Below are 57,671 nucleotides of genomic sequence, written 5' to 3'. Positions count from 1 at the left end.
GCTTTTCCCGGATCAGCCTTCGGTGGGCGGGGTCTTTCTGATTTTCCAGGGGCCGGCACGCTTCTGGACCATGGTCGACACCACCGGTCATTTTCACGTCAAGGGGCTGGCGATCCGCCGGCAGACCATCCACAAGGCCATTCTGGAGGGATTCAATTTCGATCCCATGACCGGTCGCGCGATCCATGCCGTGGACAAGACGCGGACCGGCCTGGACAACTACCGGGTCAGGATGCGCGCCCGGGAAGAAACCACGGACCTGACCATGTTCCATGTCGGGCAGTCCACGTACTTTTCCATGCTCGAGCCCCGGACGTTCCACTACCTCTACGTGCCCAGGCTGATCGACTCCCGGACCGAGGCCGAGCCCCTGCGCAACTGGTACAGTCGTCTGGACACCAGGGCGTCCACCCTGGGCACGTTTTTTCTGGAGCGGGATCTGCCTTTGAAACTGGCCCTTTCGGACAATTTCATCGACACCAAGGTCGTCCTGCTCAACGCGGATCAGGAACATCCCCTGGGCCTGGGATACCGGATCGGAGAGTGGCCCATCGTCCCGATGACCGAGTACATGGCCGCACGAGACATGTGGAGCCTGCTGGTGCCCCGGGTGGAGAACCTGGAGGGCAGGGGCATCGTCAATGAACGGATCCGCGAACTGCACACCAAGGGACGTCAGGCCCTGGAGCAGGCGCGCCTGGCTCGCGATGAACTGCGCTGGGACGATTTCCAGCGGGAGGCGGGGACATCCCTGGCCTTTGCCTCCCTGGTCTACAACGACGTGGACCGGACCCAGCGCGACGTGCTGGTGGGAGTGCTCTTCTACGTGGCCCTGTTCATCCCGTTCTCCTACTGCATGGAGCGACTGATATTCGGGTTCACCGACATCCACAGGCGGATCATCGCCTTTTTCGGATTCCTGGTGTTGATCATCGGGGCCGTGTACCTGGTCCATCCGGCCTTCCAACTGACCTACAGCCCCATGATCGTCATCCTGGCCTTCTTCATTCTCGGCCTCTCCCTGCTGGTGGCGATGATCATTTTTTCCCGCTTCGAACGGGAGGTCGAGGATCTCCAACGGCGATCACGGCATCTGAAAACCATGAACATCAGCCGCGCCGGGGCCTTCACAGCGGCATTCGTCCTCGGCGTGAGCAACCTGCGCCGCCGCCCCCTGCGCACCCTGCTGACCTGCGTCACCCTGACCATCCTGACCTTCACGATCATGAACTTCACGGCGGTGCGCAGCGTGCGTCAGGAAGGATGGACCCAGTTCAGCGATACGGCGTCCTATTCCGGCGCCATGATGAAATATCTGGGATGGCAGGACATGCCCGTGGAGGCCCTGTCCATCGTGGACAACTTCTTCGAGGGCCGGGGAGTGGTCGCGCCCAGGGCCTGGTACGTGACCGAAGACATGACCTCGGCGCCCATGGTTCCCATTTTTCGCGAGGATCTGTCGGACATCGCGCGGGGGCTGGTGGGACTGAGCCATGTGGAGCCGCGGGTCAGCGGAATGGACGCCATGCTGGTCCAGGGCCGCTGGTTTCGGGAAGGTGAGCGCAGCGCGGTGATTCTCCCGGAGAGCATGGCCCGCCGGCTCGAGATCCGACTGGATACACCGGAAGGACGCACGGTCGTGCTCTGGGGACAGCGGTTCGAGGTGGTAGGCATCCTGGCTGACGATGGTCTGGACCGGCATCCGGATCTGGACGGCGAACCCATCACGCCGGTTTTCTATCCCAGCGAGGCGGCGCAGGTAATCAGCACCGTGGAGGCGGAAGCCATCGAGACCGGCCGGGACGTGGTCATGTACCGGAGCCGCTATCACCATGTTTCCGGGGACCAGACGGTGATCATTCCGGCTGAGGCGCTGCTCTCCCTGGGCGGAGGGGCCGGTCGGCTCAAGGCCCTGGCCGTTTCGGCCATGCCCGGCGAGGAGGACGCCATCCTGGCCGCGGAACTCGGAGAACGGTTCGGATTGATGCTCTTTCGCGGCGGCGAGGACGGGACCTCGATTTATTTCGCGGCCAACGCCATGAGCTACCAGGGATTCGCGAACATCCTGATCCCCCTGCTCATTGCCGCGCTGATCGTTCTGAACACCATGATCGGCAGCGTGCACGAACGCAAACGCGAAATCGCCGTCTACACCTCGGTGGGGCTGGCGCCCTCCCATGTCGGCTTTCTCTTTCTGGCCGAATCCCTGGCCCTGGCCGTGATCAGCGTGGTCACCGGATACCTGCTGGCCCAGGGGGCGGCGGCCTTTCTGGCCGGAACTCCGCTTTGGGCCGGGATGACCGCCAACTATTCCTCCACGGCCGGAGTGGGGGCCATGGCCCTGGTCATGGCCGTGGTCCTGGCCTCGACGCTGTATCCCGCGAAAATGGCCGCGGAAATCGCCATTCCAGACGTGAACCGTTCCTGGACCATGCCCAAGGCGGACGGCGACCGTTTGGAGGTCGTGCTGCCCTTCCTGATCAAGCTGGAAGAACAGGTCTGCGCCGGTGGCTTCCTGATGGAATACTTCCGGTCCCACCAGGGCATCACCCACGGCGCGTTCTCCACGGACAACCTGTCCTGCGAACGAGTTCAACGGGGAGATCCCTTCTTTTCCGAGGAACATGCGGACAAGCCTTTGTACATGATCACGCTGCGCGTCTGGCTGGCGCCCTTCGACTTCGGCATCCGGCAGACGGTGCGGGTGGTTTTCCGCACTTCCAGCAGCTACGAAGGGTTCCGGGAGATTCTGGTCCGCATCGACCGGGAGGCGGGAGAGCACAAGGCCTGGCAGAACCAGAACAAGGTCTTTCTGAACGATCTGCGCAAGCAGTTGCTGGTCTGGCGATCCCTCGAGGAAGCCATGCACACGGCCTATGAGGAGAAATTCCACCAGGAGCTTGGCGGCGCGTCGCGGTCTCCGGATCAGGGCAGGACGCCATGAGTAGTGAGTTCGTTCGCCCCAGAGCATTCGTCGTCGGACTCGTCCTGGGTCTGATCCTGTGCGTGGTCACGCCGTACAACAACGCCTATCTGCACAACACCTCCCTTAGTGGAGGGCATTTTCCCCTGGCGCCCTTCTTCATCGCGGCATGGCTGTTCGTATTTTCGGCTTTCACCGGATGGCTGCGCAAGGGGCCCGGCATCTTCTCCGGCAACGAAGTGCTCACGATGTGGGTCTTCATGGTCGTCTTTTCGGGCATTTCCTATGCCGGTCTGGCCCAGACCTTCTTCATCAACATCACGGCGCCCTTTTATTTCGCGGCGGACGGTTTCCGCTGGGCCGAGTCCCTGCAGCCCCTGTTGCCCCGCGCCTGGTATCCCGATGCCGCCGAAGGCGGCGAGGGGTTCGACGCCGTGCGGACCATCTACGACGGCCTGGACGGCGGGTGGGACATGTCCTGGGCGGAGGTGCTCCGGAACATCCACTGGGATGTCTGGATCGGCCCGCTGATCACCTGGAGCGCCTTCGTGCTGCTGTGCTTCTTCGTCATGTTCTGCCTGATGGCCCTGCTGGGCAAGCAGTGGGTCGTCAACGAGCGGATCACCTTCCCCCTGCTGCGCGTTCCGCAACTCATGGCCGAGGCTCTGGACAGCCGCGGCATGGGGGCGTTTTTCCGGGACCGCTTTCTGCTGGTCGGTCTGCTTTCGGCCGCCTCCCTGCACTTGATGAACGGCCTGCATTTCTATTTTCCGCATGTGCCCGAACTGCCGACCCTGATCCTGGCCGGGGGCTATTTTCCCAAATACGGACTCTTCTCCGGCTATTACAATCTGCGAATCTACATTTTTCCAGCCTTCATCGCCTTTGCCTTCCTGGCGCCGCGCCAGATTTCCTTCAGCTTCTGGTTTTTCTATCTCCTGGCCGGGATGGGCACCGGCCTGCTTTTCGTCTCCGGGCTGCAATTCCCCCAGGCCGCCCTGGGCGCGACGTTCGGCCCCGACTTTGCCCGGCCGGAAGAGGCGCAGACCATCGGGGCTTATCTGATTTTTTTCGTGTTCATTCTCTGGCTGGCCCGCACCCATCTCCGGCAGCAGGCTGTATTGATGTTCCGGCCTTGGAGACGGTCGCCGGGACGGGACCGGAGTCATGACCGTGAAGCCGGGCGGGACAACTGGGAAACGTCCGGATGGCCAATGTGGGGGCTGCTCGTGGGCGGCGTCTGCCTGATCTGGTGGTGTCGATCTTTCGGGCTGCCCATGATCGCGGCAGTGCTCGTACCCATGGCCTTTTTCCTGGTCCTGATCGTGGCCAGCCGGATCATCGTCCAGGGAGGCCTGCCGATCTTCACCCTGACCGCCGCGCCCATGGACGGTCTGATCGGGACGTTCGGCAGCGGCTTCCTGGGCAACGCGGGACTGCTGGCCACGGCCGTGATGCAGAAAGTCCTGTTTCTGAACCTGCGGGAATCGCTATTGCCGACGCTCTTCCATGGGGCCAAGGTCTCGGAAAATGTCCTCAACCGCCGGATCTGGTTCGCGGTGCTGGGGGGAGCGCTGGTGCTCGCCGTGATCCTCTCCTTCGTGACCATGCTGGCCCTGAGCTACCGGTACGGGGTCCGGGACATGGACATGGACTGGGCCACGAGTTCGACCATTGCCGCTTACGAGAACGTCCAGCGGCTGCTGGACGTTCCCACCGGCCCCAACGAGTGGATCATCAGCTTTGCCGGCGTGGGCGCGCTGATCATGCTCTTTCTGGTGTTCATGTACTACAGGGCAACCTGGTGGACCCTGCATCCCATCGGCTATCTCACCGCCTACAGCACGGGCATGCAGATGCTCTGGTTCTCGTTCTTCGTGGGCTGGCTCTGCAACCGTCTCTGCCTGCGCTACGGCGGTACGAGTCTGTTCAATAAGGTCCGCTTCTTTTTCGTCGGCCTGGTGCTCGGCGATTTTCTGATGGGCGGCATCTGGGCTCTGGTGGGCATGTTCGCCGGAACGAGCTATCAGGTCTTTCCATTGTAACATGTTCTCAATGACCTTCTTATCGAAATCGCAATCGCAATCGAAATCGCAATCGCAATCGCAATCGGGATCACAATCGCAATCGGGATCGGTATCGGTATCGAAAGCGAATCAGTTCTAGCTCACTCAAAAAAAATATCGACCCCGATACCGATACCGATCCCGACCCCGATAAACTCATTTTTCATCTAACGGAGTATTCGACAAGAACCGGAAAAACTGCTCAAGCGGATCAGAACCATACCAAGGCTATGTGACACCCAATGCGTGAAGACAAGGAACTCAAGGAATATCGGGATCTTCTGGTCCCTCCGAAGCATTTCGAGGAGGGTTTCGACTGGAAGACCATCATCGGCGCGGTTTTCATCGGCTTCCTGATGATGCCCGGTTCCATGTATCTGCAGCTGGTCATCGGGCAGGGCATCGGACCGGCGGCGCGCTGGGTGACCATCATCCTATTCGCGGAAATCGCCAAGCGATCCTATACCGAACTCAAGCAGCAGGAAGTATTCCTGCTCTATTACATGGCCGGGGCGGCTCTGGCCTCGCCCTTCCAGGGGCTGATCTGGAGCCAGTACCTGGTCCAGTCCGACGCGGCCAGGATGCTGGGGCTGGTGGAATTCATCCCGGAATGGATCGCGCCGCAACCCGAATCCGTATCTTATCTGGAGCGGACCTTTCTGCACCGGGACTGGCTGATTCCCATTCTCCTGCTCTTCGGCGCGCAGCTCATCCAGCGCATCGACCATTTCGGGCTGGGATACGCCTTGTATCGGATCACCTCGGACGTGGAGAAGCTGCCGTTCCCCATGGCGCCGGTGGGCGCTCTGGGGACCATGGCCCTGGCGGAATCCACCGAGGATCGCAAGACTGGATGGAAGTGGCGGGTCTTCTCCATCGGCGGGGTGATCGGGCTCTTTTTCGGCTTTTTCTACGTGCTGCTGCCCGCGCTCTCAGGATTGATGCTGGCCCAGCAGATCCGCCTGATTCCGATACCCTGGATCGAACTGACCCAGCACACCGAAGGCATCCTGCCCGCGGTGGCCACGGGCCTGCAACTGGATCTGGGGTTGGTTTTCGTGGGCATGGTCCTGCCGTTCTGGGCCGTGATCGGCGGATTCGTGGGACTGCTGATCACGGTTATCGCCAACCCGATTCTCTACAGCCACGGCATCCTGCACCGCTGGCATCCGGGCATGGCCACCGTGGAAACGGTCTTTGCCAACAATTTCGACTTCTACATGAGTTTCGGCATCGGCCTTGGACTGGCCATCGCGGTGATCGGCATCTGGTCCGTGGTCCGGTCCCTGCGCCAATCCGGACACGGCAAGCTGGACTTCAGCCTGCTCTTCAATCCGCCCAGGGGCCGGGGGGACATCAATTTCTGGGTCTCCATCGGCATCTACGTCTTTTCAACTCTGGCCTACATCGGGCTCTGTCTGCTCCTGGTGCCCACGTTTCCCTGGATCTTCTTCGTGATCTACGGCTTCGTCTACACGCCCATCGTTTCCTATATCTCGGCGCGCATGGAGGGCATGGCCGGGCAGTTCGTCAGTCTGCCCCTGGTTCGGGAGGCCAGCTTCATCGCCGGAGCCCGGTTCTTCGGCTACCAGGGTATCGAGATCTGGTATGCGCCCATCCCGATGCACAACTACGGCGAGGCCACGGTGCAGTTCCGTCAGATCGAGCTGACCGGCACCAGCCTGCGGGGCATCATCAAGGCCGAAATCCTGGTCTTCCCCATCGTCATCACTGCTTCGCTGATCTTCTCCCAGTTCCTATGGCGGCTGGCCCCCATACCCTCGGCCAGTTTTCCCTACGCCCAGGAACTCTGGCACCTGCAGGCCCTGAACTCGCTGCTCCTGCAGACCTCCACCCTGGAAGGGGATTCCCTGTTCTTCCAGGCCCTGAACGCCGTGATCGTCGGCGCGGGAGCGATCTTCGGCCTAGTCACCTACGCCATTCTGTCCATACTGGGGCTTCCGGTGCTGCTGATCTACGGCGTGGTGCGCGGCCTGGGGCAAAGCACGCCCCACGGGATCATCCTCGAAGTCTTCGGCGCACTGCTGGGCCGGTACTATTTCTACAGAAAATACGGCGCATCCTGGCGGCAGTACGCCCCGGTCCTGCTGGCCGGCTTCTCCTGCGGCATGGGCCTGACCGGGATGATGGCCATGGGCTTCACCCTGATTCTGAAGTCACTGGGGCGATTGGCGTACTGACGGTGGTTATAATGTCAGGGATCTGAAAGCATGCTCTTGGAAGGTTAAGCGTTCGAGCTGAACGTAAATGGATTGAAGATGTTGATCTCAAACGACTCGAAGTCGACGGTATTGCGGGTCACGACCGTCAGTCCATGAACAGCGGCGATAGCGGCGATCATCGCATCTTCGTAAAGAGTATCGGATTTCCTGTGCATGAATTTTGCCCAACATCGAAATGCAGGGCCGTCCATTGGCAGGATATTGTAGGTAGCAGCGACGAGATCAAGCCACGCCTCAATTTCGTTGGCTTTCGACAAATTCTGTTTACGGGTCAGCTCAATGCCGGCCTGGATCTCGCCGATGGTCACCGAAGAAAGGTGCAGGCCGGTATCGTCAACGGTTTCAAGCCATGCGAGGACAGCGTCATGTGGGCGGGGCTTCCGCAATTCAGAGACGACATTAGTGTCGAGCAGGTACATGACATTACCAGGAGTCCGAAATTTTCCGTCTTGCTCGTTGACCTCTTTCCGGAACAAGCATTTCGGTGCGGGCGGAGTCAGTGAGTAAAAGTTGCTTCAGCGAGGGATGAGACGCGGCCCTGAGACGTTGCCATTCCTTGATGGGCACCAGGACAGCGGTTTCCACACCGCGTCGAGTAATGAGTTGGGGACCTTCGGCAATACAGGCATTTAGAAATTCGCTGAATCGCGTCTCAGCATCATGAACGGGCCAAGTTTGCATCGGAATATCCTCCAAATAGAAGCGTAAACTATCAGTAACTCGTCAGACACCAATTTATGACTTGTCCAGGTCGTGGTCAAACATCCAGTCCTGGCTATACCGATATAACGGGATTATAGTTGTATTTGATTGCAAGGATCAGATTGATTCACTTCTTGACCACCGGAATTGGCTTTTGTTTCCCGAGGAACGGCAATGCAATTCAGACCTACAACTTCAAGCCGGGAAAACGTTATCCGGAGCCGTCGTCCGCGCCGCCAGGGGCGAGGCAGGATGCGTCGGCGCCGTCCGGGCGATCCTCTGGCAGGCGCCAGAGGGCGATTACGACATTTCCGGCAGGCAACGCTTCTTGCGGTGGCCATCACCAGCCTTCTGCTGCTACTGATCGCCCCGTGGGAAGCCGGTCTCGCCGTTGATGCCGAAGAACCATCTCCGGCATCTGAAACCGTTTCCCCTGCCTTTGCCGAAAATCAGAACTTGTCTCCGAACCGGGAAGGGCAAAGCCCGGAGCCCACCGAACCCATCGGCCAGGCCGCGGCGGAAGAGGCGGCTCGGACCCTGGAGGCGCTCTGGGAGGGGCTGTACAGCAATCTCCCCAAGTTCCTGGTGGTCCTGGGCGTTGTGGCCGTGGCCTGGATCCTGGTGCGGATTGTCCGTCCGCTTTTGCGCAGGACCCTCAAGCGCTGGGAAAAGGCCAATGCCGTTGTGGCGCTCTTCGGCATCGTCATCTGGATTTTCGCCGCCGGAATATCCCTCAGCGTCCTGGCCGGCGACATCAGGGCCCTGGTCGGCTCCCTTGGTTTGATCGGTCTGGCCTTGTCCTGGGCCCTGCAGACGCCCATCGAAAGCTTCAGCGGCTGGCTACTCAACTCCTTCAAGGGATATTACCGCGTGGGGGACCGGGTGGCGGTGGGAGATGTGTTCGGCGACGTCTATCAGATTGATTATCTCACGACCACGGTCTGGGAGATCGGGTCCCCGGCCCGGGGCGGATTCGTTCAGGCCGAACAGCCCACCGGCCGGCTGATCACTTTTCCCAACAACGAGGTGCTGGCCGGGACCGTGGTCAACCTGACCCGTGATTTTCCGTATGTCTGGGACGAACTGACCGTGCCCCTGGCCAATGAATCGGACCTCGGCCTCGGGATGCGCGTCCTGACCGATGTGGCCCGTGAGTTGCTGGAACCGCACATGTCCAGCCCCGCTCATCACTACGCCGAGATTCTGAAAAAAGCCGGCCTGGAGGTGGGCGGCGTGACTGAAGAGCCCAGAGTTTTCGTCTCCATGAACGAATCCTGGACGGACCTGACCATCCGCTACCTGGTCAGCGCCCGCCAACGTCGCAAATGGAAGAGCGAGCTGACCGTGCGGGTCATGGCCGAGCTGAAGAAAGAAAAGTACGCGGACCGCCTGATCAGCGTCTATCCGCGCAGGCAGGTCCAGTTCATCGGACCGGATGGCCAGGCGGTTCAGGATCGACCTGTCCGCTGGACATGAACATGAGGTGACTGCTCCAGAAAGATTGGCGGGGTGCTATAAAGCCATGTCCGAACCGGAAATCGGGGCCGGTTCTTTCCTTTTGCTCCTGCCTGGCAAAGAATGCCAGCAATCTCCGCAAACTCTATAAACCACGGGAATTTCTCCGCATGTATCGGCATGCCGCGGACATGGCTCCTCCCAACGATTCCCTTGCTTGATGCGGCCACAAAAGCTGCACCGCAACAAGATTTTGCTCAAGGCTTTTTCCGCTCCGAAGCGGATGGACACGGGAATGCTGCGCTCTTCAATGGCCAGGAGTTGATGCTCGATGCGGAGAATGCCGCCGGAGCTCGGGATCAGTGTCATCCGCATGAACCTTTTCATTGTTGGAGAATCGCAGCGATAGGGACGCTCCAAATCGGTTCCGCGAACCCTCGCGAGCTGGAAAATCGTGTTCAGCCACATCCGGGATGCATCACCGGTGACGAAATCCCAGATCTGCCGTCCGAGAACGTTCTCGGTTCGAAGATTGACGCCGTTGTTTTGTTCCGCAAAGTCGTCCCAGGCGCCGCTGACCCCGATTAGTCGGTCCTGGCCATCGAGTGAGTATTCGGTTCTCAAATCGTGAGGCTGTTCCATTGCTCACCTGCACTATGACGTTGCGTTAGGTTTGGCATTCCTGCTTCGGCGCGGTTGCAACATTTCGCCCTGCTTCTGGCGCTGACGTCGACATCCTCACGATCCCGTCTTCAATGCCGCGCATTTCGGACTTCATTACGCCACTATCAGCAGATGGCTGGAATGTGCTCATGTTGGCTGCGCGGCTTCCGGTGCGTACGTGGGGGCGGTGATGCCTCGGACCTGTTTGACGGCTTCGGCATATGACGCGAGAGTCTTGTGCATGGTCTGGTCCAGGGTTCCCTGCTCACGGAGCAGGGCGTGGCCGTTTTCGGCCAGGGTGGTTCGCAGGCCGGGATTGTCTGCCAGAAGTTCGATTTGACGGGCGAGATCATCCGGGTTGCCCGCTTCGGACAACAGGCCCGTCCGGGCGTGGCGGACCCGTTCCGGAATGCCGCCGACATTCGTTGCCACGACGGCGGTCCGGCAGGACATGGCTTCGGCAATGGCCAAACCCTGGGCCTCGTAGCGCGAAGGTTGGACAAAGATGTCCAGCGCGCAGAGAATTTCCGGAATATCCTCGCGATAATCCAAATGCACGATGGAATTGGCCAAGTCGAGGCTGCCGCAGCATTGGCGGATGGTTTCCCGCACATCCGCGAGGACGGAGCGGGAATCGTTGGTGGGCGAGCCGACCATGACGAACTTGCAGTCGGTTCTTTTGGCCAGTAGTAATTTCACGGCCCGCAGAAAAAGGTGATGTCCTTTTTCCGGGCGCAGCATGGAGACCATCCCCACCAGGACCTGATCGTCCCTGACCTGCAGTTTTTCCCGGAACGGGCGTCCGTCATGGCGGGGATGATATTTCGCGACATCAACGCCGTCCGGAATGATGTCGATCCTGTCCGGGGCAAAGCCGAACTCGGCGTTCAGGGTACGTTGGAGCGTCGTGGTCGGGCAGATGATCCGATGACAGAAAAGGCGGTAGCTCAGTCGCGTGGACAATTTTTGGCTGCCGCTGACATGAATGTTCTGCATGCGCACCGTGGGCAGTCCCCCCAGTTTCATGGCAGCGCAGAGATAGGCGTCCACGCCGGTATGGATGTTCAGGACGTCCGGACCGAATCGGCGGGCGATACGCCGCAAGCTCAAGGCCGCGGCAACGTTGTGCCGCTTGCGCATCCGCAAGGCCTGTACGGGCAGGCCCCTGCCGCGGCCGACCATGTAAAGCCGCGAATCCGGTTCACAGACCAGAAGGACTTCATGCCCGTTCCGGCCCAGCCACTCCATTTCCGTCAGCAAACGGGATTCCTTGCCTCCCCAGTTGCGTCCGGCATTGACATGCAGGATGCGCACAACCTCTACTCCTTTGGATGCCCGATTCCAGGCATAAAGTTATGATCAAAAACTACACCTCGCTCAACCGGATGCGCGATTTGTTTCAAACCGGCCTCCCGGTCCTGACCTACCACCAGATCCGTTCCTGCCCATGGAAAGCCCGTATTCGTGGACTGTACGTCAGTCCGAGAATACTCGACCGTCAGCTCACGGAACTGAAGAATGCGGGATTCTCTTTTGTCGATCTACCTGCCCGGTTTGCTCCGCATAACGATCAAAAAAAAATTGTGCTGACCTTTGACGACGGCTATGGCAATGTGTTGGAAAATGCCGTACCGATTCTCAAACGGCATCAGGCGACGGCCATGCTCTATGTCGTGGCCGGCATGATCGGCAAGACCAATGTATGGGATACAGTGCACGGGGAAGTCGTCGGTTCGTTGATGAGCAAGGAACAGATCCGGGAGTGGCTGGATCTGGGCTTCCAGATCGGCTCGCATACAATGACCCATCCCCACCTGAGTGCAATCCCGCAACGCCAAGCAATGCAGGAAATCGACGGCTCGCGCAAGATGCTTGAAGACACATTTCAGGTTCCTGTTCTATCCTTTTGCTATCCCTATGGCGAGTATACTCCGTGGATTGTCGAAATTGTGCGGCAGGAGGGATACCAGACAGCTGTCACTCTGGATCCTGGAGTGAATCGCAGTGGTCAGGATCCGTTCCAGATCAAAAGGTTCGGGGTCCGCAGACCGATGAATCCGTTGAAACGGCTGTCGCGTCTGATCCGCGGCAAAGATGCGGAGTGATGGATACCAGAAAATGCAGGAGGGGTAGGAAAAGAAGGGGTAGAAAATAACTGAAGCAGCCTGGACTCGTCACAACTGAAGAGGCCAAGCAGGCGAGTCATTTTTCTGCGTCGGAAAAATGTTGACTCGCCGGTTTTTTCACCATCAAGGCTTTAAATGTTCAGTATTTTGTGCTCCCAAACCTGAAACATGCAAAGGAGCTAGTCATGTACAGTAACGTGCGGCTACCGCTCATCCCTTCCCCAGACTGCCCTCAAGACCATCCCTCAAGGCCGCAAATCAAGGAGCAACCATCTCACGCTCAGCCCATAATGCTTCGTTTTGAAAAGCCGATCGTTTAACCGAGTGAACCAGCTACGCTGGGCCTTGCGGCATTCAACCGGGCAAGCCATATGATTTCTCGCCAACCTTGTCTGGGTTCCCGCTGTCCCATGCGGACAAGGACCACGTTGTACATCTGCTGCAAAAATACGCTGCCATGTTTTTCGTGGAGTCGTGATCCCGCGCCGTTCGGGATTGCGGGCCTTTTCGCTTCCAGGTATCCATATTGATTGCCTTCCAATGCGGAGACCAGTGAACACCAAGGATTCGTCATGGAAAAATTCTTTAACACTTCCGGGCCGATCAAGCCTGAACATCATTACAGCATCCCCCCTTTGCACCGGGTGGACTGGGAAGATATCGCGCATTTGATCCGCTCGGAGCGCTATTTCGTGCTCCATGCACCCCGCCAGACAGGCAAGACGAGTACTCTGCTGGCCATCATGGCCGAGTTGAACCAGGACGGCCGGTTCGCCTGTGCTTATGCCAATATCGAGGGCGCCCAGGCTGCACGGGGTGACGAGATGAAGGGCATGCTCACCGTGTGCGATACCCTTGTGGAATCCATTGCTTTCCACCTGGGAGCGAGTAAACTGAACGATTGGTATAGGGAATTCAGGTCCGACATCACCCCACTGCGTCTGCTCAGCTCGGTTCTGCAATTCTGGTCCCAGCACTCGGCCAAGCCGGTGGTTTTACTCCTGGACGAGGTGGACGCCCTGGTGGGGAACACGCTGATTTCGTTGCTGCGTCAGATTCGGGCCGGCTACAATCAGCGTCCGGCGGCCTTTCCCCAGAGCATCATTCTCTGCGGCGTGCGGGACGTGCGTGATTATCGCATGCATGGCACAGGGGAAGATACCATCACCGGCGGCAGCGCATTCAACATCAAGGCCGAATCCTTGCGCATGGGCAACTTTACTGTTGAGGAAGTCCAGGCCTTGTGGAGACAGCATACAGAGGCCACGGGTCAGATCTTTGCGCCGGAAATTTTCGACGAATTGTGGCTGGACACCCAGGGCCAGCCCTGGCTGGTCAACGCCCTGGGCCATGAGGCGACCTGGAAGGACAAGGCAGCCCGGGACCGGACCCGATCCATCTCCCTGGAGGATTACCGTGCCGCCCGGGAGCGGCTGATCCTGTCCCGGGCCACTCACCTGGATCAGCTCGCGGACAAGCTCAAGGAACCGAGGGTGCGCAAGGTGGTCGCGGCCCTGCTGTCCACGGAGCAGACCGCACTGCGATTGCCCGACGACGATTTGCAGTACGTTGAAGATCTGGGGCTGATCCGCATTCGCCCTCAACTGGCCATCAGCAATCGCATCTACCAGGAGATCATCCCCCGCGAGCTGACCTGGTCCACGCAGGCCATGATCGCTAACCAGGAGACAACCTGGTATGTCGGCCCGGACCACCACCTGGACATGGGCAAGCTATTGGCCGCATTTCAGCAATTCTTCCGGGAAAACGGCGAAAGCTGGGTGGAGCGGTTCGAGTACAAGGAGGCTGGCCCGCAACTGCTGCTTCAGGCCTTTTTGCAACGTGTGCTCAACGGCGGCGGGCGGCTGAACCGGGAATTCGGCCTGGGACGTCGGCGCACCGACCTGCTCCTGGAATGGCCCCTGGACGAGACCAAGATCTTTTTCGGGCCTGTCCAGCGGGTTGTCATCGAGCTGAAACTGCTGCATGCCGACAGAACCCTGGAATCCATTCTTCCCACGGGATTGGAGCAGACCTCGGACTACGCGGACAAGTGCGGGGCGGACGAGGCGCATCTGGTGATCTTCCACCGTAATCCCGGCATGAGCTGGGAAGAACGGATCTGGACGCGACGGGAGCGGTTCGGGAAATGGGATATTGCCGTGTGGGGGTGTTGAGAAGCCAAGCTGAGCCTGGAGTTCATTGACCAAGGCCTGCCCTTTTGACCCGGCGCTGCTCCATTTTCAACCCAGCCGTGCTGAAAGCCCCTCCAAGGTTGAATAACCCAAATGATTCAATTCCAAAAACCTCATTGTCAGGCGCGGACCGGCCACACGTGGAGGGATGTCTTGTTTATGTCGTGGTCACCATCGAGTTTTGGCCATCCAAAGGGAAATACATGATCATTGCATTTGTTGAGGATGTGTAGAGAAGGCGGTTATTCACTTCTCGAGAGACTGGGATCCTCTTGCTTTTCCAGGACGAAACATCATTCTGCATAGATGATGGTGCGTAACAGAAAGGAAGGACGTGCCCGTTATCTCACGACCACGGCCTGGAGAGGCCGGCATGTCCATGAGCCAATTATCTTCAAATTTTCTTGTTTGATGACAAAACCTGCAAAAAAATCTTGAGATAACAAAGAGTAGTGATGGAAGAGGGCGACTTGAGTGGTTTGACAAGTTGCAGGAGTGCCGTGGGAGGACGCCGGCAGAGAATCCGTAGTTGCACCGGGGATTGATAATGCAAACAACAAAACAGGATATCAATTCACCCAAGGGCCTCAAAGCGGGCGGATACGATCTTCATCAGCGGAAGCAGGCTTTCCTGGGGCTGCAGGAGAAGTTTCTGCTCGGCACCTCCTTGATCCTTCTTGCGTTTTGTCTTGGCGGAGCTCTGGCTATTTATTTCTATGAACGTCGTCAGCTCTTGGACAAAGCCTATGCCGAGTCGGAACTGTTCATGTCCGCGGTGGAAGCCAGCAGGGCTTATGTTCTCGAGGAACTGCGGCCCGTGATGTATGAAGTCGTGGGGCATGACTTCTTTGTGCGCGAGGCGATGTCCACGTCCTATGTGGCGCGGGCCTTCGCGGATCGTCTTTCACCGGCTCTGCCCCACATCGAGTATCGTCGGACCTCGATCAATGCCCGCAACCCGAAATATGAGTCACGAGCATCCGAAGTGGAAATGATTGCCTACTTCCGGAAACACCCCGACGAACAGGAATGGCAGGGCATAGTGGATGTGGCGGGGCAGCCGCAATATCGCCGCTTCAAGCCGGTTGTTTTTGAACAGCAGTGTCTGCGCTGCCATGGCGATCCGGCACACGCGCCGCCGGAATTGATCGAGATCTACGGTTCCGGGGGAGGATTTGGTCGCAGTCCCGGGGAATTGGCCGGCGTGATCTCCGTTGGCATACCCGTGGACGCTGCCCTGAGCCAGCTGAAGGAAAGGGCAGTTACCGGATTTCTTATCATTTTTGCGACCTTGTTTTTCATCTTTGTGGCCTTGGGCGTCCTTTTCAACAAGATCGTCGTTTCCTCCCTGCGGGACTTGCTGGTCTCGTTTCAGAAATCGTCAGGCCATCAACAGCAAGAACCGCCTCAAGATGTGTTGAGTCTGCTGGGCGTCAGCTTCAATTCAATGGTGGAAGAGCTGGATGCTTCCAGAGAAAAAATGCAATCGTGGAATACAGCTCTCGAAATCGAGGTGGACCGGGTCAGGCAGCAGCTGGAAAAGGCTCAGGAACAGCTTGTTCATACGGAAAAGATGGCCGCTCTGGGTCGCATGACCGCCAATGTAACCCATGCCATCAGAAATCCGCTGACTGCCGCGGGAGGCTTTGCCCGGCGTATGGAATTGGTTGCCCAAAGTGAAGATGAACGTCGATATGCCAAAATAATCCTGGCTGAACTGCACCGGCTGGAAAGAATGCTGAAGGAACTGCTCATCTTCAGCCGGGAAAAATCTCCTCTCCTGGCGAACCAGTCTCTGACCGACGTGCTTCAAGGTGCATTGAATCGCTATCGTTCCCAAATCAATGAGCGCGGGATTGATCTGCATGCGAACATTGCACCGCTCCCCGCGATATCCATGGATGCGGATCAGGTCGGGATTCTCATGAATCAACTGCTGGACAATGCCCTGGAAGCCCTGCCCGACGGGGGCCGGTTGATCATCACCGCAACGACTGTCGAAAAGGAAAACCGGCAGTGGATTGAGGTGATTGTCGCGGACAATGGTCCGGGCGTGCCGGAGGCCATGGCCGGTGTCCTGTTTGAGCCTTTCGCCACGGCAAAAGATCTCGGCTCCGGCCTGGGGCTGCCCATCTGCAAGAAAATCATCGAGGAGCATGGCGGCTTCATGCAGTTCGACAGCACACCAGGGCAGGGAACACGTTTTTATTTGTACTTCCCCGTCGGGTAGACCTTCTCGCTCAACGGCTTCCAGAGTGCGGGAAAGCAGATCCAGAGCGGCTCGGGCTTCGTCCAACCCGCGTTCGGCCAGACGGCGTTGGTCCAGAGTATATCCTTGCAACAGATGCTGGCGAAGGACCGAGGTGGACCACTGGCGGAAACGGACGCCGCGTTGCGACTTAACCCGGTATCCCACCGAGATAATGACATCCAAGTTGTAGTGCTCCACTTGGTACGTCTTCCCGTCCGCGGCAGTATGTGCAAAAAATGCACATACTACTTCACGGGCCAGTTCTCCCTCGCGAAAGAGGTTGCCGACATGCCGCGTAATGACCGACCGTTCCCGCCCAAAAAGCTTGGCCATCTGCTCTTGGGTCAGCCAAACCGTTTCACCATCCAGGGTCACTTGGACAGGCTTGGTGATATCCGGATCTTCGTAGATGATGATTTCGCTCATGGCTGGGTGACGCTTTCAAAGGCCTGGGCCAGAAGTTTTTGGGGGAGGAGGTTCATGGAGATGAGCTGGTTTTGAGTTGATTCAGTGATCCGAGCATGGTTTTACATATTCTGGCGTGTGTCGGCGGACCTTCTGATAAATGCGCCACCGGATTGCCGATGGCGCATTGGCGGGTGTTGACTTCCCGTGTCGATAACGGCCTCTTACGCTCCGTGAAAATGAAACTTTTGTTCGATGTCCATGATCAGGTCGTAGAACTGTTCGTTGGACAGGCCCTCCATGTTTAATTCCTCGGCAAAGCGGATGATCAGGTCGTCCAGCATTTGTTCCAGGTTCGCCACGGTTTCATCCGTGAAGTCCTGAATCAGAGTCCTGGCTGCGTCACGGTCTTGCCGCCACAGCATGAGGTAGTGATCTTCCATGACGGACTGCCGGGCGGCGAGGTCCTCTTCGAACCGTGCGATGGCCTGATGGGCCGTGGGGGCCAGGCGCGGGTAGTCCTGCAACACCAGGGCCTGCATCCTGCGGGAGCGCCAGAACATGGAATGGTCGTCGATCTGGCCGGTGGCGCCCTGATAGGCGGCGGGCATTTCGGTCAGACCTTTGTAGAAGGGCATATACACGCCCAGATCGGGCATGCCCAGGGCAACGTACTGAATGAACGCAATGTCGCCGGGCAGGTCGGGACGGGTCTGGGTGATGTGGGACAGGGAGGCGCGCATCACGCTGATGGGTCGGTAAGGTTCCTTGGGGTTTTGGTTCATGTAGGGATCGTGGGTTGTGCCCTGGTAGCGGTTGCGCAAGCCGGCGGCCACGTCCTGGACGGTCAGTTTGCGGTTCGGCTGGACAAAGACCGGATACAGTCCATCCACTTGGTCATATTCAATTCCGGAGAAGAGCTTGAGCAGTTCGCGGACCCGAGGATAGTTGTAGGTGTGGTCGTGCTCGCCGTCGCTTACGCAGCAGATGAAGAAATTGAACGTGTCCTCGGATGGATCGAACAGCTTGTTTTCCACCAAAAAGTCCAGGAAGCCTGGGGAAGTCATCACGTTCATGGGATCCTCGAAATCCGCGTTCTGGAAGCGGCCCTGGTTCGCGGAGACGAAATAGCTGTCCGCGGGGAGGCGCTGGGCCAGCCAATGATGGCCGGATGCGGTCTCCAGATACCAGACTTCATTGCGGTCGCTGAGAGCCACGCCGAAACCCTCGCCGGCCCCGGCGGTTTCGATGATTTGGCCCAGCAGGCGGATGCCTTCCCTGGCCGACGCCGCATAGGGCAGGACCACCGAAGTGATGGAGTCTTCGGTCAGTCCGGTGTCGGTTACGTAAGGATCCACGGCCAGGATGGCATCGCTGTTGAAAATGGTTTCCGTGGCCGAGATGGCGACTCCGAAGTCGTTGACTCCAAGCTCCTCGAAGGATGGATTCTGCATTTCCTGGGACTGCCACTTGGGAAAGGCGGTATAACCAAGGGCATTGGGCGGCAGGTTCCAGGTAAAGGCGTTGTCGTTGGCCTGAAAGACGCGGGCCTCCCGGCGTGGAGCATGGCGAACGATGTTCTGGGCGTCTGAAGCGCCAGCATTGTCCTCATTGCGGGCGATGATCAGCGAACCGTCCGCGGTGGCTTCATGGCCCACGAGAATGGTCGTGCAGGCCGGAGCCGGGACGGTCGGAGCGAAAATGAACAGGGCAGTAAGCAGAACAAAAGCCGCAACGCCTGAAACAATCCTTCCTGATGGACAATGCTTGATTTTCATCCGCGTGATCTCCTCAACTTTTGAGATGTTATAGTATTCCAGCCACATCATGTGCCGCTTCCGGCGAAAAGGCCACGGTCTCACGGTCTTCACTGCGTATCTGGAAAAGATTTTTGATGTGCCCGGATCCAGTGCTTCATGGCATCGAGAACGGTTTCCATGTCGCCAGTGTGATGCAGACATATTTCCCAAAGTTCCTCATCGGAAACCTCATGATAAAAATGGACCATGCGATTGCGATATCCGGCCATGACTCGGAACAGACGTGCCTGCTCGTCCGTAATCACCTCGTGGCGGGCCAAGGCCGTTCCGATTTCCTTGTATTCTTCCACGGCAACCCCAAACCCCTTGGCCAGCAGATGTCGGCCCAGGTCCAACAGGGCCTCCAGAGCGCGTCGCAGGCAGGATTCACAGGCCAAGGCATTGCGGGGGTCGGAAAAAAAATGCTCTCTGTCTCCCGAGGGGAGCGCCCGAATCTGGGAGATCATGGTTTCGATCCACTGCACTCGATCAGCTACGACACGTTTCGATAACTCGCCTTTCGTCATTCGTCCCCTCCCAAAATCAGCCCAATCCGCTCTCGGTGGAAAGGCAGAAGATCTCCAGCCCTTCTGAGGATATACAGGTCATACTCATCGGCGTCGTCCTCATCCGCGGCGTAGAGTCGTTCTCCCTGGATGATCGTGGAAGCCAGAAAGGGCGGCGCTTCCGGGAGAACCACCAAATCCACGCGGCCAACATCGAAAAGATCCTCCAGATCAATGGCCAGATCGACCTTTTCCCGTGGGCCGAGGCGCAGTCCTATCCTGGGCAGAACTCCTATGTCCAGATCGGATGGAGTCCGTGCCATGCTCCCGATTTCCCCTTTGGTCCACGCTAAAGCCTCCCGGCTCCGGCTGCCGAAGGCGTACATCACGGTGATGGAAAAACGCTCGCAGATCGCGGCCAGGACCTCGGTCCGCGGCCTGGCCTGCTTATTGGAGTCGGGCTCGGTATCCTGAGAATATCGGCCGACTTCTTCTTTCATCTCCTGTGCGGTCATAAAAAAAATCTCAGTTAAATTCAGAAGTTCAGCCTAGTCTGACCCGGAGGATGGTGAGGAAGGGGTCGTTAGTTGCGGCATGTGCACTTGTCTACTCGCCGGGGCACGGCGCTGCAAGTTAATCTGCCCGTGGGCCATATACCGCAATGAATACAGGTTTTGGCAGATGGATGGAAAAGAGATCGTCGCGAAGTTGAAGATGAGTACGAGCAGGGAGACCCTGAGTACCCATACGAGCCTGACGTTGGTTGCATTCAGTAAAGTGTGTCATAGTTTTTACATGTATATCTTGATTCCGGTTTGTGTGATAATGATGCGGAATCCTCCGATTCATCCGATATTGCCGTATTTGCGAATCTTGCCGTAGTCAGGAAGTGTTCAGGATATTGTCCGGCGAGGTCTTGAACGGTCAGTTGCTCCGAAAATTCGAGACAGTTCCTTGGTAAGGCACTCTGTAATCAACAGGAGCGAGAATGAGGAATGCGTTACGTTTTGTTTTGCTTGTCGCATCCATATTTTCCCTGACGGGATGCGCGAGCGTGCCCGCTGATCGGGGTGCCGGGAGCGTGGCAGGGGTGACCTTGGAGCGGAGCGGATATGTGCTGGAGCTGTCTCCGGATGTTCTTGAACGGCCGCAGTTACAGGGTGTTGCGTTGACCAGGGCCGATGCGGTCCGGCTCGCCCTGACCCACAATCCGGAGCTGCGCAAGTTGTACGCCGAACTTGGGATTGCCTCGGCGGACGTGGCTCAGGCCGCACGGCTGAGCAATCCCCGGTTTTCCGCCTCCATCATGACTTCCAATGAATCCGGCGCGGCCAATCAACTGACTTTTGGTCTGGCCCAGAATTTTGCTGATTTGCTGCTGATCTCCTCACGGCGGCGCATATCGGATGGACAGTTGGAGCGGACAAAAAGCGAGGTCGCCGCCACGGTCCTGGACCTCATCGCCCGCACGGAAGCGGCCTATTATAGGTTGGCCGCGGCACGGGAGGTCGTTCGGATGCGGGAACTTCAGGAAATGGCCTCGGGCCTGTCCTCGGAACTGGCGGGACGGTTCCGGGATGCGGGAAATATTTCCGCGTTGAATTTGAGCATGGAGCAGGCCGCGGCGTCCGAGGCCCGTCTGGCCCTGGTGGATGCCAGGTTGCAGGTGGAGGAGGCCCGGGCTGATCTGAACGCACTGATGGGATTGCATGCCCGGGAAGCAGTCTGGTCCGTGGGCGAAGGGCTTGCCCTGCCGGTACCGGTGGAAGACGATTTGAACGACATCCTGATCCTGGCCCACGAAGGGCGGCTGGAACTCGCGGCCGCCCGCCGGGAGCTGGACTTGCTGGACGATGGCGCAATTCTCGCGCGCCGATTCCGGTATATCGGCGAAGTGGAACTCGGGGTTGAATTGGAACGGGAGACGGATCGCAGCAGACTTTTCGGTCCGTTCATTTCCTTGTCCCTGCCGTTGTTCAGTCAGAATCAGGGCGCGATTCTGCACGCCGACGCGCGCCTGGAGGCGGGACTGGCCCGGCTGCATGCCCTGGAAATCGCCACCAGCAACGAAGTCTTTCTGGCCTATCAACAGGTGCTCGGCGCACGGGAAAAAGTGGTCGAATATCGGGATGTTCTGGTTCCGCAACGCAGCGACATCGTGGAGCGGACCCAGGAACGGTTCAACTTCATGCTGGTCGACGTCTTCGACCTGATCCGCGCCAAGCAGCAAGAGTACGAGGCCTATCACGGCTACGTCGACGCCGTGCGGGATTACTGGCTCGCCAGAACCGAACTGGCGCGGCTGGTGGGAACGGAATTGCCCAGTGGACTGGGCTTCGAACCGGAGCTGATTCGGCTCCCGGAGCTGATGGATCCGGATGAAGCGCCGGAACATGATCACTCTGAACACAATCATGAAAAAACGGATCATGAGCACCATGCTCCGGAAACAGAAAATCACGAACAACACCATCACGGAGGACATTAGCATGGTTTCCCGGCGCAATTTTCTTGTGGGCGCGGGAGCGGGCGCTCTGGCTCATGCATTGATCGGAGCCAAAACGGTTTCCGCCGATGCGTCGCAACATGAACATGCCAGCCATGTCATGGGACAGACAGAGGCGCACGGACAGCGCAACGGGCATGCACGTGTGCATACTCCCAACGGCTGGACCCTGCCCTTCCGGATGAACAACGGGGTCAAGGAGTTTCACCTGGTGGCCGAGAAGATCGACCATGAATTCGCTCCGGGTTGCTGGGCCCATTGCTGGGGCTACAACGGCACCACGCCCGGCCCGACCATCGAGGCGGTGGAGGGGGACCAGGTGCGCATCTACGTGACCAACCTTCTTGGCGAGCCGACATCCGTGCATTGGCACGGATTCAAGCTGCCCAGCGGCATGGACGGCGTGGGCGGTCTGACCCAGCCGCACATCGAGCCTGGAGAGACCTTTGCCTACGAATTCACCCTGCGCCAGCATGGCACCCAGATGTATCATCCGCATGTGGATGAGATGGTCCAGATGGCCATGGGCATGATGGGCATGTTCGTCATTCATCCCCGGGATCCGGCCATCGCTCCTGTGGATCGTGATTTTGTGCTTCTGCTGCACAACTGGGCGCTGCACCCCGGCACCTACCGCCCAGACCCTTCGGTGATGGTGGATTTCGATCTGTGGACCATCAACAGCAAGGTCTTTCCGGCCACGGCGCCCATGGTCGCCCGCACCGGGGAGCGGGTGCGCATTCGGATGGGCAATCTGTCCATGTGGAATCATCCCATGCACTTGCATGGCGTACATTTTTTGGTCACGGGAGGCGACGGCGGACGGTGGCCGCGGAATTTATGGCGTTCGGAAGCCACGGAGATCGTCGGTGTGGGGCAGACCCGGGACATCGAGTTCACCGCCGTACCCGGAGACTGGGCGTTTCATTGCCATATGGCTCATCACACCATGAACCCCATGGCCCATGAAATCGCCAACACCATCGGCGTGGACCAGAGCGGCATCGAGGAACGCATCCGCAAGATCCTGCCGGGCTATATGGCCATGGGCCGCTACGGCATGGCCGATCACCAGGATCATACCGATGCCGGCCACATGCCGGGGCCGGAAAATACCTTGCCCATGTTCATGGGCAAGGGCCCTTTCGGCAACATCGCCATGGGCGGAATGATGAACATATTGAAGGTCCGGGATGAACTCGGTCCCGGAGAATACGGCGATCCCGGCTGGTACGATCATCCGCCGGGGACGGTAGCCTACAAGGTGAGCAGCGATCCGTCATTCGGCAATCCGGTTCGAATGAGGACCGAGCCTGGCCCCGGGAAGTCTACGGACCATGATCAACGCCGAAATGGTCACGTACATGGGGGGCACTGAGCAGCTCAAGGCTTGGAGCAGTGTCATTCAGCCTGGGCCGGGATGGCCGGCGCGTTGACCGTGGGCAGGGGGCGGCTTACGCCTCCTGCCCTTGATTTTCGACGGAAATGCTCATTTCCCGGTTTTTGTCCAGAACCTCCTCACCCTCGCGCGGGGTGCGCTCGAAGGTCCTCTTTTTTGAGCATCCTGGCTTGGTTCCGGTCCGCCTACCAGCCCTGCTGGTCCAGGTAATGAATGCAGGCCTCGGCAACATGATCAAAATCCACTCCACCCTTGGCCTCGAACACGGCGCAATCCTCGAACATTCGCAGGTAGGCCTCGGTCTGGAACCGGTACGTACGGCCCGGGCGGGGCAGGAAGAAGAGTCCTGGTGATTTGACCACTGTTTCCAATAATTCCGGACGCTGAGCCAGATCCACCAGTTCCAAGGATGTCCGCGGGTACTTTGGGCTCCAGTTCAGGATCACCAGACCGGTCAGTTTGGAGGAATTCAAGAACTTGCCGGGTCCGAAGCATTCATCCAGATAGACGTCGTGTTTCTGCTCCAGGGTCCACAGTTCTTCCGGAGCCATTCTGGCGTAGGCGTCCTTCTGGGCTGCATCGAGCATTCCGGCCAAAGCTGGATTGCCCATAATGGTCCCGGGATTGACACGGGGCAGTTTGGCCACGCCGTGCATCATGATTTTGCCGTCTCCGCGGCTGATCAACAGGCGGTCGTTGCTCACGAAATCCAGGCCCCGGCTCATCATATGCAAGGCCAGGGTGGACTTGCCCATTCCGGAAAATCCGGCCAAGGCCAGCCCCTTGCCATGCTTCGCCACTCCGGCGGCATGACAAAGCAGGCTCTCCCGATCCAGCATCCACTGGATGAAACGACTGTTGATGAAGTTGATCACCTGACTGTCGTTGACCAGGCAGGGACCGAAGGCCGCATGGCGCCGCTGATCGAAGAGAAAGAGCATCCCGGTCAACCGCTTGAGCACGATCCGTGCTTCGCCATGATCCAGGTACTCTTCCTTGATTCTGGACTTGCCCGGATCAGGCTGATTCACGGTCCAGGGCGCGTCGAATTCCAGCAGAGGATCTTCCAGTGCGGTGATCACGATATCCGGGTCCCGGACCTTCGCGCCTTCCTCCTGCGCCACGGGATCCAGGAAATCGGAATAGTACCGGCGGAGGTTGGCGATGAGCGGTGGGTTATCGGCATTCACCACGATCCGGCATCCGCTGAAGCGCAGCCGCAAAGAGGCTTGAATCCGGGCTTTGTCCAACTTCTCCGACAAGAGCGCGTGGACCTGTTCCGGGCTATGGCGAGACATGATCGCACTTTTTGAGCACATGATCCGCGAAATGAACCGAGGCATCCAGGCTGCAGGCTTCCAGCAGCCCCCGGAAGCCGCCGAAGGCGGAGACCTCGAAAATCATCGGACCGTCCTCGGTTTCCATGATGTCCACGCAGGTGAAATCCAGCCCGAACAGATCCTGGGCCCGCCAAGCCAGGTCGATGATCTCCCGGCCCGGTGCGTAGTGCTTGTACTTGCCGCCGCTGGAGGTGGAGGTGTTCCAGGCTCCGTTGCTTTGCCGGGCGTAGGTGCCGAAATATTCGCCACCGAGAAAGACAATGCCCAGGTCCTTGCCTGGGGTGGAGAGCATTTTCTGCACATACATCACCGGGTTGCCCTGGCTCTGGAAGCGGGCGATCCGCTCCCGACACGCGGCCCCGGCCTCGATCACCTCCATGCCCCGAGCCTTGGAGGTATAAAGCGGCTTGAAGACGGCGCGTCCAAAATCAGCGACTGCCTGTTCCGCCAGGTCCGGGCTTTCCGTGATCACGGTGGGGGGCATGGGCATGTCTCCGGCGCGCAGTTTCACGGTGCAACTCAATCGGTTCAAAGCCGTCAGGATTGCGCAAGGTTTTGAAAAAACCGGAGTCCCGTTGCGGTTCAGCAATTCCAACATGCTCAATCGGTCCTGCATGTCCGGCGAATAGGCGGGCCCGATCTTCTTCACGGCCAGGGCATCGAACAGGGAAAGATCCTGGCCGTCGAACCACAATGCGCCGGTTTCCAGATCCATGTGCACCCGGGACATGTCCACCACGCATCGGAATCCTGTTTTGGCCGCAAAGGCGTCCGCCAGCTTTTCCGTGGACCAGGAGCCGGGGTTGCCGATAACTGCAATACGTCTCATGTGTCGTCCTTACGTTGGAGATGATGCCATATCTGTAACAAGGCAACCCGGAACTTCGCTGTGTGGTTGCTTAAAAAGACCGAAATTGCAGGATTTTCACCGGAACCTGGAACCGCTCCCAGGGCCTGCCGCGATAGGCCAGGATCTTTTCCGCGAGATACACGCCTCGGGCGAACATGCCGGCCGCGAACTGTACGTTCAGCTCAAACCGGGCGGAGGTGATGAATGAGCGGATCAGGCCCAGGGCCAGCCGGGCCTCGAAGGTCTCGTCGTGTTGTTCCTTGGCGAACTGGCGGGCGAACTGTAGGAAGCGCAACTCCACCTGATTCAGATTGTTCCGCACGGCGCCCTCGAAAATCGGAATCCGGAAGTTGGAGACCAGGAAAACCGACACGTCCTGGACATAATCATCCTGCTTGGAGCGGTGCACGTCGATGTAGTGTACCCGTTGCTCCTTCTGGTTGTAGATGATGTTGTTGATGTTGTAGTCCCCGTGGGTGAAGACAGTGAACGGCGCGCTCAGCTCTCGCTCCACCTCGGCCAATTCGGCCAGCAATTCCTCCGTGGAGGGCAACTCCAGGCCGCAAAACTGGATTCGCGGGTTGTTCAGGTCCGGATGGGCCACGAACACGTCCTCCAGCCGCGAATACAACTGGCTGGTGAAAGAGCAGGGCTTGCTGCCCTTGCTCAGGGTGTTCTGCCAGATCATCGCCGCGGTTTCCTGGACCAGGAAAAAGGCGTTTTCCAACTGTTCCGGATCGTCGTTAAAGACGATTTCCTGGAAGGTGCATCCGGTCAGAAATTCCAGCAGGATCGACGCGTTGTCCATGCTCTCCTGGAAACCGAACACCTTGGGGGTCAGTCCGGGAAAAATGGTTTCCCATTGCTGGATGTTCGCCTTCTCCTGAAGGATTTTTTTGAGCTTGCCTTCCTTGAAGATGACCCCGGTGGCGTCGCTTTGGGTCCCGTTGGTAACCTTGCCGATTCGGCAACCGGACCGGGTGCCCCAGATGGATTCAAAGTCCACGTCGCGCATGCGCAGGTCGAAGTCCAGGTTGTCCAGGGACTCGCGCAGGGCCTGGTACTGGTTGATCTTCAGCTTCTCGCCGACCACGGAAAAGATTACCGCCTCGCCGATGTTCAGCAGCGAATCGCCCATGCGCTCCAGATAACGGAAGATGAACAGGGTGGTGATCAGGTCGTGGGTTTCACGGCCGGACTGCAACCGGACGATTATCTTGTCGAATTTGTGCTTGTACAGCTTGTCCAGAACGAATTCCGACCGACAGATGCGCAAGGCCAGGGAAAGGTCGCGGTGAAAAAGGGAGCGGACCACGATGTCCAGAGCCCCGAGGATTTGGCGAAAAAAGGGCCGGTACTCGAACTGATCCAGAAAGCGGTGATCGGAGATGTACCGCAGCTGCCGGGCGATATCCACGGAAAAATCGCTGATTCGTTCCAGGTTGTTACTGATGATGTTCACTGCCCGGATGAAGTCGATCCCGGTCTTGTCCAAATGCGCCTGGCTGTGCAATCTCGAAAAACAGGTGTTCTCGATCACGCTCTTGAAGTTGTCGATATAGTCGTCCCGGGAGGCAATCTTCTCGATGACCGCCTTGTCGGGCTTGATCAGCACCTTGAGCGTGTCGTCAACCTGTTTGGACACTTCCAGAACCATGAACTGGATTTTCTGTTCCAGTCCCTCGAGGGAATGCATGCAGGTCTATCCTTTGGTCTGGGAATCGATGACCAGCGGTCCGTCCACGAACATGGTGCTTTCCGAGGCCTGCTCCCAGCGGAAGCGCAGGATCATTTTCACTTCCCCGTCTTTTTTCCGGGTCTCAATGTCGAACTTGATCAGGCTTTCCGGTTCCAGGACCAGGCGTTTGTCTTTCCAGGAAAACTGGAGTTTGCCGTTCAGGAAGCCATCACTCAGGGCATTGAGGTACTTGCCGATGGATTCCCGGTCCTGCAGGGAGTCGTGCCGAAATTTTTCTTCCGCCATTGCTGTGCTCGCTTCGGGTTAGGGTTCAAAAAACAGGGGCCTTGGGCTCAGGTAACTACTCAGCTAAGGTCCGGGTTGCCTTGATTTTGCGGCCTCACCAACTCCTTCGCCGGCTTCGTAACACCGAACCATTGCTTGAATAATCAACACTCGTGCTCCAGGAGTCCGGCAATGGTTCGGTGAACGAACCCTGGCTCAGTCAAACAGGCGAGACCGCAAAATCAAGGCAACCCGGACCATCCTTGCTTCAACTGCTGAATAGTTACGGGCTCAGCCATCCAGCCGGGCCTTGTACTCCTCGATGACCCGAGCCCGGCCGGCGTTGCCCACGATCAGGCTTTTTCGGACGGAAAGATCATCCCAGGCCGGCTGCACGCCGATATCCCGGTAGTATTTGCTCGCTTCGGCATGGCCGGGATCCTTGACCTTCTCGCTCATGTGGGTGTCGTCGCCCATGAACACCAGCAGGGAACGCTGCCCCGCCCTGCGGGTCTTGTTCTGGCGGTGGATCACGTTGATCAGGAATTCCGTGTACTCCTGGGACTGGGGATTCCAGACCTCGTAGCCGTCCACGTCATAGTCCGCCAAAAGTATCGGCCAGAACTGTTCTGGGTGCGGCACCACCACGCCGCCGCCCAGGGCCCGTGTCTCCTCGATGAACTCCGAGGTTCGGTAGAAATAGGTCAGGCTGAAGTTTTCCTTGGCCATGCTTTTCACGCTCTTCAGGAAAAGCTGAGTCCGGTGGACCAGGGACGCCGGAAAGAGGTGCCGCTGGACGTCGATGAATTCCCGGATCAGCTTGTTCTTGATCATGTCCCGGGGAATGATCTGTTCATGTTCCTCCAGGAGCATTTGCAGTTTCTTGGCCTGAATCCGGGCGAATCGGACCACGTCCTCGTCCACGCCGGTTTCCTCGGAAGCCAACTGCAGGTAGTCCTCGTACTTGATGTTGGTTACCATATCCAAAAAGGCATAAAGCTGGCTGGAGCGGTAGCGAAAGGTGTGATCCAGCATGGCCTTGAACACGTCCGCGGATTCCAGTCTGCTGGTCCGGAAGTGGAGCAAGAGCTGCACTTTTCGCTGAAACTCGTGGGAATAGCAGTCCACTTCCACACCTGAATAGTCCCCGTACTCCATGAGCACGTTGTGCTGGGTGGGGATGATCAGTTCGCGGACCTTGTCGGGATAGGTGGCCTCAATGCGCCGGGAGATCAGGTCCATGGGAATGAATTCCGGGTGCCAGTGAATGGCCAGCACGTCTTCCTGCCTGGACTGGACCCGCAGCGGCGTGACCACCCGTTGGATCTGCTCCGGACTGAGGCCCTGGGTGATGATGCTTCTGAAATGTTTTTCATCCGCTTCAGTCAACTGGGGCGGATACTCCATTTCCTTGACCTGCACCGCGGACTCGTCTCGCCGGACGATTTCCATTTTTCTGCCTTGAGCAGACAACATCGTTTCCTCCAATTCCCGGTCCGTGTTCATCAATCCATCCCAATGCCTTCAGTTTGACATTCAGCCCGCAGATCCTTCATCGTGCCAATGCACGTCCCCAATCTTGCGGTCCCGACGCGGAATTCGGCATGTCAATCGTACTTTTTATGACATTGGGTCTTCAGTGAGTTCAAGGCATGCGCGGCCTGATAGGCCGCGTCCAGGTCCCGTGCGCGCACGGCTTCCTGGAATACGGACACGGCTTCGGAATAGGCAGGATAGAATTCGTCGCCTTTGCCGGGATAACGGATCATCCTTCCGGAATCCTGAATGAAATCATCGATATCCGGCTGAGACGGCCAGGTGTTTTCGTGCAGCGCGTACATGATGTTCTTGAAGGACTTCTTCATCCGCTTTTTCAAGGAACCATAACTGCCGCCCGGTACCGGGGCACCGGGTATTTCAGTTTCAATCGCTGTCGGGTCTTCGTCTTCCTCCTCGGGGACGACCATGGATCGGGCTCCGGAGGCGATTTTCAGCTTGACCTCGGCCATGCCCGCCGAGTTCCGAATGGCCAGATTGATTTTTTGAACATCGTTCCAGTCAAACTCGACATTTTCCAGCCGCAGCCGACCATGCTCCATGGCGTCGGCCATGGAGCGCAGCATTTCCGCCAACTGCTCCTGGGAGTAGGTCAATTTCAGCTTGTCTTCCCGTTCCATGTCGTCTCCTGTCGTTCAAATGAACATTTGTGGCCCCGGGAGAGGCGGGAAAAGATATATCAGGCTCTGGTCGTCATGCGTCAGGGAACCTGAATAGATGCTGACATTTAAATCCGGCATCGCTAAAAGGCCTGAATCGAGGTTCGGGCCATACGCCGGAATTGTTACAGATTTATCTCAAATTTTCAGAAAAAATGAGCCGCCTAAAGATTTTCATGCGCTATTGGAATTTCTTTGACTCATCTGCGCGCAGACAGTTTTACCATGCAGCTATTACCCCGACAAGACGTAAACATCCTTGACCCCACGTATGGAATAAATCCGGTAACTACTCAGCTCATTCGAGAAAAATCGGACTGGATAACGGCCTTCGCCGGCATGACTTAACTTGGAAAATACGTGGCATGATGCGTCATTCCGGCGAAAGCCGGAATCCAGCTCTGGCGAGATACTACAGAGTATGTGCTGAATAGCTACTAAATCCGGATCAGCGCCTTGATAGATTGGCTCATAAGCAAACTTGATGACGTAGCTTCTCGTAATGGAAACATTCTTGAGGACTTTCCCAAGGAAAGCAGCATCCATTGCCAATAACGAATACATGGTGCATGAATAGCGCCGAAGGACGAAGGTGCGAGGCATTCAGGCCTTTACAAAGGTGTTGTTGATGGTCATTGATCCAGCTTTGGAGGACCCACGAGCATGACCGACGATCCTGCTGATAAGCGACAATGGCTCAGAGAACAGGCCGAGGCTCGCCTGGCCGACATGAGCCGCCCGGATGAGAATCTCTCTCCGGATCAGCTGAAAAGCCTGATCCATGAGTATCAGGTGTATCAGGTCGAACTGGAACTGCAGAACGAGGAACTGCGGGCAACCCAGCAACGTTTGGAGCAGGTCAAGGACCGTTATGCGGAACTGTTCAATAATGCCCCGACCGGTTACCTGATCATTGATGCCGGAGGCGTCATTACGCATCATAACCAAACCTTTGCCCGTATGCTCGGTAGTGAGCACCTTGTCTTAGCCAACAGCCCATTGACGGAACTGATTTTCCCCGAAGACCGGCCGGCATTTCTCGGTCGTTTCAAGGCATTTTTCAAAAGTCCTTCGGGAAAACGGCTGGATTTCAGGCTGATCGGCGGAAATGCCGAAGCGGTGCATGTGCGGTGCATCGGAAAGCGGGACAACCATGCGGGAGGGCTGCCTGAAGGTGATTCCGGTCAGGGACTTCTCCTCATTGTTGCGGACATCACTGAACGGGTCCGTTTCGAAGAAGCGTTACGGAGGAGCGAGGAGAAATATCGCGATCTGTTTGAAAACGCCCCCGTGGGTGTTTTCCAGGCGACCCCTGAAGGCCGCTATCTTACAGTCAACTCCGAAATGGCTCATCTGTTCGGTTTCGCGACCCCAGGGGAAATGGTCGATCAGGTTGAGAGCATCTCGGCCCAACTCTATGTTCGGCCTGAAGATCGGGAAGTGTACAAGGAAAAGCTTCGAGCCCATGGGCAGATCAAGAATTTTGTCACCGAGATGGTCCGCCGGGATGGGACAACCTTCTGGGCGTCCTTGAACACCAAGGTGAAGCCGGGAGCGAAAGGGAGCCCCATCTATGACGGCTTTCTCATGGACGTCACGGAGCGCCGTCTGGCCGAGCACGAACTGCACCTTTCACACCAGCGGTTGATCACGGTCTTGGACAGCATTGAGGCGCTGATCTACATCGTGGACATGGACACCTACGAAGTTCTTTTCATCAATGCTCATGGCCGGAAACTTCGCGGAGACGCCGCTGGGAAAAAGTGTTGGGAGGTCTTGCAGCATGAGCAGAATGGACCCTGCTCGTTTTGCACCAATGAAAAGTTGCTGAAGGATGGAAAGCCGAACGGTATCTATGAGTGGTCGTTCCAAAACTCGAAAAATCAGCGTTGGTATCTGTGTCAGGACAGTGCCATCCCATGGACCGATGGCCGTTTCGTGCGGATGGAGGTGGCCACGGACATTACGGAACGCAAAAGCAACGAGGACGAGATTCGGCGTTACAGCGCCGAACTCAAGGCCCTTTTGGCTGAAAAGGACAAATTCTTTTCCATCATTGCCCACGATCTCAAATCGCCGATGTCCGGCCTGATGACCTTGTCGACGATATTCTCTCAGGACGCTGAGAGCATGACCGCGAAGCAGTTGCAAGAGGTCGCCTCGGCGATGCGAAAAAGCACCGAGCGCCTGTATGCCCTGCTGGAAAATCTGCTCCATTGGGCTCTTGTCCAGCAAGGCCTCATGAATTTCCTCCCAAAATCCACCAATCTTCATCAACTGGTCAACAACAGCATTGAATCGCTGTGCTCAGTGGCCGAGTTGAAAGAGATTGCCATCCAAAACAACATTCCTGAAAAACTGGAGGCTATGGTCGATTTGCCCATGATCTCCACCGTTGTCCGCAACCTTGTCTCCAATGCCTTGAAATATACACGCAACGGAGGGGCGGTGACCATCTCCGGATTTCGGGATGGAGACATGATTGAAGTTGCCGTGCGGGACACCGGCATCGGCATGGATCAGGAAACCCGAAAGCATATATTCGCCCTTACGCGAAATATGTCCCGCCCCGGCACGCAAGGTGAACACGGCACCGGTCTGGGCTTGATCCTGTGCAAGGAATACATCGAAAAACACAACGGCAAGATCCGGGTCCAAAGCGAAGTCGGCCAGGGATCAACCTTTCTCTTCACCCTTCCCGCACCATAAGCGTTACCAATAGTTGCTTAACTCTACTCTACACGTAACTGTTCAGTATGCTACTGCTGTTGCCGAGTTGATATCGGAGTCGGTATCGGGATCGGTATCGAAAGCGAAGTTATGTGAAGGCTCCTTAACGTTTTGGAATCGATTCCGACCCCGATTCCGACTCCGACCCCGATTTTCGGAGGCAGATCGCACAACGTGTGCTGAGTAGTTACCCTACACATTGAATACGGCTGTTTCATTGCCCCTACAGCAGCGTCACGCCCAGAAAGTCTTTCGCCTTCTGCAGATCCTGCCGGTTGGACCTGGAGAGGAGTTCCTCCTCCCACCGGTACAGGGAGCGATACAGGGCCTTGAAAAAGGTCGCGGAAAGGTCCGGCGAGCTGGAGACAAGTCCCAGGAAGTGCTTTTGCGGCAGGACCAGGCAGAGGGTCGGCTCGAGAGCCTGCAGGGAAAAAAGACGCCTGGTCTGCGCCACCAGGGACAAGGCACCGATGAAGTCTCCGGTTTCCATTGTTCGCAGGACCACAACTCCTTCGCCTTCGCCCCGGGTGATCCGGGCGGATCCGCTCAGCAGGCAGTAGGCCTGGGTGTCCAGATCTCCCTGGGAAAAAATGTTGTCGTCTGGTCGATATCGTTTCCGTTTGCAGAGATAGGCCAGTGCCTTCAGGGGCTGCAGGCCCAGCTCCGAAAAAAATGAGATGCCGCGCAAGGCGTTCAGGTTCTGATCGAATTCGGTTTCGCTGCTATTGACGGCCGTGGACGAGTTCATGGAACACTCCCTTTTTCTTGATCAACTCTTCATAGCTCCCCAGCTCAACTAACTTCCCGGACTTGAGCACGCCGATCCGGTCATAGCCTTTGAGAATGTCCAGGCGGTGGACCACGGCAATGACGGTGCTTTTCGTCTTGAATCTGCTCTCCAGCAGGTTCTGGATGCGGGCCTGGGACGCGTTGTCCAGGGCCGCGGTGGCTTCGTCCAGGATCAGGATCGGCGGGTTCTTCAAAAAGACACGGGCCAAGGCCGTTTTCTGTCTCTGGCCGCCGGAGAGACGGTCTCCCTGGCTGCCGACGTTGAATTGGAGCCCGTACTCGATGATGCGGTCCAGAACGTCCTCGACGATCAACACCTGCATGATGCGTTTCTTGATCCGGTCTTCGGCTCCGGCGACTTCGGGCTTGATGACTCCGAACAGGATATTGTCCAGGATGGATTCGGATGCGATGTAGGTCTTCAGGTTGTAAAAGTCGAATGCACCGGGCGCGTTGGATTCGGCCCACTCCCGGAAGGCGGCTCGGCTGTCTACGATGCGGTGCTTGAGATCCGTTGAAATTCTGCCCATGGCATTGGAACTGGAGATGAAACCCAGGGCCAGTTTGAGCAGTTTCGCCCGGTCATTTTCATCCAACCTGGTAAAATCATATTCCGGAACTCTGGAAACCAGCATGGCGTAGTCCTCAAATTCATCGGCCGGAATCGGCGAATCGGCGAAGAGTTCCAGTCCGCCGCCCAGCGTGGTGATCACGTCCACGTTGCGGGTCGCAATGGCATATCCCAGTTCGTTCAACGGCTCGAGCAGGTTCCGGGTTTGCAGGAATCGGCGGAAGGAGACATTGGCGTGCAGCGTCTCCGGTGAGAGTCCGGGAGCCGCGGAGGAGCCGAAGATCAGGTTCTGGGACAACGTGGCGCCGTGAACGTAGTGTTGCGGATCAAAGAACTCGACATCCTCGGCCAGATCCTCCCCGGCGTTTTGCCTGAGCATCTGGCGGGCGTGCAGGATGTGGCCTGCCAATTCCCGGTCTTTTTCAGGGTCGAGGGTGCCCCGGAATCCGAAGCTGAGTACATCCAGATACAGCCCGACTTGTTGAATTATTTCAATGATGCGGTCCAGGCTCGGTGTTCCGGAAATACCGGAACAGGTTTTGCCTTGCAGGCGTTGCGCTTCGCAGGAATAGAGCAGGTTGTCCTGGAGAGTGCCTTCAAAAATAAACGGATGCTGCGCGACCATGCCCATGTTCACGGCCATGTCCGCCTTGGTCAGGCGATTCAGTTCCTGGTTGTCGATCTTCAGGGAGCCGTTGGTGTACTTGAAGATCTGGGCAATGCACAGGGCCAGGGTCGACTTTCCCGATCCGGAAAAACCGACCAGAGCCAGAAGTTCCCCGGGCTGGATGGAGAGGTTGATCTTGTCCAGAAGTTTGATGTTCCCGTCCACCATGTATCCGACGGACTGAAGATCGATCCGGCCCTGGAAGTCATGCGCCGCGCGGTCGACGGGACTGGGAAGATATTCCGGCTCGATGTCGTAGTAGCCCATGATCTGGGTGTAGCGCACCGTGCTGTCCTGATAGGTCTGGTAGTACTCCATCAGTTCCTTCCAGGGATCGTAGAGCTTTTCATAGGAGGACAAGAAGGCCACCAGAGCCCCTATGTCCAGCTGACCCTGAATCGCCAGATAGCCGCCGACCAGGAAAAGAATAAACGGGCCCAGGCTTTGAAAGAAGTTGTTGTAGAACTTGATGCCGTATTTGAAGGCGTACATGACCAGCGTGTTCTTGTAGAGCAGATCGAGTTTCTTCCCGAACTTGGCGTCCTCGAGCTTGTAGCCGGCATTGGCATGTATTTCCTGCACCCCGCCGATGGATTCGCCGATGGTTCCGCTGACCGACTGGGTGGAAGCCATCCGGCGCCGGTTGGCCGCGTTCATTTTGCGTTGCAGCCAGGGGAGAATGATCAGTTCCGTGGGGTACAGGAGCAGGCTGAGCCCGGCCAAAAGCGGGTTGAGGTAGAACATGAACCCGGCAATGGCCAAGAACGTCAGGATGTTCACCAGCGGCGTTGAAAAGGCCTGGCCGATGAAGTCGCCCACGGGATTGAGTTCGGTGACCATGGAATTGATCACCGTGCCCGGAGGGGTCTTGCGAAAAAATGGAAGGGGCAGGGAAATGATGTGGTTGAACAGATCGCGGCGGATGGTCTTGATGGTTTGCTGACCGATATAGGCCTGGATCAGGTTGATGGCGTACTTGAGAATCCCTCCCAGGATCACGATGGCGATGTACAACCCTGAATAAAACAGCAGGAGGTCCACGTCGCGCATGCCGATGGCGTCGTTGACGATGTTTTTTTGCAGTTCCAGCGGCAGCACCCGCGCCGCCACGGTTACGAAGATGATCAGTACCAGCAGGATTCGCAGCTTGTGGTGGCGCTGAAAAACCCAGGAAAACAGGGTGCGTTTCGTGACCTGAAGCGGCGGTTTCATGAAGCGTGATCTGTTTGTGCGGAGATTGGATTCGGCGTGATGTCACACGCATGGCGATGGTCTGCTCGAACTTGGCGTCGGATGGCTTGCGTTGTATTTATGCCTTGCATAGGATTGCAAACAATGCACCAAAGGAAAGAAAGGCAATGATCCGGAAAAACTATAAGTTAACCAATTTCCAGGGCAGCATGGCCGAATTGGCCGACACGCTTCGGAATCTGGGCTCCGAACAAGGATGGTCCGACAAGTGCGTGTATCAAATTACCCTCTCACTGGACGAAATCATCACCAACATTTTGCAGTACGGGTATCAATCCACGGATGCGCATGAGATCGATGTGACGGTGGAAATTAACGAACAGCAGGCCCGCCTTGAGGTGCGCGACAACGCCCGACCGTTCAATCCCGTTGCGGACATATCGGAACCGGAATTGGACAAGCCCCTCCTGGAACGGAAACGATGTGTGGGAGGCATGGGCGTGCATCTTGTCAAATCGATAATGAACTCGATTGACTATCGGTATGAAGACGGCCGTAATTTCTTGACCATGGAAAAGGATTTAGACAGTCTTTGTGATGCTGAAAAATGTCACAACCCTGTTCGGATGCCGCTGCCGCCGAGTGGAGAATAAGGGATGGAAATTAAGGAAAACAAACGATTTGGGATCGTGATGTTCACTTTGGTGGGCAAGTTGGACGGGGATGAGGCCCAGGCTTTCGAGGAGCGAGTGCAAAAAAATCTGGATCAGGGCGCGACAAAACTGGTTTTTGATTGCCAACTGTTGGATTACATCAACAGTTCCGGATTGCGCGTTCTGGTCATGGGCTACCAGCGCCTGCAAGCAGTCAACGGCCGGATCGCGATTTGCGGACTCAAGGACTACATTCAGGAAATTTTCGATATTTCCGGATACAATGAAATCTTTGCCATGTATGCGGACTGTGAAGCGGCCTTTGAGGAATTGCGGGATTGATTTTTGCTTAGCGGATTACCACTCAGTTTATACGGTACACTTCAGCCGGAACCTTGTTCCATATGCTTTAACAATGCGGATTTTTGTAACTAATAACTCACGGCAATCAACGGAGTAAATCCTGGGAGCGCCGCACCCCAGTGCGGCAACGGAGTAACGTATTCAGGGTCAAGTCCCGGCTGGAGCTTGGCCCCAGGAGCTGGATCACGAAACTACGAGCTGGCGGTGAATCCTTGCACAGGAAATCGAATCGCCCGCTTTTTTGAGCATTCCGGATTTATGATAGTATTCCTATATTAACGGGTGGTTTTGCCGGGAACGCGAGGCTCTGCGCTCGCGATGTTTGAGGTGCGGGTGCGGAGCCCCGCGTTCCCAGGTTCATTTGGCACTTTCCGGGTTCAGGGCCTTGACGACGACCAGGGTCAGGTCATCTTTCAACTCGCCGTCGCTGAACACGGAGGCGGATTTGACCACCTGCTCGACAATACTTTGCGCCGTGCCGGCGGCATGGGCGCGAATGATTTGCCGTAATCGATCTTTTCCGAATTGTTCCCCCTCCTGATTCGTGGTCTCCCATATTCCATCCGTGCCCAGGACGATGATTTCGCCCGGCAGGAGGATGTCCCGGGCGGACACCTGATAGGAGTTGCCCTCCCGAATGCCCAGGGGCAGGCCGGAACCGGGCAAATCAATGAAGCTGTCGTTTGCCGGACTGTAGAGCAGGGCCGGATCATGCCCCGCCCCCACCCAGCGCAGGCTGAACGACGAGGTGTCAATCATCAGGCAGAACAGGGTCATGAACCGGCCGGTTCCGAAATTGTCCTCCACCATCAGATGGTTCACGTCCGCCATGACCTCGGCCAGCGATCCGGGGAGCGCCGTGCGCAGGCGGATCATGGAGCGGACCGAAGCCATGATCAGGGCCGATCCGACGCCATGACCGCTGACGTCCCCGATCAGCACGGCCAGTTGTTTCTCATCCCGGGTGCGGAAATAGTCGAAATAATCTCCCGTGACCGCATCCGTGGGGATGCTGGTTCCGGCCAGATCCAATCCGGGTATTTCCGGAGCGGAAAAAGGCAGCAGGTCGGACTGGATCTGCCGGGCGACTTCCATGCCGCGGGTCATTTCCAGGTGCTCCCGCAGTCCCTCCAGCATACGGTTGGTATGGCCGGCGATGAAGCCCAGTTCATCATTCGTTACAGCGGGAACATAGTCGCTCAGGTCGCCGTGACTGATCCGTTCCAGGACAGAGGTTTGATTGTCCAAAAGCAGTTTCAGGTTTTTTGCATAAGAAACAATCAGATTGATGATCAACGCAAGAAGAACGCTCATGACGAAAACTATTTCCACGATGACCGCTCGGACCAAAAAGAGAATGTTCTCCTGCAACATGGCTCCCATGCTCAGCCAGCGAAGATCGTTCACAATAATCAGGATCAATATGCCGGAAACCAGAAAGGCCATCAGGATCGTCAACATGAGGAAACGGCGCGTAAGCGAAAACAGCTTGGCCGGCGGGGCATGACCGTAACCCAGAGCCTTGGCCTGGAGGATGACGCTACGCTCTCGTTGCAGGGCCAGGTCCACGGACTGGAACAGGCCCAGAGTCAGAAAGCCCAGGACCAGTTTCAGACCGCTGTGTACGAAGGGAAATTGCATGACCACCGTGCTGTACAGGGCCACGGTCAGCCCGACGCCGACCAGCAGGGCAAGTTCAATCTGAAACTGGCGTCTGGAACGATCCAGCGGGGGGAGCGCATCAACGAGAAGCCGATTCAGGAACAAACGCAACACATAGGCGGCGGACAAGGGGATCAGGATCATCAGGCCGAGCTTCCAGACCGGAAGCGCATCGATGAACGGTCAGACCTGTCCCCCGTAGAGGGTCATGACCATGAGCGCGAAAACATAGTGGACAAAGGCCCGGATGTTGCCGGAGAATCGCTCAGCGGGAGAAGGCGCCGGGTTGGACCGTGGGTGCGTTTGCATCTTCGTGTCCTGATAAGGCTGAAATTACTGCTCAAGACCTTGCGGCAATAAAAGGGATAAATCCTGGGAGCGCCGCACCCCAGTGCGGCAGCGGAGTAACGCACACAGAGCCGAGTTTCGGCTGGAGCGTGGCTCCTGTAGCTTGGATCACGAATCCGCCTGGTGGGAGCCGGAATCCAGGTGAATTACAGGGCATTTCAATTACGGATCTTTTGTATAGATACGGTAATCTTGTTCATGGCATTCACTGCAAGAGTGATGTTTTTTCGGGCAAGTTGCAAGGAGGTCGACATGAAGGTAACGACCCTTATCTTCTCGGCATTTCTGTTGTTCTGCTGTCCTGTTCAAGCCGATGCTTTCAAGACCCTGGCCGGAATCGAGCTGGGAACGGAGATGGATTCCTATTGGGATTTGCTGCACCAGGATACGGCGACCGAATTGCCGGATGTCCTGTTCATGAAGGAAGTCAAGCTCAAGCCCGGCGCCATTCCCGGCGTGCGAGGTGGCTCGTTGAGCTACTCGGTTTGCGGTGACCGGAAGCTGGTGACGCGCATGAAGCTGAAGTTCGTGGATCGCGATGAGCAGTTGTTCAGGGATCTGAATCGATTGTACAGGGAGCGCTGGGGTCGGCCGGACCAATGGGCGGGCGATCACTTCAGAACCATTCAGGCCTGGCTGTGGCTGCTGGGCGATGAGAAAGAGACGGTGGAAGTCATTTTGATGCACAGCAAACTCGACGACATGCGACCCGGCGTTTCCATCAAGATGACCCACTTGACTCTCTGGGAGGAGCAACGGGCGTGCTGGGAACGCCAGTTGGTTCGCGAGAGTATCCCAATCGATGCGGAAACCATGCAAATAAGGAACCTGGAAGATTTTGTTCCCCATTGAAGCGGCAATCCGCTTGGTCGGCCATGCCTGATTCCTCCTTCGAATTCACCGAGCAGCTCGTTCCCTTGAACTGGAACGGATTGCTGTTGCAGACTCCGACGGACTGGACGCCTTCCGTGCTTGACGGCAGATATCTTCTGGCCGAGGCAGGGGACGTACCCGTCATGGAGGTCAAATGGCAGCCGATCCAGGGCCGTTTTTCCGTTGCAAAAACCATCCGCAAGCTGACCAAGGGAGTGCAGGGGGCGGAATTGTTCATCGGCGAAAACGATGCACGGACCCCGCCTGTCCCGGAACAATGGACGGAGACCGTATCCCGGCTTGAGGAGCACGGATTCAACGTGCAACCGATCTTCTGGAGGTCGTCGGATCTGCGGACAGAGGAAATGTCATCGCAAAACATCACAGCAGGGCGAGGGGCGCTGATCTATAATCCTGTTCCGAACATGGCCTGGCTGATCCAGTTCTATGAGACCGGAACAGGGTCCATCAAGGAGGATGCCGCCCGAGTGCTGCTCAGCCTGCGTTCTCCTGAGCCGGAGCAGTGGCTTCCCTGGCAGGTTTTTGGTATCCGCTTCCGGACCCCGTCCTGGCTGGAGCTGATGCGTCATACCTTCAACCCCGGCAGATATCGGTTGGAATTCCGGGGCAGAGGATGGAAAAACGCCACCAGGCTGGTGCTGGAACGGGTCGGCCCGGCTCGGGCGGTGCTTCGCGGAGCAGGGCTGCGGGAATGGGCCGAGGGATATTTTGCCAAGGAGCTTGCATCCCTGAAGCCGGTGGACGGCAGGCCAAACGTCGCCGAGGTTCGCTGGCAGCAGTTGCCGGGTCGGATCCTGCATCGGGGAAGCAGGGCATGCGTGCGGCTTTCCCGGGACGGGCAGATGATCCTGGCCGTGTTTCTGCTGAACGCGCGAGTTGCGGAATTGAATGTCTTTCAGGAGATAGACCAAACCTATGGGATCGTCTGACGACACAGAGAAGTCTGCGCGCAGTCCTGAGCCGAAAACACGCAAGGAGGCCCTGGCCTTGCGGCCCGTGCGCAACAAGGACGTGCTGGAGGAGAGGCAACCCAACGGCATCATCCGCCTGAGCTATCCCCTGACTCTCAAGCCGTGGTTCGGGAAGTGGGCCCAGAAGCTGGGCAAATGGGACGGCAGGCCCATGACCAAAAAGCTGGAACTGGACGAAATGGGCGGTATGGCCTGGAGCATGATCAACGGGTCGAACACGGTCCGGGACATCATTGACGCGTTCATCGCTGAATATGGTTTGCAGCCCAAGGAAGCGGAATTGTCCGTGACGGCATTCATCAAGGAACTTGGTCGCCGGGGAATTGTCGGTCTGCGCTGACTCCTTGAGTCAAAAAAACTAGAAATTGTTATCAGTTATTTGTTATCAGTTATCAGGAAAATCCAGATAACAAATAAACGATAACAAATAACAAATAACTGATAACTGATAACTGGATTGCGGGCAAAGCCCGCGTTAGCTGATGGCCAAGCACCGAAACGATTCAAGTCCCGAAAACGTGATCCTGGGCGCTTATTTTGCCGGGAAACGCCATCCCCAGCATGGTCAGGCCGTAACCGCGTCCTCCTTTGATTATTTTGCGGGCTGGTATCATTCAATCTGCCGACTGGGGTTGCATGGCGTTCTACTGCACGACCATCTCAGCGAGGCTTTTGCAGCCAAATACGAGCAATGGTTCGCCACGTTGGGCGGGACTGCCCGGGGCGGAAGCTTTCGATTCCAGCGCGTGCATCCGGGTGATTTCACTGCCGGTGATGAGCGGTTTTTTCTGTTTCGAGATTATCTGAAGGGGAATCAGGCGAACCTTACCCGGCATGTCTTTATCGTCGATGTCGCGGATGCCTGGTTTCGCTGTGATCCGTTCCGGCTTATCGCGAAACGGAGTTTTTGGAATTATCTGGACCTGACCGGGTTGGTCGATGCCGCCCGCTGTTCCGCAGGATGGGAGCAGGATCCCTTTCTGTCCCCGGAAGGGCTGGCGGGCTGGTGGCGAAACCAGCGGGAGCATCTGGCGAAACGTCGCGCCTATCGCCTGTTCCTGGGAGCGGAGGATACGCGGATCGGCAACAATCCCTGGATGCTCAAGCATTTTGATCAGGTCTACGGGCGACGATTCGAGGAGCTGAACGACAAGCCCGTGCTCAACTGCGGCGTCATCGGCGGGAGCCTTGAAGACGTGACCCTGCTTCTGGAGCAGGTCTGCGCGGAAATGCAGTCGTTGCAGGTCCGGGCCGTACTCAACGACATGGTGGTCTTCAACAGAATATTGCACGATAAATGGGCTGGAACCGTCTATTCCGGAGGTGCGCTCAACGCACCCTGGAAACGGTGGCGAAAGAAGGGCAGGCACGCGATTTTCCACAAGTGAGAGAGTGCCGGACTCTGGAGCGTCACTATCCTGGTCAGGCGTCTCAGACGGCGGCCCCCACGAGGAGCGCCGCACCCCAGTGCGGCACGTATTTCACGCAGAAGGAAATGTCCCGCCGATGATCCGCCGAGCACAGGTTCATGCCCGAACTCGTCGGTTGCTTGACAACACGTGCCGCACTAGGGTGCGAAGCTCCCAGGGAAGATAGCGTATTTGGACATTCATGCTATCTACATAATGAAATGGGGATGGTTCAGAACTGGTTGACACTTGAGTAGAAGCTGCCCTCAGGGGACGAGGATTTCCATTTCGATCGTTCCCACGCTCCAGCGTGGGAATGCAGCTCCCGACGCTCCAGCGTCGAGAATTCAACTCCGGTGAAACGCTGCCCGTTGATAATCTTGACCTTTTGGCACATTCACTAAGTGAAACTGCTTCCGAGAGCTTTGGCTGGTGGGAATTGACTGCTCACTTCGAGCTGAAACGGGGCGCTGGAGCGCCCAAGGCTACGTTCCCACGCTGGAGCGTGGGAGCGATAGAAAAAACCATCCAAAAAAAGTGTCAACCAGTTTTTGGTCGAATGAACCATCCCATGAAATGAGCAGGAATAAAAATCCGCGGATAGAAAAATCGAGGAGGAAAATATGCCGTCATTTGATATTGTCAGCAAGGTCGATCTGCAAGAAGTGGACAACGCCGTGAACAATGTACGCAAGGAACTGGATACCCGCTTTGATTTCCGGAACGTGAAAACGGACCTGGAACTGAACCGCAAGGACAAGGTTCTGCATGTGGTCACCGGTGACGAGATGAAGATGCGGGCCATCGAGGAATTGCTCAAGGCGCACTTCACAAGGCGGAAGCTGGATCCGAAATGCATGGAGTTCAAGGAGCTGGAGGCAACCAGCCAGGGCCGGGTGAAGATGGACGTGCAGATCAGGGAAGGCATTTCCAAGGATACGGCCCAGAAGATCGTCAAGCTGATCAAGGCGCAAAAAATCAAGGTCCAGGCTGCGATCCAGGACGAACAGGTCCGGGTCACGGGCAAGCAGATCGATGATCTCCAGGCCGTGATCAAGCTGATGGACGAACAGGATTTCGACGTGCCGCTGCAGCATGTGAACATGAAGCGATAGCCGGATGTCCCCTGTCGGAAACTGGAACATTCCCAACCTGATCACGGTCGGCCGGATCATTCTGGTGCCTGTTTTCGTGATGATGTTCATCACGGAACGATTCGGCGTCGCGTTGGCCCTTTTTCTGATCGCCGGGTTGAGCGATGCTCTGGATGGCTACCTGGCCAGGGGGCTGAATCAGGGAACCCGGCTGGGAGCGGTGCTGGATCCGATTGCGGACAAGCTGCTGCTGGTAACGGCGTATGTTTGCCTGGGCATTGTCGGCCTGATCGGAAGCTGGCTGGCGGTGCTGGTGATCAGCCGGGAATTTGTCATTCTCGGCGGATTGGCCCTGCTGCAGCTCAGCGGCGTGGACGTGCGCAACCGCATCCGACCGACGGTACTGGGAAAATTGAACACATGCTGCCAGGTTGCTTTGGTTGTTTTTGTTCTGGGAACCTACTCCCTCGGACTTCCGCTGGCCGGATTGGTTCAACTCCTTGTGGTCACTGTCGCCATTGTCTCGATAATTTCCGGATTGCACTACGTGTCCATCGGAATCGGATATTATCGTCGGGAGAAGCGGTAGCTTTGGCGACCGCAAGGGCGCACCCCCACGAGGGGAGGTGAACAGCCGGAAATTGAAGCACACCCGGTCATCCTATATCAAGGCCCCGTAGGGGCTCCCCTCGCGGTTACTCAAGGTTGGCGCGGTATTGAGGTGGAACGCCATCATCTCGATTGTCCTCTTGATCGCCAAGGCGAGATATGCAGTGCAAATTGTTTCGGTAGCACTGAGCACGATAGAATGATGGCGTGTATGGGATTGTGCACATTGTAAAAAACCTGTGCAGTGGCGGATTTAAACAGTCCGAGGCAGTTCAATTTTTTGGCGGGTTAAAAAAATTTTATTTTCCGTCAAAAAAATGGTTTTTTTTCTTGACAAGATCTTCCGGGTAAACGTAGAAAGTTTTCCAGCCGATGAAGGGGGTTTTCATCGGTGAAGTGTGGCGGCAAATGTGGAAGGAATTGTTCAATTGGACTGCAAAAGGAGGAAGGTATGAAAAGATTATTGACTCTGGCCATCATGGCCGCTTTTATCCTCGGCACCGTGGGCATGGCCCAGGCCGTGGAAATTCAGGCAAAGGGCACCTGGCGGGTGAACTTCAATTACCTGAAGAACGCCGATTCATTTGACAGCGATTCCGAAGTTGACAAGTTTCGGGCAGTTCAGCGTATGCGCACCCTGTTCGAATTTGTCGCCAGCGAAAACCTGAAGGGCGTATTGCACCTCGAAATCGGCAACCTGACCTGGGGTGGCGGTGGCGCCGGCGGCGCTGGTAACGCGAGGGGCGGTGCCTTGAATGCTGACGGCGTGAACGTCGCAACCAAGAACGCCTTCATCCAGTTCAACGTTCCCGGAACCGGAGCCGCCATCAAGGCTGGTATCCAGGGTTTTGCCCTGCCCAGCACCTACGGTTCCCACATCCTGTCCGCCGACGTTGCTGCTCTGGCCGCTATCATTCCCTTCAATGAAATGATGGGCTTGACCGTTGCATGGGCTCGTCCTTACGATGTCACCCAGGGAACTTTTGAAACCAAGATTGAAGACGAAGTCGACGTCTTTGCTGCTGTTCTGCCCATCTCCCTTGATGGCGTGACCTTGAATCCCTTTGCCGTGTATGCTCGCTGGGGCAAGGATTTCCTGAACGATACTTTTGGCGCCGGCGTTCAGCCCAATCCTTTCAGGAATGCCAATCAGTGGTTTGCCGGCTTGAACTTTACAGTTGACATGCTGGATCCCATTGTTTTCTTCGGTGACTTCAACTACGGTCATGTGAAGCTCACCGACGATCGCAAGTTCTCCGGATTCATCGCCGACCTGGCCGTGCAGTACCGCATGCCCATGATGACTCCCGAGTTGTTCTTCCTGTATGAAAGTGGTGAAGACTCCAAGTACTCCCGCGGCGGCGACAGCAAGCGTATGCCCACCATCGGCACCGACGGCGCCTCCTGGGCTCCCACCGCTTTCGGTATGACCGGCTCCTCCTTCGGCGGCGGCGTGGACGGCATCCTGCGCTCCTTTATCGCCGGCCTGCCCGGCGCCACCCCCTTGGACAGCTACTGGGCCGTTGAAGGCACCCTGGGCATGTGGGCTCTGGGCGCCAAGCTCGGCGACATCAGCTTCATCGATCGCCTGAGCCATGACCTGATCTTCTTGTATGCCAAGGGCACCAACGACACCGCCAATGCTCAGCTGTTCACCTCGGATGACAAGTACTACGAAGTCACCTTTGACAGCAATTACCAGATCTATGAAAACCTGGTCGCACGTCTGGAACTGGGCTGGGGCAAGCTGGATCTGGACGACCTGACCAGCGGCAGCGGTCGCAGCGACCTGGCCAAGGACAGCGCCTGGAAAGTGTCCGGCGGTTTCATCTACCGGTTCTAAAGAACACTCTTCCTTCCCTTTTCGCCACATGGAAGCCGGGGCTCACGCCCCGGCTTTTTTTGTGCAGCAGGGTACTTCCAGCCTGCTTTTCGCGTGTCGCAATTGTTCCTCATAACTGGCACATCTACGCCTGGGAGCACTGCACCCCAGTGCGGCACGTTTCGCTATGCAAGGCCAGAAGGTAGATGACCGAGTTGGCGCAGTATTTGGCGCATCAAGATGTGGCGTGTAGCCAAGTCAGTTTTGGAAAAATTGCCGTTGCCATGTCTGATTTGTAACTGCTCAGCTTTAGAGCAGGAAGAGTTTAGCTTAGCACAAACTTGAGACAAGCATGACCTGGATTTCCGCCTTCGCGGGAATGACTTTTTTTCCGTCTCCAGACCAGGCATAACCGCGAAGTCGGGCAGGGGTTGTTTTCACTAGGTGAGCTTTTAGTTGCTCTGGTTTTTGGTTTGTCGCCGTCGAAATCGGTAGGTGCTTTCTAACCGGCTTGGGATCCTGCCGCGCCGGGGTGCGGCAGGCCCCAGTTTTCAGCAATCGCAGATCGGTTGATTCATGGAGAGGGGAAGTATAAAAAACAAAAAGGGGCTGGAGGTGGGAAACCATGCCAGTCGTGATATTTTCAATCTGATCCGTTGGCTTTTGGTGGCGGATCATCAGATCAAAAAAGGATAGCCATGAAGTCCAGCCGGTCTCTTTCAGCTCTTGTTCTCGCGGCGGGCAAGGGAACGCGGATGCATTCCGACAAGCCAAAAGTACTGCACACACTGCTGGGTGAGCCCATGTTGTGGTATGTGCTGGAAGCTGTTCGGCCTCTGGCCGGTGATGGATTGCGGACGATCATTGGTCACCGGGCGGACATGATCCGCGACCTGTTCCCCGCGGAGCCATTCGTGCTTCAGGACCAACAACTGGGCACGGGGCACGCCGTGCTGTGTGGTTGGCCGGATGTGCTGGAGGGCGGATCCGAATGGTGTCTGGTGGTCAACGGTGATACGCCGTTGATTGACGGCGATGTGCTGCGCGATTTTTGTGAAAGCCTGGCTCAGAGCAAGTGCGATCTGGGTTTCATCACGCTGACCCTGGCTGATCCGCAATCCTATGGCCGTGTCCTGCGCGATGTGTCAGGTGTCGTCAAGGGCATCGTGGAGGCCAAGGATTTTGACGAAAAACTTCATGGCCCACCCACCGGTGAAGTCAATGCCGGGGTCTATCTTTTGCGCGTTGCGACCATGGGGCCGCTTCTTTCACGGATATCGGCGAATAATCGCCAACAGGAATATTACCTGACCGACCTTGTTGACCTGGCCGTTGCCGAAGGCTTGCATGTCGAAGCCATGGATGCCCAGGACGTTCCTGCCTTCATGGGCGTGAACAGTCCTCTGGAACTAGCCGCCTCCGAAGATGCCTTGCGCCGGCGAATTGTTCAGCGAATGCTGCAATCCGGTGTGACCATCCACAACCCTGGCGCGGCGCGGATCGGGGCGCGAGTCGTTGTGGAGCCGGGAGCCGAGATTTTTGGGCCCTGTGAAATCTACGGAGCCTCGCATGTCGCCAAGGGCGCCGTGGTGGAGTCCAACACCTGGATCAGAAATTCCCGCATCGGCCCGCGAAGCGTTGTCCGGTGTTTCTCGCATCTTGAAGGTGCGACCTTGCATGACGATTGCGTTGCCGGGCCCTTTGCTCGTTTGCGGCCGGACGCGGTTCTGGAAGATCAGGCCAGGATCGGAAATTTCGTGGAGATGAAAAAGGCGACCCTCGGCAAGAATGCCAAAGCCGGCCATTTGAGCTATCTTGGGGACGCTGTTGTCGGTTCTGACGCGAATATCGGCGCTGGAACCATTACCTGCAACTACGATGGGAAACAAAAGCATCTTACCGAGATCGGTCCCGGTGCGTTCATCGGCAGCAATACCGCTTTGGTTGCGCCGGTGAAGGTTGGTGCGAATTCCCTGGTTGGAGCGGGATCCGTGATTACGAAAGACGTTCCGGATGGCAGTCTGGTTGTTGCACGAGGCAAGCAGCAATGTTATGATCGAAAGCCCAAGGAATAGGGAACCGTTTTTCGCCGGCGCTCTCGGCAACCGTTCCTGGCGTTCTTCAAGGTGACGGTTGAACATACGTTCTGTTCTACGCTTTTCCTGCGGTAATAGGGGTCGGGTTCGGAACCGGTTTCGAAAGCACTGGATGCTCCAGATGGTATCGCTTAAGAGTACCGACACTGGTATTGACACTCCGGTTCCGATGCCAATAACGGCAACAGCGTTTTGCTGAAAAGATACCTTCAATGTTGGATTGCCCGATTATATTGAATAATTACATTATCGGACATCGTTCATAGGCCAAGCCGGATTCCTTTTTTCGGATAATTTTCTTGATCATTTGAGACGTTCCAGGATAAGAAAGAGTCATGGACATACTCACTCAGTTTGAAGAAAAAATTGAAAGACTGCTGGAGCGGATTCGTAATGTGGAAGCCGAAAATGTTCGACTCCAAGAAGAACTGAATGCAGAAAAAGGTCAAAAACAGGAAGTTCTGGACCGTATTGACAGCCTCTTGAAGAAAATCCAAGAAGTGTCTATATAATTTGCGCATGCCCAGTCATACCGTATCCGTCTTGGGCCTGGAACTGGCATTTAAGGCAGATGTGGATCAGGCTCAAGTTGCTGCAGCACGAAAGCTGCTTGAAGAACGGTTTGCCGTCTTGAAAACCCAGGGCAAGCACATGAGTAGAGAAAAGCTCCTGGCATTTTTGGCGCTGGGCTTAGCGGATGATTATCTCCTGACATGCAAAAAATTAGGGCAGTTGGAGACAAAGCTGGAAACATTGCTTCACCGGATCGAACGAAACGATACTGCCGGGAATATTGATAGACAATCGGAATAGTTACCACCCTGGAAGGTTCGTGATCATCGATTACTTTTTTGAGCCAATATAGATCCTTCGGGAGCCGCTTCCAACCGGATGGTGTGCAGACCCAGTTCACTCTGGGGAGCCTGAGTCCGGATAGTGGCGCCCACCTTGCCAAGCAAGGTTCAAAGAAGCTCATGACACGGCCTTTCGGGGTTTTTTCAATAAATACCAATTTTTGTTGCTTCGATATTTCTTCAAGTAAGTTCACGTATCGATTCGTCACATCCTCCAGTACTCTCCCCGGCCGAAATCAATTCCGATCCGGCGTTTTTATGCTCCCTGATGAATATACACCGTGCTGAAGCGCATGGGGGTGATTTTCGTCCTCGATGATTGGTGGGGATTGCGCTTGTGCGGCCCATTCCTGTGATGGGTGACATGATTTTGGTTAAGGGGAGAATCCCATGACAATATGGTCGGTATTGGTATTCCTTTTGGGGGTAGCGGTCGGAGGTGGGCTCGTGCATCTGGGCCAACGACACATCTCCGGAACGAAACTCAAAGAATCTGAACAACTGGCGAGCAAGATCCTTGAAGAAGCCCGCAAGGAAGCTCAGGTCCAAAAAAAAGAGTATCTGCTGCAAGCCCAGGATGAAATTTTTCGTCGGAAGAAAGAGCAGGAACAGGATTATCGTGACCGGGAACATGAATTGAAAAAGCAGGAATCCCGGCTTCTGGAAAAGGAAGAACGGCTGGAACACAAGCTGGAAAAAATTTCACAGAAGGAAAGTGACATCGTCCATCTCGAAAAGAATCTCATTCAACGCGAGCGGGATTTTGCCATTCAGGAAGAACGACTGGTCGAACTGACTGAAACGCAGCAAAAGCGGTTGCAGGAAATTTCCGGTCTGACCGTGGAAGAAGCCAAGAAACGGCTGATGGAAGAAATTGAAAGTCAGGCCCGCCATGAGTCGGCCAAGACCATTCGGCAGATTGAAAGTGAAACCCGGGAGACAGCGGACAGAAAAGCCAAGGAGATTCTCGCCACCGCCATTCAGCGTTACGCGGGGGATTTCGTGGCCGAGCAGACCGTCTCCTCTGTAGCCTTGCCCAGCGACGACATGAAGGGGCGGATCATCGGCCGTGAAGGCCGCAATATCAGGGCCCTGGAAGCCGCTACCGGCGTGGACCTGATCATTGACGACACGCCGGAGACGGTGATTCTCTCGGCCTATAGCCCCTTGCGCCGGGAGATCGCCAAGCAGTCCCTGGAGCGATTGATCAGCGACGGGAGAATCCATCCGGCCCGGATAGAGGACATCGTCAAGAAGGTCGAGCAGGAATTGGACGTCAAGCTCCGGGAATGGGGCGAACAGGCCACCTTTGACGTGGGAGTGCATGGCATCCATCCTGAGATCATCCGCCTGCTCGGACAGCTTCGCTACCGGACCAGTTTTTCCCAGAACGTCCTGCAGCACTCCCTGGAAGTCGCATTTGTCTGCGGGATTATGGCCGCTGAGCTGAATCTGGACGTCAAGAAGGCCAAGCGCGCCGGGTTGTTGCATGACATCGGCAAGGCCGTGGACCACGAAGTCGAAGGCCCTCATGCCACCATTGGCGCGGACTTGGCCAAGAAGCACGGCGAGGGGAAGGATATCGTGCATGCCATTGCCGCGCACCATGAGGAAGTTCCTCCCAAAAGCATTCTTGCCGTCCTGGTTCAGGCCGCGGACAGCCTGTCCGGAGCACGGCCCGGAGCACGCAAGGAACTGCTGGAAAACTATGTGAAGCGTCTGGAGGATCTGGAAGGCATGGCCACGGACATGGAAGGCGTGTCCAAGGCATTCGCCATTCAGGCTGGACGTGAGTTGCGCGTGGTTGTCGAATCGGACCTGGTGGACGACGACAAGACGTTTTTGCTTTGCAACGACCTGACCAAGAAGATTGAGCAGAACCTGACCTATCCCGGACAGATTCGCGTCACCGTGATCCGGGAGCGAAGAGCCGTGGGATACGCCAAGTAGAGGCAGTCGTGTGTCTACTCCTTTTTTCGGACAACAAAAAGGCGATGTAATGAATTCCAAAGAGCAAAACCCGGTCAGGGTTGTAACCGAACCCGAATTGGAGCAGATCCAGCGCGGCACCGTTGAGATCATTGACCTGGAAGAGCTGAAGACGAAGATTGCTCGCGGCAGACCGTTGCGCGTCAAGGCCGGATTTGATCCCACCGCGCCGGACATCCATCTCGGGCATACGGTCTTGATCCAGAAACTGAAGCACTTTCAGGAACAAGGCCATGACGTGATTTTTTTGATCGGTGATTTCACGGGCATGATCGGTGATCCCTCCGGAAAATCCGAAACCCGAAAGACCCTGACCCGGGAAGCCGTTCTGGCCAATGCCGAGACCTACAAGCGACAGGTGTTCAAGATTCTCGACCCCGAGAAGACCACGGTAGCCTTCAATTCCCACTGGATGGACTCCTTCAGTTCCGCGGACTTTGTCCGTTTGTGTTCGCACTACACCGTGGCCCGGATGTTGGAGCGGGAGGATTTCTCGAACCGTTACGCATCCGGCAAACCCATTGCGGTCCATGAATTTCTGTATCCCTTGGTTCAGGGCTATGATTCCGTGGCCTTGCGCGCGGATGTGGAGATGGGCGGAACGGACCAGAAATTCAACCTGCTCATGGGCCGCACCCTGCAGCGCAACTATGCTCAGGAGCCCCAGGTGATCCTGACCGTGCCGATTCTCGAGGGCCTTGACGGCGTGCAGAAGATGAGCAAGTCCCTGGGGAACTATATCGGGATTGAAGAACCGCCCGGCGACATGTTCGGCAAGCTGATGTCCGTTTCGGACCAGTTGATGTGGCGGTATTATGAGCTGCTGTCGGACTTGTCCCTGGATCGCATTTCCGCCCTGCGCGAAGATGTGGAACAGGGCCGGCTGCATCCCAAGCAGGCCAAGGTCGGCCTGGCCCTGGAACTGACGACCCGCTTTCACGGCGCACAGCAGGCCCGGGAAGCCCAGGAAGGTTTCGAGCGGGTTTTCGCCAAAAAGGAAAACCCGGACGACATGGACCTATTCCATGCGGCCGGCGGTCCGGAAAGTCGGCTCCTGGCAATCATGGACGCCGCCGGCCTCTGCCCGTCCCGGGCCGAGGCCAAACGCCTCTGCCGCCAGGGGGCCTGCACCGTCAACGGCGAAAAGATCCACGACCCGGAGCAGGTGCTGGAAGCAGGGGAGCATGTGCTGAAGGTAGGGAAGAAGCGTTTCTTACGGGTTATCGTTCAGTGACGGGGTATGGCTATGCCTGGAGTCGCTCGTTTTTATGGAATCATTATAGCGATGTTTCATAATGAGCATAATCCACCTCATTTTCACGCTCGTTCTGGTGAATACAAAATTGTGTTGGATATTCATACTTTACAGGTTTTTGATGGTAAACTTCGTAACTGCTCAAAAACTTGTGGCATTCAACGGGATAAACCCTGGGAGCGCCGCACCCCAGTGCGGCAACGGTGTAACGCACTCAGGGCAAAGTTTCGGCTGGAGCATGGCCCCAGTAGCTTGGTCACGAAACTCCGCGTTGATGGGTATACCTGCACAAGGGAACTTCATCGACCGGAGTTTTTGAGCAGTTACTAAACTTCCTTCTCGTGCATTAGGGATGGTCATTGAGTGGGCTTCTCAGCATCAGGAAGAACTGATGAAAAATTGGGAACTTGCCGTTCAGAATAGGGAACTTCAAAGAATTGCACCCTTAGCCTAGGAGTGTTTCCATGAGCAAGGATGTTATTTCCGCTGTATATAGGGGAAACTATCGTATTGAGCTTGCCTTTGAAGATGGAAAGTCAGGTGTTGTTGATTTTCTTCCTTACCTCGATCAGCAGGGTGTTTTTGAGCGATTCAGGATGAGGAATTTTTCAAGGATTTTTATGTTAATCATGAGATTGGTGTTGTAAGCTGGCGAAATATCATTGAAATTACTCCTGAGGTCTTGTACTCAAAAGCTACGGGCAAACCATTGCCTGCCTGGATGAAACCATAGCCTGCCTATGAACAAACCTGAATTGTCAGCCGAAAGAACTCCATGACGGATCTCCTCCAACGGACTCGTCTTGTCCTGAACATGGTCAAGATCGAGCACTCGATTTTTGCCCTGCCCTTCGCCTATACCGGTGCCTTTCTGGCTGCCGGGGGATGGCCGGGGTGGCGGGTTTTTCTGTTGCTGACCTTGGCCATGGTCATGATCCGGTCCTTTGCCATGGCCATGAATCGGATTCTTGATCTGCGGTTTGATCGTTTGAATCCGCGGACCCAGGCGCGTCCCTTGGTGACCGGGGAACTGAGCGTCCGCTTCACCGCGGTTTTCTGCCTGGTCACGGCGATGCTGTTCGTGCTTGCCTGTGCCGGCCTGAACACCTTGTGCCTGATCTTGTCCGGACCGGCCCTGGTCTGGTCCGCGGCCTACAGCCTGACCAAACGATTCACTTGGCTCTGCCATTATTTTCTGGGCTCCGTCCTTGGTTTGGCGCCCATCGCCGGGTGGATCGCCTTTGATCCCCAGTTCACCTTGCCGGCATTCCTTCTGTTCTTCGGCGTCCTGTTCTGGGTGGCAGGGTTCGACATCCTGTACGCGGCCCAGGATGCCGACTTCGACAAATCACATGCCTTGCACTCCGTACCGGCCGCCTTCGGATTGGAGACTGCCTTTATTCTTTCCAGATTCAGCCATGTCCAGGCAGCCTTGTTTTTTCTCCTGGCCGGGTTTGCGGCATCCCTGGGATGGATTTATTTCCTGGCCTGGGCCGTGGTTGGCGCGGTGCTTTACATGGAACACCGTATTGTTTCGCCCGGGGACCTGAGTCGCTTGAACATGTCGTTTTTCACCCTCAACGGTGCTGTTGCCGCCTTGCTGTTCGTCGGCGTTGTACTGGATCTGGCGTTTTGAATCGGTTCCCGGCGAGCCGAAAATTCCCCATACTATTGACTGGAAAAAGGAGAACTCCATGAACATCAATGCACAGGACTGCATTCTGTACAGCGGCGGGGCCACGGGGGCCGAGACGGAATTCGGAGCGCTGGCTGAGAAGTACGGCGTTGCCGAAGTCAACTTCACTTTTGAAGGGCATCAGATCGCACGAACCCGGGGCATTCGGGTCCTGACCCAGGAGGAACTGAGCCGCGGGGACGTGAGCATGACGTATGTATCCCGTCTGCTGAACAGAACCTATTCCAATGCGCCGATCATGCGCAAAGTGCTCCAGACCATCTGGTACCAGGTCAACAATGGCATGGAGATCTATGTCGTCGGCACGATCCAGGACGACAACACCGTCAAGGGCGGCACGGGCTGGGGAGCTGAATTCGCGAAGATCTGCAACAAGCCGCTGTTTGTCTACGATCAGGCCAAGAATGGCTGGTTCCGTTGGGAGCAGGCGGAATGGAAACCCCAGGACGCACCTGTCATCGGCCACACGCACTTTACCGGAACCGGAACCCGATTTCTGGAAGAAAACGGCAAGAAAGCCATCGCGGACTTGTTTGTCCGTTCATTTGTTTAACAGCTTTGGGACTGTTTAATAAGTTTTGAACTCGAATACCGAGAAAAAAATTGGATTCCGACTTTCGTCGGAATGACTCATAAATAGTTGTGCATTGCCATTAAAGTCATACCGGCGAAAGCCGGTATCCAGGAGAGGCTGACCAGAGCATCGAGAAATTACTAGCTTTTGAAGTACTGCTGAAAAAAGGCTGGGCATTTCCAAAAAGCTCCGTAGCGACTGGATTTCCGCCTTCGCCGGAATGACTTATACTTGGTGATTCACCAAGCTTGTTATGCCTGCGATAGTCATACTTGCCATAGGCTTTTGAGCAATTATATGCTTTGCCTTCAAGTATGCTTCAATCACAATATCACTCCAAGGCCCCTCACCGGGCCTTTTTCTTTTCATTATGGCCGAAACAGTAATTCACATTGAAGGCGCCCGGCATCACAACCTGAAGGACCTTTCCCTGGATATTCCCAGGGACAAGCTGGTTGTGGTCTGCGGGCCTTCCGGGTCGGGCAAGTCCACTCTGGCCTTTGATATTATTTATGCCGAGGGGCAGCGGCGCTATGTGGAATCCTTGTCCGCCTACGCCCGCCAGTTCCTGCCCCAACTGGACAAGCCCCAGGTGGACAAGATCGAGGGGTTGTCCCCGGCCATCTCCCTGGAACAGCAGACATTGACCCGCAATCCTCGTTCCACCGTGGGCACGGTGACCGAGGTCTACGACTATCTGCGGGTCTTCTACGCCCGTCTGGGCAGGATGAGCTGTCCCAAATGCGGACAGGCCATTGAGGCCCGGAGTCAGGATGAAATCATCGATTCCGTGTTGTCGCTGCCGGACAAGACGCGGTTTCTGCTCCTGGCGCCCCTGGTGGAAAACCAGAAGGGTACGCAGCAGGATTTGATGCGCAAGCTGAAGGCCCAGGGCTTTGTCCGGGTTCGGGTGGATGGCGAGGTGACGCCCCTGGATCCGCTGCCGGAGATCACCAAAAACCAGCGACACACTCTGGAACTTGTCGTGGACCGACTGGTTGCCGGGCCGGATATCCGCAACAGGTTGGCGGATTCCCTGGAATTGGCCCTCAAGCACGGCAAAGGACGGATTTCCATCCAGATCGTGGGTGGTCAGGAAATGGTCTTCAGCACCACCTCGGTCTGCACGCAGTGCGACATCAGTTTGCCGCCGCTCACGCCCCAGCTGTTTTCCTTCAACAGTCCTCAAGGCGCTTGCCCGACCTGTTCCGGAATCGGCAGCGTGGAGTATTTCGAACCTGATCTGCTGGCGCCGAACAAGGGCTTGAGTCTGCGTCAGGGCGGCGTCATCCCCTGGCGCAAACCCGCGGCCTTGGCGCGGTACGAGCAAAGCTTGCAGCAGCTGGGCGAACGGCTTGGATTCACCTTGGATACGCCTTTGGCCGAATTGTCGGCGCAGGCATGGGATGCCCTGTTTCAAGGGGATGTGCTGGTCGCATGGGAAGGCGTCGTGCCGCTCCTGGACCGGGGACACCAGGTTCTCGGTCCGGTATGGCGAGACGAGTTGTCCCGTTTCCGTCAAAATCGTCCCTGCCCCACTTGCTCTGGGGCACGATTGAAGCCCGAGGCGCTTGCTGCCCGGGTCGGCAATCTGAACATATTCGAATTCTGCAGCATGCCGGTGGTCAGGGCGCTGGAGTGGCTTCGTGAACAGAGTTTTGCCGGACAGCAGGAATTCATCGCCGGCCCGCTGCTCAAGGAATTGACCCACCGCCTGGATTTCCTGGTCCGGGTCGGCCTGGATTATTTGAGCCTGGCCCGGACCATGTCGACATTGTCCGGCGGTGAAGCCCAGCGCATCCGGCTGGCCGGACAATTGGGATCGGGGCTGGTGGGGGTGACCTATGTTCTGGATGAGCCGAGCATCGGCCTGCACCCCCGCGACAATGCCCGACTGCTGGCCTCGTTGCGGGATCTGCAGACCCGGGGCAATACCGTGTTGGTCGTGGAACACGACGAGGCCACCATCCGGGCCGCGGATCATGTCCTGGAGCTGGGACCGGGCTCCGGCGCGCTGGGCGGGCATCTTGTTTTTGGCGGGAATGTGCAAGGGTTGCTCGGTCATCAGGATTCCCTGACCGGCAAGTATCTGCGGGGCGATCTGGTGATTCACCCTCCGGAAAAGCGACGGCCGGCCGGAAACAGGCTCGTGCTGCGCGGTGTGCGCACCAATAATCTCCGGAATCTGGATTGCACCATCCCTTTGAAAAGCCTGGTCTGCGTGACCGGAGTGTCCGGTTCCGGCAAGAGTTCCCTGGTCGTGGATTCATTGTACAAGCACATTGCTCTGGCCCAGGGCATCAAGGTGGACTCGCCGGGGAAGATCAACGGCATTGAAGGGCTGGAGCAGGTGGAAAAGATCATTGCCATCGACCAGACGCCCATCGGTCGAACTCCCCGTTCCAATCCGGCCACATACACCAAGGTGTTCGACGAGATCCGCAAGATTTTCGCCACGACCGTCGATTCCCGCAAACGCGGCTACTCGCCGGGACGTTTCAGCTTCAACGTATCCGGCGGTCGGTGCGAGGCCTGCCAGGGCGACGGCCAGATTCGCGTGGAGATGCATTTCCTGCCGGACGTGTTCGTGACCTGCGAAGTCTGCAACGGGAAACGCTACAACAGGGAAACCCTGGGCATCGAGTACAAGGGACTGAACATCGCCCAGGTTCTGGATCTGACCGTGGCCGAGGCGCGGCAATTCTTCACCAACTATACGGCCCTTGAGCGCCGTCTGGAAGTGCTTCAGGAAGTGGGTCTGGAATACCTGCGCCTGGGGCAGCCGGCCACCACCTTGTCCGGCGGCGAGGCGCAGCGGATCAAGATTTCCCGCGAGCTGGGCAAACGCAGTCTGCCCGGCGCCTTGTACATCCTGGACGAACCCACCACCGGACTGCACATGCATGAAACCGGCAAGCTGATCCAGGTGCTGCAGAAACTGGTGGACAAAGGCGCTTCCGTGGTGGTTATCGAACATAACCTGGATGTCGTGCGGGCCGCGGACTACGTCATAGATTTAGGTCCCGGCGGCGGCGAAGCCGGAGGCCAAATCGTGGCCATGGGCACCCCGGAAGAGATCCAGGCGAATCCGGAATCCGCGACCGGCAGGTTTTTGCGAGAACCGTAAGAATATCGACCATCATCACGAGACACAAAATCCACCATCCCGTACATCGGGAAGGTGGATTTTTTTATGCCCTCTTCTGCAAGGACACCAGAACCCGTCCCTGGAGCATGAATGCATTTCTATTCGCGCCAAGTAGAAACAAAATACGGAAAAGACTGTTTCCACGTACGTAGCCCACGCAAGCTGGATAGGGAGTTCAACGGATGTATGGCGGACCTTCGTTGAGTGACACTTACATTCTGTCTTAACCATCTAATGTGGGCAATCCCGAATATGGAGGTTTGTCATGAGCTTCAACCCTTTACAGGAAAAAGGAATTCCTCTCGAGAAGCAACTCAGGAATTGGTCCGAACTGAATGTGAAACCCTATGACAAGCAGAGCGTCCATCCCTACAGTCGGACCAGGGGCATATTCATGAATGGAATCGAGGTGGAAGGCATTATTTTCAGCCATCAATTTTCACGACACTCCCCGGACATGGCCACAAACCAGATGTTGGCCATGACCAGGCGAGTGGAACAACAGCAGCAAAAGGCCATCAACTGGCTGATTCCCGGTAATGAAAGCGTCCTGGAAGTGACCATCGGATATGAGCAGGTTGCCGTGGATCTGACGGCGTTTCTGGCCCGTACCGAGCCCGATCCGTATGTCAAGGCAGCCCTGGATTTCGCCTTGCTGGAGGATTTCGATCATCTGTA

Annotated in this window: 48 protein-coding genes, 1 other RNA gene and 2 pseudogenes (2 of these 51 running past the window's edge); 32 read left to right on the top strand and 19 right to left on the bottom strand. The window is 56.7% G+C overall.

Annotation, left to right across the window (positions count from 1 at the left end; genetic code table 11):
• The 3 genes from ACYQ15_RS10405 to ACYQ15_RS10395 form a co-directional block, all read left to right on the top strand.
• Positions 1 to 2,944: the 3' portion of an ABC transporter permease gene (locus tag ACYQ15_RS10405; protein ID WP_459937443.1), read on the top strand. Its footprint begins 2,114 nt before the window's first position; only the last 2,944 of its 5,058 coding nucleotides appear in the window; its start codon lies off the left edge, out of view; its stop codon occupies positions 2,942 to 2,944.
• Positions 2,941 to 4,968 carry a DUF6785 family protein gene (locus tag ACYQ15_RS10400; RefSeq protein WP_459937442.1) on the top strand — a complete coding sequence of 676 codons (2,028 nt, stop codon included), beginning with the start codon at positions 2,941 to 2,943 and terminating at the stop codon, positions 4,966 to 4,968. Before ACYQ15_RS10405 ends, ACYQ15_RS10400 begins: the two co-directional genes overlap by 4 nt.
• A 263-nt stretch (positions 4,969 to 5,231) precedes the next feature.
• Positions 5,232 to 7,190: an OPT family oligopeptide transporter gene (locus tag ACYQ15_RS10395; RefSeq protein ID WP_459937441.1), complete on the top strand. Its 1,959-nt coding sequence runs from the start codon at positions 5,232 to 5,234 to the stop codon at positions 7,188 to 7,190.
• A 44-nt stretch (positions 7,191 to 7,234) separates the two neighbouring features.
• On the opposite strand, the gene ACYQ15_RS10390 is transcribed toward ACYQ15_RS10395, so the two are convergent.
• Both ACYQ15_RS10390 and ACYQ15_RS10385 read right to left on the bottom strand, forming a co-directional pair.
• A complete protein-coding gene (locus ACYQ15_RS10390) occupies positions 7,235 to 7,651 on the bottom strand; it encodes a type II toxin-antitoxin system VapC family toxin (protein ID WP_459937440.1) in 417 nt (138 codons plus the stop codon).
• Positions 7,652 to 7,655: 4 nt separating this feature from the next.
• A complete protein-coding gene (locus ACYQ15_RS10385; RefSeq protein WP_459937439.1) occupies positions 7,656 to 7,913 on the bottom strand; it encodes a type II toxin-antitoxin system Phd/YefM family antitoxin in 258 nt (85 codons plus the stop codon).
• 195 nt (positions 7,914 to 8,108) lie between these two features.
• Between ACYQ15_RS10385 and ACYQ15_RS10380 the strand changes: the two genes are divergently transcribed.
• Positions 8,109 to 9,410 carry a mechanosensitive ion channel family protein gene (locus tag ACYQ15_RS10380; protein ID WP_459937438.1) on the top strand — a complete coding sequence of 434 codons (1,302 nt, stop codon included), beginning with the start codon at positions 8,109 to 8,111 and terminating at the stop codon, positions 9,408 to 9,410.
• Between the two features lie 36 nt (positions 9,411 to 9,446).
• Here the strand turns inward: ACYQ15_RS10380 and ACYQ15_RS10375 are convergent, their stop codons facing one another.
• Both ACYQ15_RS10375 and ACYQ15_RS10370 read right to left on the bottom strand, forming a co-directional pair.
• On the bottom strand, positions 9,447 to 10,031 hold the full coding sequence (locus ACYQ15_RS10375) for a hypothetical protein (RefSeq protein WP_459937437.1): 585 nt from the start codon (positions 10,029 to 10,031) through the stop codon (positions 9,447 to 9,449).
• Between the two features lie 168 nt (positions 10,032 to 10,199).
• Complete coding sequence (locus ACYQ15_RS10370; protein WP_459937436.1) at positions 10,200 to 11,366, bottom strand: glycosyltransferase family 4 protein; 1,167 nt, start codon at positions 11,364 to 11,366, stop codon at positions 10,200 to 10,202.
• 41 nt (positions 11,367 to 11,407) lie between these two features.
• On the opposite strand from ACYQ15_RS10370, the gene ACYQ15_RS10365 reads away from it, so the two are divergent.
• The 3 genes from ACYQ15_RS10365 to ACYQ15_RS10355 all read left to right on the top strand — a co-directional run bounded on the left by ACYQ15_RS10365 (position 11,408) and on the right by ACYQ15_RS10355 (position 16,603).
• Positions 11,408 to 12,157 (top strand): polysaccharide deacetylase family protein, encoded by a 750-nt coding sequence (locus ACYQ15_RS10365; protein WP_459937435.1) that lies wholly within the window; start codon positions 11,408 to 11,410, stop codon positions 12,155 to 12,157.
• 593 nt (positions 12,158 to 12,750) lie between these two features.
• Positions 12,751 to 14,355: an AAA family ATPase gene (locus ACYQ15_RS10360; protein WP_459937434.1), complete on the top strand. Its 1,605-nt coding sequence runs from the start codon at positions 12,751 to 12,753 to the stop codon at positions 14,353 to 14,355.
• A gap of 565 nt (positions 14,356 to 14,920) precedes the next feature.
• Complete coding sequence (locus ACYQ15_RS10355) at positions 14,921 to 16,603, top strand: c-type heme family protein (protein WP_459937433.1); 1,683 nt, start codon at positions 14,921 to 14,923, stop codon at positions 16,601 to 16,603.
• Between the two features lie 120 nt (positions 16,604 to 16,723).
• On the opposite strand, the pseudogene rhuM reads toward ACYQ15_RS10355, so the two are convergent.
• The 4 genes and pseudogenes from rhuM to ACYQ15_RS10335 all read right to left on the bottom strand — a co-directional run.
• Positions 16,724 to 16,957: pseudogene (gene rhuM, locus ACYQ15_RS10350) on the bottom strand (RhuM family protein); the annotation flags it as partial.
• Between the two features lie 296 nt (positions 16,958 to 17,253).
• On the bottom strand, positions 17,254 to 18,858 hold the full coding sequence (locus ACYQ15_RS10345) for a C69 family dipeptidase (RefSeq protein WP_459937432.1): 1,605 nt from the start codon (positions 18,856 to 18,858) through the stop codon (positions 17,254 to 17,256).
• Between the two features lie 38 nt (positions 18,859 to 18,896).
• On the bottom strand, positions 18,897 to 19,355 hold the full coding sequence (gene hepT / locus ACYQ15_RS10340; protein ID WP_459937431.1) for a type VII toxin-antitoxin system HepT family RNase toxin: 459 nt from the start codon (positions 19,353 to 19,355) through the stop codon (positions 18,897 to 18,899).
• The gene (locus ACYQ15_RS10335; RefSeq protein WP_459937430.1) at positions 19,352 to 19,849 is read right to left on the bottom strand and encodes a nucleotidyltransferase domain-containing protein; all 498 of its coding nucleotides are present in this window, start codon (positions 19,847 to 19,849) and stop codon (positions 19,352 to 19,354) included. Before ACYQ15_RS10335 ends, hepT begins: the two co-directional genes overlap by 4 nt.
• A 539-nt stretch (positions 19,850 to 20,388) precedes the next feature.
• Between ACYQ15_RS10335 and ACYQ15_RS10330 the strand changes: the two genes are divergently transcribed.
• Positions 20,389 to 21,822: a TolC family protein gene (locus tag ACYQ15_RS10330; RefSeq protein ID WP_459937429.1), complete on the top strand. Its 1,434-nt coding sequence runs from the start codon at positions 20,389 to 20,391 to the stop codon at positions 21,820 to 21,822.
• Complete coding sequence (locus ACYQ15_RS10325) at positions 21,764 to 23,218, top strand: multicopper oxidase family protein (protein WP_459937428.1); 1,455 nt, start codon at positions 21,764 to 21,766, stop codon at positions 23,216 to 23,218. Before ACYQ15_RS10330 ends, ACYQ15_RS10325 begins: the two co-directional genes overlap by 59 nt.
• A gap of 206 nt (positions 23,219 to 23,424) precedes the next feature.
• On the opposite strand, the gene ACYQ15_RS10320 is transcribed toward ACYQ15_RS10325, so the two are convergent.
• From ACYQ15_RS10320 to ACYQ15_RS10295, 6 genes are all read right to left on the bottom strand, one after another.
• Entirely contained in the window at positions 23,425 to 24,537 is a 1,113-nt protein-coding gene (locus ACYQ15_RS10320; RefSeq protein ID WP_459937427.1) for an HprK-related kinase B, read from the bottom strand.
• Complete coding sequence (locus ACYQ15_RS10315) at positions 24,524 to 25,408, bottom strand: GAK system ATP-grasp enzyme (RefSeq protein WP_459937426.1); 885 nt, start codon at positions 25,406 to 25,408, stop codon at positions 24,524 to 24,526. The genes ACYQ15_RS10320 and ACYQ15_RS10315 overlap by 14 nt, the downstream gene beginning before the upstream one ends.
• A 70-nt stretch (positions 25,409 to 25,478) precedes the next feature.
• Positions 25,479 to 27,125: a phosphate signaling complex PhoU family protein gene (locus tag ACYQ15_RS10310; protein WP_459937425.1), complete on the bottom strand. Its 1,647-nt coding sequence runs from the start codon at positions 27,123 to 27,125 to the stop codon at positions 25,479 to 25,481.
• A gap of 6 nt (positions 27,126 to 27,131) precedes the next feature.
• Positions 27,132 to 27,413: an amphi-Trp domain-containing protein gene (locus ACYQ15_RS10305; RefSeq protein ID WP_459937424.1), complete on the bottom strand. Its 282-nt coding sequence runs from the start codon at positions 27,411 to 27,413 to the stop codon at positions 27,132 to 27,134.
• 270 nt (positions 27,414 to 27,683) lie between these two features.
• Positions 27,684 to 28,868 (bottom strand): hypothetical protein, encoded by a 1,185-nt coding sequence (locus ACYQ15_RS10300; RefSeq protein ID WP_459937423.1) that lies wholly within the window; start codon positions 28,866 to 28,868, stop codon positions 27,684 to 27,686.
• Positions 28,869 to 28,999: 131 nt separating this feature from the next.
• The gene (locus tag ACYQ15_RS10295; RefSeq protein ID WP_459937422.1) at positions 29,000 to 29,569 is read right to left on the bottom strand and encodes a GAK system XXXCH domain-containing protein; all 570 of its coding nucleotides are present in this window, start codon (positions 29,567 to 29,569) and stop codon (positions 29,000 to 29,002) included.
• Between the two features lie 702 nt (positions 29,570 to 30,271).
• Here ACYQ15_RS10295 and ACYQ15_RS10290 point away from each other — a divergent pair.
• Positions 30,272 to 32,317: a PAS domain-containing sensor histidine kinase gene (locus ACYQ15_RS10290; RefSeq protein WP_459937421.1), complete on the top strand. Its 2,046-nt coding sequence runs from the start codon at positions 30,272 to 30,274 to the stop codon at positions 32,315 to 32,317.
• A gap of 244 nt (positions 32,318 to 32,561) precedes the next feature.
• Here the strand turns inward: ACYQ15_RS10290 and ACYQ15_RS10285 are convergent, their stop codons facing one another.
• Entirely contained in the window at positions 32,562 to 33,086 is a 525-nt protein-coding gene (locus tag ACYQ15_RS10285; protein ID WP_459937420.1) for a Crp/Fnr family transcriptional regulator, read from the bottom strand.
• Positions 33,061 to 35,577, bottom strand: coding sequence for an ABC transporter transmembrane domain-containing protein (locus ACYQ15_RS10280; RefSeq protein ID WP_459937419.1), 2,517 nt, complete (start codon positions 35,575 to 35,577; stop codon positions 33,061 to 33,063). The genes ACYQ15_RS10285 and ACYQ15_RS10280 overlap by 26 nt, the downstream gene beginning before the upstream one ends.
• A 146-nt stretch (positions 35,578 to 35,723) precedes the next feature.
• On the opposite strand from ACYQ15_RS10280, the gene ACYQ15_RS10275 reads away from it, so the two are divergent.
• Together ACYQ15_RS10275 and ACYQ15_RS10270 are read left to right on the top strand one after the other, a co-directional pair.
• Entirely contained in the window at positions 35,724 to 36,209 is a 486-nt protein-coding gene (locus ACYQ15_RS10275) for an ATP-binding protein (protein ID WP_459937418.1), read from the top strand.
• Between the two features lie 3 nt (positions 36,210 to 36,212).
• Positions 36,213 to 36,551, top strand: coding sequence for an STAS domain-containing protein (locus ACYQ15_RS10270; RefSeq protein ID WP_459937417.1), 339 nt, complete (start codon positions 36,213 to 36,215; stop codon positions 36,549 to 36,551).
• Positions 36,552 to 36,929: 378 nt separating this feature from the next.
• Here the strand turns inward: ACYQ15_RS10270 and ACYQ15_RS10265 are convergent, their stop codons facing one another.
• Both ACYQ15_RS10265 and ACYQ15_RS10260 read right to left on the bottom strand, forming a co-directional pair.
• Positions 36,930 to 38,411 carry a PP2C family protein-serine/threonine phosphatase gene (locus tag ACYQ15_RS10265; protein ID WP_459939572.1) on the bottom strand — a complete coding sequence of 494 codons (1,482 nt, stop codon included), beginning with the start codon at positions 38,409 to 38,411 and terminating at the stop codon, positions 36,930 to 36,932.
• A 6-nt stretch (positions 38,412 to 38,417) separates the two neighbouring features.
• Positions 38,418 to 38,543, bottom strand: a complete 126-nt coding sequence (locus ACYQ15_RS10260) for a hypothetical protein (RefSeq protein ID WP_459937416.1) — start codon at positions 38,541 to 38,543, stop codon at positions 38,418 to 38,420.
• Between the two features lie 291 nt (positions 38,544 to 38,834).
• On the opposite strand from ACYQ15_RS10260, the gene ACYQ15_RS10255 reads away from it, so the two are divergent.
• The 7 genes from ACYQ15_RS10255 to ACYQ15_RS10225 all read left to right on the top strand — a co-directional run bounded on the left by ACYQ15_RS10255 (position 38,835) and on the right by ACYQ15_RS10225 (position 45,402).
• Positions 38,835 to 39,434: a hypothetical protein gene (locus ACYQ15_RS10255; RefSeq protein WP_459937415.1), complete on the top strand. Its 600-nt coding sequence runs from the start codon at positions 38,835 to 38,837 to the stop codon at positions 39,432 to 39,434.
• 23 nt (positions 39,435 to 39,457) lie between these two features.
• Entirely contained in the window at positions 39,458 to 40,405 is a 948-nt protein-coding gene (locus ACYQ15_RS10250) for a hypothetical protein (RefSeq protein WP_459937414.1), read from the top strand.
• Positions 40,392 to 40,787, top strand: coding sequence for a PqqD family protein (locus tag ACYQ15_RS10245; RefSeq protein WP_459937413.1), 396 nt, complete (start codon positions 40,392 to 40,394; stop codon positions 40,785 to 40,787). The genes ACYQ15_RS10250 and ACYQ15_RS10245 overlap by 14 nt, the downstream gene beginning before the upstream one ends.
• Positions 40,788 to 40,929: 142 nt before the next feature.
• Positions 40,930 to 41,835 carry a hypothetical protein gene (locus ACYQ15_RS10240; protein ID WP_459937412.1) on the top strand — a complete coding sequence of 302 codons (906 nt, stop codon included), beginning with the start codon at positions 40,930 to 40,932 and terminating at the stop codon, positions 41,833 to 41,835.
• A 644-nt stretch (positions 41,836 to 42,479) separates the two neighbouring features.
• A complete protein-coding gene (locus ACYQ15_RS10235) occupies positions 42,480 to 42,971 on the top strand; it encodes a YajQ family cyclic di-GMP-binding protein (RefSeq protein ID WP_459937411.1) in 492 nt (163 codons plus the stop codon).
• Positions 42,972 to 42,975: 4 nt separating this feature from the next.
• Positions 42,976 to 43,539 carry a CDP-diacylglycerol--glycerol-3-phosphate 3-phosphatidyltransferase gene (gene pgsA / locus ACYQ15_RS10230; RefSeq protein WP_459937410.1) on the top strand — a complete coding sequence of 188 codons (564 nt, stop codon included), beginning with the start codon at positions 42,976 to 42,978 and terminating at the stop codon, positions 43,537 to 43,539.
• A gap of 471 nt (positions 43,540 to 44,010) precedes the next feature.
• Positions 44,011 to 45,402 carry an outer membrane homotrimeric porin gene (locus tag ACYQ15_RS10225; protein WP_459937409.1) on the top strand — a complete coding sequence of 464 codons (1,392 nt, stop codon included), beginning with the start codon at positions 44,011 to 44,013 and terminating at the stop codon, positions 45,400 to 45,402.
• Positions 45,403 to 45,711: 309 nt separating this feature from the next.
• On the opposite strand, the gene ACYQ15_RS10220 is transcribed toward ACYQ15_RS10225, so the two are convergent.
• Positions 45,712 to 46,059: a hypothetical protein gene (locus ACYQ15_RS10220; RefSeq protein ID WP_459937408.1), complete on the bottom strand. Its 348-nt coding sequence runs from the start codon at positions 46,057 to 46,059 to the stop codon at positions 45,712 to 45,714.
• Positions 46,060 to 46,079: 20 nt separating this feature from the next.
• On the opposite strand from ACYQ15_RS10220, the gene glmU reads away from it, so the two are divergent.
• From glmU to ACYQ15_RS10155, 13 genes and pseudogenes are all read left to right on the top strand, one after another.
• Positions 46,080 to 47,456: a bifunctional UDP-N-acetylglucosamine diphosphorylase/glucosamine-1-phosphate N-acetyltransferase GlmU gene (gene glmU / locus ACYQ15_RS10215; RefSeq protein ID WP_459937407.1), complete on the top strand. Its 1,377-nt coding sequence runs from the start codon at positions 46,080 to 46,082 to the stop codon at positions 47,454 to 47,456.
• A gap of 356 nt (positions 47,457 to 47,812) precedes the next feature.
• Positions 47,813 to 47,989, top strand: a complete 177-nt coding sequence (locus ACYQ15_RS10210) for a hypothetical protein (protein ID WP_459937406.1) — start codon at positions 47,813 to 47,815, stop codon at positions 47,987 to 47,989.
• Between the two features lie 7 nt (positions 47,990 to 47,996).
• Positions 47,997 to 48,290, top strand: coding sequence for a cell division protein ZapA (zapA, locus tag ACYQ15_RS10205; RefSeq protein WP_459937405.1), 294 nt, complete (start codon positions 47,997 to 47,999; stop codon positions 48,288 to 48,290).
• A 2-nt stretch (positions 48,291 to 48,292) separates the two neighbouring features.
• Positions 48,293 to 48,475: non-coding RNA, 6S RNA (gene ssrS / locus ACYQ15_RS10200), on the top strand.
• Between the two features lie 246 nt (positions 48,476 to 48,721).
• Positions 48,722 to 50,281 carry a ribonuclease Y gene (gene rny, locus ACYQ15_RS10195; RefSeq protein WP_459937404.1) on the top strand — a complete coding sequence of 520 codons (1,560 nt, stop codon included), beginning with the start codon at positions 48,722 to 48,724 and terminating at the stop codon, positions 50,279 to 50,281.
• 49 nt (positions 50,282 to 50,330) lie between these two features.
• Positions 50,331 to 51,554: a tyrosine--tRNA ligase gene (gene tyrS, locus ACYQ15_RS10190; RefSeq protein ID WP_459937403.1), complete on the top strand. Its 1,224-nt coding sequence runs from the start codon at positions 50,331 to 50,333 to the stop codon at positions 51,552 to 51,554.
• Positions 51,555 to 51,560: 6 nt separating this feature from the next.
• The gene (locus tag ACYQ15_RS10185; protein WP_459937402.1) at positions 51,561 to 51,905 is read left to right on the top strand and encodes a DUF4160 domain-containing protein; all 345 of its coding nucleotides are present in this window, start codon (positions 51,561 to 51,563) and stop codon (positions 51,903 to 51,905) included.
• 10 nt (positions 51,906 to 51,915) lie between these two features.
• Positions 51,916 to 52,029: pseudogene (locus ACYQ15_RS10180) on the top strand (DUF4160 domain-containing protein); the annotation flags it as partial.
• Positions 52,030 to 52,039: 10 nt separating this feature from the next.
• Positions 52,040 to 52,222 (top strand): DUF2442 domain-containing protein, encoded by a 183-nt coding sequence (locus tag ACYQ15_RS10175; RefSeq protein WP_459937401.1) that lies wholly within the window; start codon positions 52,040 to 52,042, stop codon positions 52,220 to 52,222.
• Positions 52,223 to 52,350: 128 nt separating this feature from the next.
• Positions 52,351 to 53,211, top strand: a complete 861-nt coding sequence (locus ACYQ15_RS10170) for a 4-hydroxybenzoate octaprenyltransferase (protein ID WP_459937400.1) — start codon at positions 52,351 to 52,353, stop codon at positions 53,209 to 53,211.
• Between the two features lie 58 nt (positions 53,212 to 53,269).
• Complete coding sequence (locus ACYQ15_RS10165) at positions 53,270 to 53,824, top strand: hypothetical protein (protein WP_459937399.1); 555 nt, start codon at positions 53,270 to 53,272, stop codon at positions 53,822 to 53,824.
• A 391-nt stretch (positions 53,825 to 54,215) separates the two neighbouring features.
• A complete protein-coding gene (gene uvrA / locus ACYQ15_RS10160) occupies positions 54,216 to 56,972 on the top strand; it encodes an excinuclease ABC subunit UvrA (protein WP_459937398.1) in 2,757 nt (918 codons plus the stop codon).
• Between the two features lie 286 nt (positions 56,973 to 57,258).
• Positions 57,259 to 57,671 carry the 5' portion of a hypothetical protein gene (locus ACYQ15_RS10155; RefSeq protein WP_459937397.1) on the top strand. 793 nt of this gene lie beyond the right edge of the window, so the window shows 413 of its 1,206 coding nt (coding positions 1-413); its start codon is at positions 57,259 to 57,261; the stop codon falls past the right edge of the window.

It is taken from the genome of Desulfonatronum parangueonense (genome assembly GCF_054656975.1).
This window is presented reverse-complemented; position numbering and strand designations above follow the sequence as displayed.

Bases quoted from the DNA above. Each gene is read 5' to 3' on its own strand.
- ACYQ15_RS10400 (WP_459937442.1), top strand. From the start codon at position 2,941: ATGAGTAGTGAGTTCGTTCGCCCCAGAGCATTCGTCGTCGGACTCGTC.
- pgsA (WP_459937410.1), top strand. From the start codon at position 42,976: ATGTCCCCTGTCGGAAACTGGAACATTCCCAACCTGATCACGGTCGGC.
- ACYQ15_RS10360 (WP_459937434.1), top strand. From the start codon at position 12,751: ATGGAAAAATTCTTTAACACTTCCGGGCCGATCAAGCCTGAACATCAT.
- ACYQ15_RS10185 (WP_459937402.1), top strand. From the start codon at position 51,561: ATGGCTATGCCTGGAGTCGCTCGTTTTTATGGAATCATTATAGCGATG.
- ACYQ15_RS10320 (WP_459937427.1), bottom strand. From the start codon at position 24,537: ATGTCTCGCCATAGCCCGGAACAGGTCCACGCGCTCTTGTCGGAGAAG.
- ACYQ15_RS10260 (WP_459937416.1), bottom strand. From the start codon at position 38,543: ATGCAAACGCACCCACGGTCCAACCCGGCGCCTTCTCCCGCTGAGCGA.
- ACYQ15_RS10240 (WP_459937412.1), top strand. From the start codon at position 40,930: ATGGCCAAGCACCGAAACGATTCAAGTCCCGAAAACGTGATCCTGGGC.
- ACYQ15_RS10280 (WP_459937419.1), bottom strand. From the start codon at position 35,577: ATGAAACCGCCGCTTCAGGTCACGAAACGCACCCTGTTTTCCTGGGTT.
- ACYQ15_RS10175 (WP_459937401.1), top strand. From the start codon at position 52,040: ATGAGCAAGGATGTTATTTCCGCTGTATATAGGGGAAACTATCGTATT.
- ACYQ15_RS10235 (WP_459937411.1), top strand. From the start codon at position 42,480: ATGCCGTCATTTGATATTGTCAGCAAGGTCGATCTGCAAGAAGTGGAC.
- ACYQ15_RS10275 (WP_459937418.1), top strand. From the start codon at position 35,724: ATGATCCGGAAAAACTATAAGTTAACCAATTTCCAGGGCAGCATGGCC.
- ACYQ15_RS10225 (WP_459937409.1), top strand. From the start codon at position 44,011: ATGAAAAGATTATTGACTCTGGCCATCATGGCCGCTTTTATCCTCGGC.
- ACYQ15_RS10305 (WP_459937424.1), bottom strand. From the start codon at position 27,413: ATGGCGGAAGAAAAATTTCGGCACGACTCCCTGCAGGACCGGGAATCC.
- ACYQ15_RS10385 (WP_459937439.1), bottom strand. From the start codon at position 7,913: ATGCAAACTTGGCCCGTTCATGATGCTGAGACGCGATTCAGCGAATTT.
- ACYQ15_RS10390 (WP_459937440.1), bottom strand. From the start codon at position 7,651: ATGTACCTGCTCGACACTAATGTCGTCTCTGAATTGCGGAAGCCCCGC.
- ACYQ15_RS10170 (WP_459937400.1), top strand. From the start codon at position 52,351: ATGACGGATCTCCTCCAACGGACTCGTCTTGTCCTGAACATGGTCAAG.
- ACYQ15_RS10290 (WP_459937421.1), top strand. From the start codon at position 30,272: ATGACCGACGATCCTGCTGATAAGCGACAATGGCTCAGAGAACAGGCC.
- zapA (WP_459937405.1), top strand. From the start codon at position 47,997: ATGCCCAGTCATACCGTATCCGTCTTGGGCCTGGAACTGGCATTTAAG.
- hepT (WP_459937431.1), bottom strand. From the start codon at position 19,355: ATGACGAAAGGCGAGTTATCGAAACGTGTCGTAGCTGATCGAGTGCAG.
- ACYQ15_RS10300 (WP_459937423.1), bottom strand. From the start codon at position 28,868: ATGTTGTCTGCTCAAGGCAGAAAAATGGAAATCGTCCGGCGAGACGAG.
- ACYQ15_RS10165 (WP_459937399.1), top strand. From the start codon at position 53,270: ATGAACATCAATGCACAGGACTGCATTCTGTACAGCGGCGGGGCCACG.
- ACYQ15_RS10250 (WP_459937414.1), top strand. From the start codon at position 39,458: ATGCCTGATTCCTCCTTCGAATTCACCGAGCAGCTCGTTCCCTTGAAC.
- glmU (WP_459937407.1), top strand. From the start codon at position 46,080: ATGAAGTCCAGCCGGTCTCTTTCAGCTCTTGTTCTCGCGGCGGGCAAG.
- ACYQ15_RS10245 (WP_459937413.1), top strand. From the start codon at position 40,392: ATGGGATCGTCTGACGACACAGAGAAGTCTGCGCGCAGTCCTGAGCCG.
- ACYQ15_RS10295 (WP_459937422.1), bottom strand. From the start codon at position 29,569: ATGGAACGGGAAGACAAGCTGAAATTGACCTACTCCCAGGAGCAGTTG.
- ACYQ15_RS10365 (WP_459937435.1), top strand. From the start codon at position 11,408: ATGATCAAAAACTACACCTCGCTCAACCGGATGCGCGATTTGTTTCAA.
- ACYQ15_RS10335 (WP_459937430.1), bottom strand. From the start codon at position 19,849: ATGACCGCACAGGAGATGAAAGAAGAAGTCGGCCGATATTCTCAGGAT.
- ACYQ15_RS10270 (WP_459937417.1), top strand. From the start codon at position 36,213: ATGGAAATTAAGGAAAACAAACGATTTGGGATCGTGATGTTCACTTTG.
- ACYQ15_RS10310 (WP_459937425.1), bottom strand. From the start codon at position 27,125: ATGCATTCCCTCGAGGGACTGGAACAGAAAATCCAGTTCATGGTTCTG.
- ACYQ15_RS10375 (WP_459937437.1), bottom strand. From the start codon at position 10,031: ATGGAACAGCCTCACGATTTGAGAACCGAATACTCACTCGATGGCCAG.
- ACYQ15_RS10380 (WP_459937438.1), top strand. From the start codon at position 8,109: ATGCAATTCAGACCTACAACTTCAAGCCGGGAAAACGTTATCCGGAGC.
- ACYQ15_RS10345 (WP_459937432.1), bottom strand. From the start codon at position 18,858: ATGATGTGGCTGGAATACTATAACATCTCAAAAGTTGAGGAGATCACG.
- uvrA (WP_459937398.1), top strand. From the start codon at position 54,216: ATGGCCGAAACAGTAATTCACATTGAAGGCGCCCGGCATCACAACCTG.
- ACYQ15_RS10395 (WP_459937441.1), top strand. From the start codon at position 5,232: ATGCGTGAAGACAAGGAACTCAAGGAATATCGGGATCTTCTGGTCCCT.
- ACYQ15_RS10255 (WP_459937415.1), top strand. From the start codon at position 38,835: ATGAAGGTAACGACCCTTATCTTCTCGGCATTTCTGTTGTTCTGCTGT.
- ACYQ15_RS10325 (WP_459937428.1), top strand. From the start codon at position 21,764: ATGAGCACCATGCTCCGGAAACAGAAAATCACGAACAACACCATCACG.
- ACYQ15_RS10355 (WP_459937433.1), top strand. From the start codon at position 14,921: ATGCAAACAACAAAACAGGATATCAATTCACCCAAGGGCCTCAAAGCG.
- tyrS (WP_459937403.1), top strand. From the start codon at position 50,331: ATGAATTCCAAAGAGCAAAACCCGGTCAGGGTTGTAACCGAACCCGAA.
- ACYQ15_RS10315 (WP_459937426.1), bottom strand. From the start codon at position 25,408: ATGAGACGTATTGCAGTTATCGGCAACCCCGGCTCCTGGTCCACGGAA.
- ACYQ15_RS10220 (WP_459937408.1), bottom strand. From the start codon at position 46,059: ATGATCCGCCACCAAAAGCCAACGGATCAGATTGAAAATATCACGACT.
- ACYQ15_RS10285 (WP_459937420.1), bottom strand. From the start codon at position 33,086: ATGAACTCGTCCACGGCCGTCAATAGCAGCGAAACCGAATTCGATCAG.
- rny (WP_459937404.1), top strand. From the start codon at position 48,722: ATGACAATATGGTCGGTATTGGTATTCCTTTTGGGGGTAGCGGTCGGA.
- ACYQ15_RS10210 (WP_459937406.1), top strand. From the start codon at position 47,813: ATGGACATACTCACTCAGTTTGAAGAAAAAATTGAAAGACTGCTGGAG.